Raw genomic sequence first — 55,124 nt, forward strand, 5'->3', positions numbered from 1 at the left:
CTCGCCGCCGAAGGCCTGCGCCTGCTGGCGTTTGCCAAAGCTTCGAAGCTTGCCGAAGGCTTCGGCAATCTCGATGAAAAGGGCTGCCTCCCGGCCAACGCCCACGCCGAAACCATGAACACCGCGCGCATGACCCACAGCTTCGCCATGGCCCACATTCAGGGCTTGCCGGGTTTCGCCGAGCTGGTGGATCACGGCATCAAAGCCCTCAGCGGCCCATTGCGTGATGCCGAACACGGTGGCTGGTTCGCTGCCCCCGAACATCGCGACGGCAACACCGGCAAGGCGGCTTACCTGCACGCCTTCGTCGCGCTGGCCGCCAGTTCTGCGGTTGTCGCTCAGCGTCCCGGCGCGCAGGCCTTGCTCGACGATGCCATCGACATCATCGACGCGCATTTCTGGAGCGAGGATGAGGGCGCGATGCGCGAATCCTTCAACCGCGACTGGAGTGAAGAGGAAAGCTATCGCGGCGCCAACAGCAACATGCACGCCACCGAAGCCTTTCTCGCGTTGGCTGATGTCACCGACGACAACCGTTGGCTGTGCCGCGCCCAGCGCATTGTCGAGCGCGTCATCCACGGTCACGCCGCTGCCAACGATTATCTGGTGGTCGAGCATTTCGACCGCGACTGGCAACCCTTGCGCGAATACAACCACGACAACCCGGCCGATGGTTTTCGCCCCTACGGCACCACGCCGGGCCACGGTTTCGAATGGTCCCGGTTGATGCTGCATCTTGAAGCGGCGCGGGTTAAGGCCGGGATGCTGACGCCGGGCTGGCTCGCCACCGACGCGCAAAAACTCTTCGACCACAACTGCCGTCACGGGTGGGATGTCGACGGGGCGCCGGGGATTGTTTACACCCTCGACTGGGACAATCGCGCCGTGGTTCGCCATCGCCTGCACTGGACCCATTGCGAAGCCAGCGCCGCCGCCAGTGCGCTGCTTAAACGTACAGGCGATGCGCAATACGAAAGCTGGTACCGACTATTTTGGGAATTCTGCGACAGCCATTTCATCGACCGCGAAAGCGGCAGCTGGCACCACGAACTCGATCCGCAGAATCGCCCGAGCGCTGATATCTGGGCCGGTAAACCCGACCTTTATCACGCCTGGCAAGCCGTACAGATCCCGCGATTGCCTCTGGCGCCGAGTATGGCGACTGCCTTGGCACAGCTATCCCAGAGCGCTCCTGTGTAACCATGTGGTGACATTCGAACGTCCCTTCGTTACCTGCGAAGGGGTCACTCCTGTTTAAAATCCTATGCAGCGCAAGCACCAGACTTGCATGCATAACAACAAGAAAGGTACTACTAGATGAATGCGATTTCTCGCCTCGCTACTGTCATTTCTCTCGCCTCACTGCTTCCGGTGTCTGCATTCCCGCTGAGTGCGCTTGCCGCCGATTCCAAAGGTTCGGTGGAAGTCGTTCACTGGTGGACCTCTGGTGGTGAAAAGGCCGCGGTCGATGTTCTGAAGGCCCAAGTCGAAAAAGACGGCTTTACCTGGAAGGACGGCGCAGTCGCCGGTGGCGGCGGTGCTACGGCCATGACCGTACTCAAAAGCCGCGCCGTTGCCGGTAACCCGCCGGGCGTAGCGCAGATCAAAGGCCCGGACATCCAGGAATGGGCGTCTACCGGTCTGCTCGACACCGACGTCTTGAAAGACGCTGCCAAAACAGAGAAGTGGGACAGCCTGCTCGACAAGAAAGTCTCCGATACCGTGAAGTACGAGGGTGACTACGTGGCCGTGCCGGTGAACATTCACCGCGTCAACTGGCTGTGGATCAACCCGGAAGTCTTCAAGAAAGCCGGCATCGAAAAAGCGCCAACCACCCTTCAGGAATTCTACGCGGCCGGTGACAAGCTCAAGGCTGCGGGCTTCATTGCGCTTGCCCACGGCGGCCAGCCTTGGCAGGACAGCACCGTGTTCGAAGCGGTGGTCCTTTCGGTCATGGGCGTCGACGGCTACAAGAAAGCCCTGGTCGACCTGGACAACGCTGCACTGACCGGCCCTGAAATGGTCAAGGCGTTGACCGAACTGAAGAAAGTCGCGACCTACATGGACGCCGACGGCAAAGGCCAGGACTGGAACCTGGAAGCAGCCAAGGTCATCAACGGCAAGGCCGGCATGCAGATCATGGGTGACTGGGCCAAGAGCGAGTGGACAGCGGCCAAGAAAGTCGCCGGCAAGGACTATGAGTGCGTAGCCTTCCCGGGCACCGACAAGGCCTTCACCTACAACATCGACTCCCTGGCCGTGTTCAAGCAGAAAGACAAGGGCACTGCTGCCGCTCAGCAGGACATTGCCAAGGTCGTGCTCGGTGAGAACTTCCAGAAAGTCTTCAGCATCAACAAGGGCTCGATTCCGGTTCGAATCGACATGCTGAACGACATGGGCAAGTACGGTTTCGACTCTTGCGCCCAGACCGCTGCCAAGGACTTCCTGGCGGACGCCAAGTCCGGCGGCCTGCAGCCGAGCATGGCGCACAACATGGCGACCACGCTGGCGGTACAAGGTGCGTTCTTTGATGTCGTGACCAACTTCATCAACGATCCGAAAGCCGATCCTGCCGTTGCCGCCAAGCAGCTCGGCACGGCCGTCAAAGCTGCCAAGTAACCGTTAGCGCGCATCCCCCCTGTGGGAGCGGGCTTGCTCGCGAATGCGGACTGTCGTTCAACACAAATGTCGACTGACACACCGCTTTCGCGAGCAAGCCCGCTCCCACACCAGGGAATGCGCTTGTAATCCTTTCTCTTCGTACGGGATCTTCCCATGAGTTCTGTTGCTGTGTTCAGCAAGGCCTCGCCGTTCGATGCACTGCAGCGCTGGCTCCCCAAACTGGTGCTGGCGCCCAGCATGTTCATCGTCCTGGTGGGTTTCTATGGCTATATCCTTTGGACGTTTGTCCTGTCGTTCACCACGTCGACCTTCCTGCCGACTTACAAATGGGCGGGCCTGGCGCAATACGCGCGGCTGTTCGACAACGACCGTTGGTGGGTAGCGAGCAAGAACCTGGCGGTTTTCGGTGGCATGTTCATCGGCATCACCCTGGTGATCGGTGTGCTGCTGGCGGTGTTTCTAGACCAGCGCATTCGTCGCGAAGGTTTCATTCGCACCATTTACCTGTACCCGATGGCGCTCTCGATGATCGTCACCGGTACCGCCTGGAAGTGGCTGCTCAACCCGGGCATGGGCCTGGACAAATTGCTGCGTGACTGGGGCTGGGAAGGCTTTCGCCTGGACTGGCTGATTGACCCGGACCGCGTGGTGTATTGCCTGGTGATCGCTGCGGTATGGCAAGCCTCGGGCTTTATCATGGCGATGTTCCTCGCCGGCCTGCGTGGCGTTGATCAATCGATCATCCGTGCCGCCCAGATCGATGGCGCGAGCATGCCGCGGATTTACCTGAAAGTGGTGTTGCCCAGCCTGCGTCCGGTGTTCTTCAGTGCGGTGATGATCCTGGCCCACATCGCGATCAAGAGTTTCGACCTGGTGGCGGCAATGACCGCCGGTGGCCCGGGTTACTCCTCCGACTTGCCTGCGATGTTCATGTATTCCTTCACCTTCAGTCGCGGCCAGATGGGCATGGGCTCGGCCAGTGCGATTCTGATGCTCGGTGCGATTCTCGCAATCATCGTGCCTTACCTGTACTCCGAGCTGAGGACCAAGCGTCATGACTAGTTTCGCTGCCAAACCATCCATCAGCCTGAGTCGCATCGCCATCTACGGCGTGCTGATCCTGGCCGTATTCCTTTACCTGATACCGCTGGTGGTCATGCTGTTGACCAGTTTCAAGACGCCGGAAGACATCAACTCCGGCAACCTGCTGAGCTGGCCGACCGTTGTCAGCGGCATTGGCTGGGTCAAGGCCTGGGGCACTGTCGACGGGTATTTCTGGAACTCGATCAAGATCACCGTCCCGGCGGTGATGATCTCCACTGCCATCGGTGCGCTGAACGGCTACGTGCTGTCGATGTGGCGCTTCCGAGGCTCGCAACTGTTCTTCGGTTTGCTGCTGTTCGGTTGCTTCCTGCCGTTCCAGACCGTCCTGCTGCCGGCCTCGTTCACCCTCGGCAAGATGGGCCTGGCGAGCACCACCACGGGCCTGGTGTTCGTGCACGTTGTCTACGGCCTGGCGTTCACCACGCTGTTCTTCCGTAACTACTACGTCAGCGTTCCCGATGCGCTGGTGAAGGCGGCGCGGCTGGATGGCGCGGGTTTCTTCACCATCTTCCGCTTGATCATCCTGCCGATGTCCACCCCGATCATCATGGTCTGCCTGATCTGGCAGTTCACCCAGATCTGGAACGACTTCCTGTTCGGCGTGGTGTTCTCCAGCGGTGACTCGCAACCCATTACGGTGGCGTTGAACAACTTGGTCAACACCAGTACCGGGGCCAAGGAATACAACGTTGATATGGCGGCGGCGATGATCGCCGGGCTGCCGACCCTGCTGGTCTATGTGGTCGCAGGCAAGTATTTCGTGCGCGGGCTGACGGCCGGCGCAGTCAAGGGGTAATCATGGCTACGCTCGAACTTCGCAATGTAAACAAGACCTATGGCCCCGGCCTGCCGGACACCCTCAAGAACATCGAACTGTCGATCAAGGACGGTGAGTTCCTGATCCTGGTCGGACCTTCGGGTTGCGGCAAATCGACCCTGATGAATTGCATCGCCGGTCTGGAGACCATCACCGGCGGCGCGATCATGATCGGTGACCAGGACGTCAGCGGCATGAGCCCGAAAGACCGGGACATCGCCATGGTGTTCCAGTCCTACGCGCTGTACCCGACCATGAGCGTGCGCGAGAACATCGCCTTTGGCTTGAAGATCCGCAAAATGCCCGCCGCCGACATCGAAGCGGAAGTGGCGCGGGTAGCCAAGCTGCTGCAGATCGAACATTTGCTCAACCGCAAACCCGGCCAGCTCTCCGGTGGTCAGCAACAGCGCGTGGCGATGGGCCGTGCCTTGGCGCGGCGGCCGAAGATTTACCTGTTCGACGAACCGCTGTCCAACCTCGACGCCAAGCTGCGCGTCGAGATGCGCACTGAAATGAAACTGATGCACCAGCGCCTGAAAACCACCACGGTCTACGTGACCCACGACCAGATCGAAGCGATGACCCTGGGCGACAAAGTGGCGGTGATGAAGGACGGGATCATTCAGCAATTCGGCACGCCGAAAGACATCTACAACAACCCGGCCAACCTGTTCGTGGCGAGCTTCATCGGGTCGCCGCCGATGAACTTCATCCCCCTGCGTTTGCAGCGCAAGGAGGGTCGTCTGGTGGCGTTGCTTGATAGCGGTCAGGCGCGCTGCGAATTGCCGTTGGGCATGCAGGACGCCGGTCTTGAAGACCGCGAAGTGATCCTCGGCATGCGTCCTGAACAGATCGTTTTGGCGGGCAGCGAGCCGAATGGTTTGCCGATCATTCGCGCCGAAGTCCAGGTCACCGAGCCGACCGGTCCCGACACCCTGGTGTTCGTCAATCTCAACGAAACCAAAGTCTGCTGCCGTCTGGCGCCGGACGTTGCACCGGCCGTGGGCGAGACCCTGACCCTGCAATTCGATCCATCGAAAGTGCTGTTGTTCGATGCCAAGACCGGTGAGCGCCTGGGGGTGGCCGGTCAGCCTAAAACCGAGACTCACAGTGCCAACGTGGCGCAGTTCAAAGGCCGCTGAAGATCAAATGTGGGAGCGGGCTTGCTCGCGAATGGGAGCTGGCATTCAACAGAAATGTCGACTGATATACCGCTTTCGCGAGCAAGCCCGCTCCCACAGGGGGGTACCAGGCGGGTGGCATGTAGCCCGTCGCAACCGATGTCACCGCGTTAAATAAAAACAGTTAATAACAATAAAACGAGGATGTAGGGATGAAGAAGAACAACAACGCTCAGCTTATCTGCCAGTTGTCAGCCATTGCGGCAATGATGTTGGCCGGTAGCGTGCACGCGGCTGACGCGTTCAGCGCCGATTCCGAATGGATGACCGGTGATTGGGGTGGCGAGCGGACCAAGCTGATCGAGCAGGGTATCGACATCAAGATGGACTACGTCGGTGAAGTAGGCGCAAACCTGCACGGCGGCTACAACAACGACAAGACCGCACGTTACGCCGACCAGTTTGGCTTGGGCGTGGCGCTGGACCTGCAAAAGCTGTGGGGCTGGGATAACACCCAGGCCAAGATCCAGTTCACCAACCGTAACGGTGAGAACATCTCCAATGACCGTGTCGGCGACCCGCGTGCCGGCACCTTGAGTTCCTCCCAGGAAGTCTACGGCCGTGGCCATATGGTCCGACTGACCCAGTTGTGGGTTAAGCACCAGTTCCTCGACGGTAAACTGGACGTCAAAGCCGGTTATTTCGGCGAAGGCGAAGACTTCAACACCTTTCCTTGCGAGTTCCAGAACCTGGCGTTCTGCGGTTCCCAGGCGGGTAACTGGGCGACCGGTATCTGGTACAACTGGCCGGTCATGCAGGCTGCCGTGCGTGTGAAGTACAACATCTCGCCTGAGTTCTATGCGCAGATCGGTGCTTACAACCAGAACCCATCGCAACTGGAACACGGTAACGGCTTCAAGCTCAGCGGCAGTGGTACTGCGGGCACTGTGTTGCCGGTCGAGTTGGTCTGGCTGCCTAACCCTAACAACCTGCCGGGCGAATACCGTGTCGGTTACTACAAAAGCACGGCCAATGCCGATGACGTCCGCAAGGATGAAAACGGCAATGATGCAGCAACCAGCGGCAACGCCTATCGCAGCCACGATAGCAAGCACGGCTACTGGTTCGTGGCGCAGCAACAACTCACCAGCCACAACGGTGACGCGTCCCGCGGTCTGAACATCGCAGCCAACGCCACTTTCCACGACAAGGACACCAACTTCGTCGACAACTACCAGTCGCTGATGTTTGTGTACAAAGGCCCGTTCGATGCACGTCCAAAAGATGACATGGGTATCGGTTTCGCCCGTATCCATGTCAACGATGACGTGAAGAAAAACGCTGAGTTGGTCAACGCCTCCAATGGTGTTACCGAGTACGAGGATCCACTGTTCTCGCCGCTGCGTACCACCGAGTACAACTACGAGATCAACTACGGCTTCCACGTTACCAACTGGCTGACCGTGCGTCCTAACCTGCAATACATCACTCACCCGGGCGGTGTTGATGAAGTCGACAACGCGCTGGTCGCCGGCCTGAAAATTCAGTCGGTGTTCTAACGTTGTTGCGATAAGCTCCTCTCTATGTGCGCATTTTTGCGGACAGCCCAGGCTGTCCGCTTTTTTTTGGGGGCTGCGCACCCCGGGTGATTTTCAGGACCGTGGCACATGCATGAGCATCCGCTACAACGCTTCTTCAAATCCTTGCGCGAACGTCCGGTGTTCGCGTGGGAGCGCTATCAGAAGCGCGACGTGCTGGTGATCGACCATCCACTGTGTCAGGCGGTGTTCAGTCGGCAGGGTGCGCAGTTGCTGCACTTCCAGCCAAAGGGCCAGAAACCCTGGCTTTGGTGCGCGGCGAAGTGGCCGCAGGTCGGTGCGATTCGTGGCGGCGTTCCGGTGTGCTGGCCGTGGTATGGCCGTCATCCGAGCGAAAACGCCTGGCCGTCCCATGGCTGGGCACGGTTGATCGACTGGAAGCTGCTGGACAGCAGCACTGATGACGATGGCGTGCGCTTGCACTGGCAACTTCAGTTGTGTGACTGGCAAGTGGACCTGCACGCGCACTTGGGCGAACGCATGGAGTTGCGCCTGAGTACCGAGCATCAGGACAGCCTGCCGTGCCAATTGAGTCAGGCGTTGCATGCGTATTGGCGTATTGGCGACGTCGGTGAGGTAGCGCTGTCTGGCCTCGACGGGGCACAGGGTTACGACCAGTTGAACCGTCAGATTTGTCATCAGGAAGGCGAGTTGCGGGTAGAGGGTGGCTGTCAGCGGGTGTTCCAGCATGACGGCGAATTACAGCTCAAGGACCACGCCTGGCAGCGCGAGTTGTGCATCGATACCGGTGACCATGCGGACACGGTGGTTTGGCATCCGGGCTCGCGGCCATTGCTGGGGGTGAGCTGGAATGAGATTTCGGAGTTTGTGTGTGTTGAAGCCGCGAGCGGCGGGACCGATAGCCTGAGCCTGGCGCCGGGGGAGAGGGCGCATTTGAGTTTGCAGGCGCGGGTCGGGGCGTAAGATCAAAAGATCGCAGCCTCGTTTCACTCGACAGCTCCTACAAGGGATCGTGTAAACCTGTAGGCGCTGTCGAGCGAAGCGAGGCTGCGATCTTTTTAATTAAACTCATCCCCAATCGGATACCGACTGGCATTCAGACTTTCCTTGATCTTGCGCAAATGCGGCTGGAAATCCACACCGCGGCGCAAAGTCATGCCGGTCGCCAGCACATCCAGCACGGTCAACTGAATGATCCGCGACGTCATCGGCATATAGATGTCGGTGTCTTCCGGCAGCGGAATATTCAGGCTCAAGGTGCTGGCCTTGGCCAATGGCGAACCTTCGGCGGTCAGACCCAGCACCGAAGCACCGTTTTCCCGGGCAATACGCGCCACTTCCACCAGTTCGCGGGTACGGCCGGTGTAGGAAATGATCACGAACAACTCGCCGGTGTGCGCCACCGACGCAATCATGCGCTGCATCAGCACGTCCGCGTGGGCGGTCACCGCCAGGTTGAAGCGGAAGAACTTGTGCTGCGCATCCAGCGCCACCGGGGCCGAGGCGCCGAGGCCGAAGAAGTGGATCTGCCGGGCCTGGATCAACAGGTCGACGGCGCGGCTGATCAGGTTCGGGTCCAGTGCCTGCAAGGCGCTGTCCAAAGAGGCGATGGCGCTGCCGAAAATCTTTTTGGTATACGCTTCCGGATTGTCGTCAGCCTCGACCGCACGGCTGACATACGCCGCGCCACTGGCCAGGCTCTGGGCCAATTGAAGCTTGAGTTCCGGGTAGCCGCTGACGCCGAACGAACGGCAGAAACGGTTGACCGTCGGCTCACTGACCTTTGAGGCCTGGGCGAGGGCGGCGATGCTGAACCGGGTGGCCTGCTGTGGGTTGAGCAGGATCACTTCGGCGACTTTGCGTTCTGCCTTGTTCAGGTCTTCAAGGCGATTCTGGATCTGTTCCAGTAAATTTCGCACGCGGTCCATATATGTTCCTTAGCTCCGCAAACAAGAGAGCAATGCAAATAAGGGCCCTGGCTATGCAAATTGGGACTTTGATCGGGCCCGTAACGGTGGCCTATCCTACTGATGGCTCCGACCGTCCACCACTCGGATTCTGTATTTTGCGAAAATGTTGTGGTTATTACTACATTTTCCCTTGAGTGATGCCTTGAAAAAAGGTATTTGTAGCTTAACTTGATAAAAGAACAAACATCATGCCTTCGATTACGGTTGAACCGTGCACCTTTGCCTTGTTCGGCGCCCTCGGCGATCTGGCCCTGCGCAAGCTGTTTCCTGCCCTTTATCAGCTCGATGGCGCAGGCCTCTTGCACGAGGACACGCGAATTATCGCGCTGGCCCGTGAGCCTGGCAGCGAGCAGCAGCATTTGGCGTTCATCGCCTCCGAGCTGCGCCGCTACGTCGTTGCCAAAGAGCTGGACGAGGCCGTGGTCGAACGCTTTCTGGCCCGCCTGAGTTACCTGCACGTCGACTTCCTCAAGGCTGACGATTACGTCGCCCTGGCCGAAATGGCCGGCAGCGCCCAGCGAGTGATTGCCTACTTCGCGACACCGGCCGCCGTTTACGGCGCGATTTGCGAGAACCTGGCGAAAGTCGGTTTGACCGAAAACACTCGCGTGGTGCTGGAAAAACCCATCGGTTCGGACCTGGAATCCTCGCGCAAGGTGAACGACGCCGTGGCGCAGTTCTTCCCGGAGAACCGCACCTACCGCATCGACCACTACCTGGGCAAAGAAACCGTCCAGAACCTGATCGCCCTGCGTTTCGCCAACAGCCTGTTCGAAACCCAGTGGAACCAGAATTATATCTCCCACGTGGAAATCACCGTGGCCGAGAAGGTCGGGATCGAAGGTCGCTGGGGTTACTTCGACAAGGCCGGCCAGCTGCGGGACATGATCCAGAATCACCTCCTGCAACTGCTCTGCCTGATCGCCATGGACCCGCCGGCCGACCTGTCCGCCGACAGCATCCGCGACGAGAAAGTCAAAGTGCTCAAGGCGCTGGCGCCGATCAGCCCGGAAGGCCTGACCACTCAGGTCGTACGCGGTCAGTACATCGCCGGTTACAGCGAAGGAAAATCGGTTCCCGGTTACCTGGAAGAGCCGAACTCCAACACCCAGAGCGACACCGAAACCTTCGTTGCGCTGCGTGCCGATATCCGCAACTGGCGTTGGGCCGGTGTGCCTTTTTACCTGCGTACCGGCAAGCGCATGCCGCAGAAGCTGTCGCAGATCGTCATCCACTTCAAGGAGCCGTCCCACTACATCTTCGCTCCCGAGCAGCGCCTGCAAATCAGCAACAAGCTGATTATCCGCCTGCAACCGGACGAAGGCATTTCCTTGCGCGTGATGACCAAAGAACAAGGCCTGGACAAGGGCATGCAGCTGCGCAGCGGTCCGTTGCAGCTGAATTTTTCCGACACTTATCGCAGCGCACGGATTCCCGATGCCTACGAGCGGTTGTTGCTGGAAGTGATGCGCGGCAATCAGAACCTGTTTGTCCGTAAAGATGAAATCGAAGCCGCGTGGAAGTGGTGTGACCAGTTGATCGCCGGGTGGAAAAAATCCGGTGATGCGCCCAAGCCGTACGCGGCCGGGTCCTGGGGACCGATGAGCTCCATTGCTCTGATCACGCGGGATGGGAGGTCGTGGTATGGCGATATCTGAATTGAAACTGCCTCAGGGCGTCAGCGCCCATGAGTTCAAAAGCCCGGTGCTGCTGGCCGAAGGCCTGGCGCTGAATGTGGCCAAGCAACTGAGTGACGCGATCGACGCGCGCGGCACCGCGACCTTGGTGGTTTCCGGTGGACGCAGCCCGGTGGCGTTTTTCCAGCACCTGGCCAAGCAGACGCTGGACTGGTCCAAGGTTGTCGTCACCCTGGCCGACGAGCGCTGGGTGCCGGTAGAGCATGTCGACAGCAATGCCGGTCTGCTCAAGCGTTACCTGTTGCAAGGCCCGGTGGCCAAGGCTCAGTTTCTGAGTCTGTACAGCGCCACGGCCAACCTTGAACTGGCGGCCGAGCAGGCGGATCGCTTGCTCGCGGAGTTGCCGCCGATCGACGTGCTGATACTTGGCATGGGCGACGACGGTCACACCGCCTCGCTGTTCCCGAACAGCCCGAACCTGGCCGATGCCTTGAAAGTCGACGGCAGCCGTCGCTGCTGGCCGATGCTGGCGCCGACCGTGCCGCATCAGCGCCTGACCATGAGCCGCGCGCTTCTGGCCTCGGCCAAGACCACCGTTCTATCGATTTCCGGTCAGTCCAAGCTGACCACCTTGAGTGCCGCATTGGCCGGTGACGATGTCGCCGCCATGCCGATTCGCGCGTTTCTGCAACCTACGTTAGAGATTTACTGGTGCCCATGAGCCAAGGAACAGCCGCTATGACAACCCCATCCCCGACCGTTTCCATGGCGGACAAAGTTGCCCTGATCGACAGCCTCTGCGCCAAAGCGCGGATCCTGCCGGTGATTACCATCGCTCGCGAACAGGACATCCTGCCGCTGGCCGACGCCCTCGCGGCCGGTGGCCTGACAGCCCTGGAAGTGACCCTTCGTTCACAGTTCGGCCTCAAGGCTATCCAGATTCTGCGCGAGCAGCGTCCGGAACTGGTGACCGGTGCTGGCACTGTGCTGGATCGCAACATGCTGGCGGCTGCCGAAGCGGCCGGTTCGCAGTTCATTGTCACGCCGGGCATCACCCGTGATTTGCTGGAAGCCAGCGTCAACAGCCCGATTCCGCTGTTGCCAGGCATCAGCAACGCCTCCGGCATCATGGAAGGCTACGGCCTGGGTTATCGCCGCTTCAAGCTGTTCCCGGCGGAAGTCAGCGGCGGCGTCGCGGCTATCAAAGCCCTCGGCGGCCCGTTTGGCGAAGTGAAATTCTGCCCGACTGGCGGCGTCAGCCCGGCCAACATCAAGAGCTACATGGCGTTGAAAAACGTGATGTGCGTGGGCGGTAGCTGGATGCTTGATCCCGAGTGGATCAAGAACGGCGACTGGGCCCGCATTCAGGAATGCACCGCCGAGGCATTGGCGCTGCTGGACTGATCGGCTTTACCAAACACTTCGTTGTGTGTTCTACGGCTTTACGGTGCGCTTGGTCGGTGCACCGTTTTTTTTTGCCCGCAAAAAAAACTGTGGGAGCGAGCTTTCTCGCGATAGCGGTCTGACAGTCAATATTTTCATTGAATGTGCCGCCGCCATCGCGAGCAAGCTCGCTCCCACAAGGACATCATGCGATACATAGTTACCGCATCTCGCTGCTCGACCAGCGTTAACCTGCGTTCATCTTATGGAAGAGAGAACGTCATGGACGACAACACTCCGGTTTCACCCCAGCTTTCACCCGAACAGATCGCGGGTCCTTATTTCCGAAATCCGAAATTGATCAGACGAAACATCAGCGAAGGCATGGATGGCATCCCCTTGGTGCTGAGGCTGACGATCGTCGATGCCATGACGGGGCAACCGGTGACGGACGCTCTGGTGGATATCTGGCATTGCAATGCACGCGGGGCGTATTCGGGTTGGAGCAAGGTCAATCCAGACAAGGAAGTCGACGTTGGCGACATAGGTTCGATCCCGCGCACCGACGACGACACTTACTTGCGTGGCGGGCAATTTACGGACAAGAACGGCATCGTGCGGTTTACCACGATCTATCCGGGGTTCTACGCCGGCCGTGCCCTGCACGTTCATGTCGTGGTACGCATTATGGAAGGCAACAACTACCTGGAAGAGCGGCATGTCGCCTGGGTCGGTCAGCTCTACTTTCCCGAGGTGGCCTCGCGCTCGGTACTCAACGCCAGGGAGTACCGGGGTCGAGCCGTTTCACCGCTGACCAACGATCAAGACTTTTTCTATGAAAACATGGGCGGCGAAGCTTCGACCTTGAACGTTCACACCCTGAGTCGAGACTCGAATAAAGACGGCTACTTCGGGCACACGACCATCGGCATCGACACCTTCGCGGTATCGACGCAGATCAAGCCCGAGGACTTCGACAAACACACCGTGTGACGTCAGCGCAGTTCGGTCAACGCCCGGGCCAGTAGATCCATGTCTGCAGCGGTGGTAGTGAGCCCCGGGGTTATGCGAATGCACGGACCACTCGCGGCACCACTGCGCGCCACGGTAAACAGGTTGTAGTCCTTGAGCAGCCGCTCGACCATCGCCTGTTGATCTGCATGCCGGGTAAAGCGCATCGAGGTGATGCCGCAATACAGTCGCGGGTCGTCCGGGGTCATGACTTCGATCCCCGGCAACTCGCGTACCGCGCTCACCCAGCGGTTGCGCAGGTAATTGAGCCGAGCGCCCTTGGCGGCGGAACCGCCCATGGCCCGATGTTCCTCGAACACCAGCGGCAAGGTCAGCAGCGCCGGGATGTTGGGCGTGCTGTACGGCGTGCGGGCGCGAATATCGGTGACCGGGAAATGCATCTCGCCCATGTCCGGATCGATGTCGGCCAGGCGCTCGGGGGCGATATAAATGAAGCCCAGAGTCAGCGGTGCACCGATCCATTTGTGCAGGTTGTAGCCAGCAAAGGCGATGCCTAGTTTATCGAGATTGAACTCGAGCTGGCCGAGCGCATGGGCGCCGTCGAGGATCACGTCGATGCCATGTTCCCTGGCAGCTGCGGCAATAGCCTGCACCGGCATCACCAACCCGGAACGGTGAGTGACGTGAGTCAGGGCCATCAGTTTGAGTCGCGGATAACGCACGAAAGCTTCGCGGTAAGTGGCCAGCAAACTGTCGAAACTGGCGGGGTGCGAGTGTTCGATCTCGATCACTTCGACACCGCGATGACGTGCCAGCCAGCGCATGGCTCCTTTGACCGTGTCGTACTCCAGATCACATATCAGCACCTGATCGCCCGGCGTCAGACGGTTGTAGTTGCGGATCAGCGATTGCAGACCGTCCGAAGCGTTGCGGGTGAGGGCGACAGTGTCGGCGGGTACGCCCACCAGATCGGCGAGCTGTTTGCGAATCTCCAGGCTTTCGCCCTGTTCGAAGCGTTGCCGCACGTGCACCGAGTTGCCGCGGTTGATCAGTTCGATGTTGCGCTGATACTCCTCGACCACCGTGCGCGACATGCGCCCGAAGTACCCGTTTTCGAGGTTGACCGGGCCGGGTTCAACCGCATATCGGTCGGCAAAGGTTCGCCAGAAAGCTTCATCACGGGCGCGGCGGGTGTTATCGGGCATGGGCTACTCAATCAGGGGCCAGGTCTGGGTGTCGGGTCAATGGCGAGGGGCGGGTTTGCCATGTTTGGCGCGTAGCGGTTCGAGCAGCTCCGACAGGCCGTTGTGATCGATTTCCTGCATCAAGGCCAACAAGCCGCCGAGTTCGCCATGGGGGAAACCTTCCCGAGCGAACCAGTTCAGGTATTGGCCGGGGAGGTCGGCAATGATCCGGCCCTTGTATTTGCCGAAGGGCATTTCACGGGTGACCAGCAGTTCGAGCTTTTCAGGGTTCATCAGTCAGTCGTCTTGATTCAAACAGTCTGGAAAATACAGGCATTCTGCATGCAGGCCAAATGACAGATCATGCAAATAAAGCGGATACAGATTTCGGGTTAAACCATAAGTAATTGAAATATAGGAAATAACTTATCAATTCAAAGCTGGCATGCAGGGTGCAACACCTATTGCATCTTTCATCAACCCGTGAGGAATTGAAAATGACCGACATGAATAAAGAAGCCATCTCTGTGCTCAACGACCTGATTGAAACCAGCAAAGACGGTCAGGAAGGGTTCAAGACTTGCGCTGAAGACATCAAACATCCAGGACTGAAATCGCTGTTCATGCAGCGTTCCGCCGACTGCGCCACTGCGGCTTCCGAACTGCAAGCGCAGGTGCGTTCGCTAGGCGGCGATCCGGAAACGTCCACCAGTGTCAGCGGTGACCTGCACCGTCGCTGGGTCGACGTGAAAGCGATGTTCACCGGCAAGGATGAAGAAGCCGTGCTGAACGAAGCCGAGCGGGGTGAAGACCATGCACTGAAGGCTTACAAAGAAGCCATCGAAAAAATCAACAAACACAACCTGGTGGGCATTCGTGATCTGGTTGAGCGTCAGTACCACGGCGTGCAACGCAATCACGATCAGGTAAAAGCCCTGCGTAACCAGGCGCGCGCACGCTCGTAAGCGTTCGTTGCCTGTCAAAAACGCCAGCCAGTCTGGCGTTTTTTTGTGTCTGGCGTTCAACGATGAAATTAGCCTTGTAGGAGCTGCCGAAGGCTGCGATCTTTTGATCTTGCTTTTCGGCGCCGTCAAAAGATCGCAGCCTTCGGCAGCTCCTACCGTTAAATCGTCTTTCCAAGAGAGCTTTACGTGCCTATCACCTTGCAGGCTTTGTTTGCGCCTGACCGCCGCGCCTTACAGTTCGCGATCAAAACGTTGATCGGTGGCGGCCTGGCGCTGTGGCTGGCATTACGCTGGGGCCTGGAGCAACCGGCCTGGGCGTTGATGACGGCGTTCATCGTCGCCCAGCCCTTGTCCGGGATGGTGGTGCAGAAGGGCCTGGCGCGGTTGCTGGGGACGCTGGTCGGGACGATCATGTCAGTGGTGTTCATGGGGTTGTTTGCCCAGACGCCTTGGCTGTTTTTGTTGGCCTTGGCGTTATGGCTGGGGCTGTGTACGGCGAGTTCGACCTTGCTGCGCAGCGCCTGGTCCTATTCGTTCGTGCTGGCCGGTTACACGGTGGCGATCATCGCGCTGCCGGCCATTACTCATCCGCTGACGGTGTTCGATCAAGCCGTGGCTCGCTGCACGGAAATCTGCCTGGGCATTCTTTGCGCCACCGCCGCCAGTGCGCTGCTCTGGCCGATGCGGGTCGAACGGCAACTGGCGGATCAGGCGCGGGCAGCCTGGCAAAGTGGGATGAACGCCGCGCGTGCGACCCTGGCCGGTGATGGTCAGGCGCGTAAAGGCTTGCTGGAAATCCTCGGGAGAATCGTCGCCGTCGATGCCCAGCGCGAGCATGCCTGGTTTGAAGGAAGCCTGGGGCGGCAACGAGCACGCGCGATCAGCGGCTTGAGCCAAAAGCTGTTGATGCTGCTGCGCATCGCCCGTTCGGTGCGCCGCCAGTGGAAGCAATTGGAGCCTCAGGAAGCCGAGCAACTGTTGCCCTGGATGACGGAGGTTCAAGAGGCGCTCAACAGCCCGGATACCGCGACCCTGCAAGCGCTGCGGCCGAAGTTGCTCGACGCTTCCCACGACCCGCACATCAGCTGCGCACAGAGTTACTGCCTGGCCCGTTTCACCTTGTTGCTCGATACCGCCATGGCGGCCAGCGCCGCGTTGAACGCCGTTGAGGAGGGCAAGGAAACGGTCGATCCACCGAGAACCCTGACACCCCACCGCGACCTGTCATTGGCGCTGATGTTCGGTACCCGCAGTGCCCTGGCGTTTCTGGTGGTCTCGTGCTTCTGGTTGGCGACCGCCTGGCCCGCCGCCTCCGGCGCGCTGCTGTTGACGTGCGTGGTGTGTAGTCTGTTTGCCAGCCGCGAGAATGGCGCCCAGATAGGCATGAGTTTTATGCGCGGGATCTTCCTGGCCATTCCGGCCGCGTTTATCGTCGGGCAGATTCTGCTGCCGCAATGGAGTGGTTTTGCGTTGCTGTGCATGGGCATGGGCGTGCCGTTGTTTTTCGGTGCATTGGGCATGGCCAAACCGCAGATCGGTGCGACGGCTACCTCATTTTGTCTGCACTTCATCGTGCTGGTCTCGCCGCTCAATGCGATGAAATTTGATGTCGCGACGTTCTTCAACAGCGCTCAATCCATCGTGGTCGGTGTCGGCGCCGCAGTGCTGGCGTTCCATTTGTTGATCCTGCGCAACCCGACGTGGCATGGCCGACGTTTGCTGGCGGCCACCCTCGACGATCTGGTGCGCCTGACCCGGCGCAATCTGCGCGGTGCCGAAAGCTGGTTTGGCGGGCGCATGGCCGACCGCTTGCTGCAATTGGCGCGACACTACCCCGAGTTGCCGGAACCGGCGCGCAGTCGCTGGGACGATGGCCTACTCGGCCTGGACATCGGCGACGAATTGCTGCATTTGCGTTTGAGTCTGGCGGTGGCGCAGGCACCGGTCAGTGCGCCTCAGCGGCGTTATCTCGAACAGCTGGAAAAAATCCTCGAGCAAGGCCCGGCCGGCAGTCGCGCCGAGGCGTTGGCGCAGCCGAGCGAAGAACTCTTGAAGACCTTGTACGCATTGCCCCCCAGCGATGCGGTGAAACTGGCCCAAGGCGCGGTGCTGCAATTGCAAAGCAGCTGGCGCGCCTGGTGCCGTCAACAGGAGCAAAGCCATGGGCTTGCGTGAGTGGTCGGTGGGTGGCGTGCTGCTCAGTCCGTTTCTGATTTATGTGCTGCTGGCGCTGCTCGTCACTGGAGCCTTGCGCATGCTTTTGCGCCTGACGCCGGTGGGCCGCTGGATCTGGCACGAAGCGTTGTTTGATTGCGCCTTGTACGTCTGTGTATTGACCTTGATCACCGTCGTCCTCGGACCTTTATAAGGAGTTGAAAATGCGTACACCGATACGTGTCGCGGTGACCTTGTGCCTGGTGGCGGCGGCGATCTTTGCCGGCTTCCATTTGTGGCAGTACTACATGCTCACGCCTTGGACTCGGGATGCGCGGATCCGCGCCGACGTGGTGGTGATCGCCCCGGACGTCTCGGGTTGGGTGCGTGAGCTCAAGGCTTTTGATAACCAGCAGGTCAAGGCTGGCGATTTATTGCTGAGCATTGATCGCGACCGTTTCGAAGCGGCGCTGGAGAAAGCTCAAGCGGTGGTGCAGACCCGGCAACAACAACTCAATCTGCGCGAACGCGAAGCCAGTCGCCGCGCAGCCCTCGGGCCGCAGGCCATCAGTGCCGAGCTACGCGAGAACGCGCAAATCAACGCCGGCATCGCCCGTGGCGAACTGCGCGAAGCCCAGGCGGAAGCCAAAGTCGCTGAGCTCAATCTCGCCCGTAGTCAGGTCCATGCGCCACGTAGCGGTCACATCACCAACTTGCGTCTGGCCGAAGGCAACTACGTGAATGCCGGGCAATCGGTGATGGCGTTGATCGACGATTCGACTTTCTATGTGCAGGCGTATTTCGAAGAAACCAAGCTGCCACGGATTCGTGTCGGCGATCCGGTGAAGGTCTGGTTGATGAGTGCGGGGGAGGCATTGCAGGGACATGTCGAAAGCATCAGCCGCGGGATTACCGATCGCAATACCACGCCGGACGGGCAGTTGCTGGCAGAGGTCGAGCCGACGTTTAACTGGGTGAGGCTGGCGCAGCGGATTCCGGTACGGATCAAGATTGATAAGTTGCCGGAGGGGATGAATTTGAGTTCGGGGATGACGGCGAGTGTGCAGGTGCAGGAGGGGCATTAAGTTCAAAAGATCCCAGCCTCGTTCCACTCGACAGCTCCTACAGGTATCGCAAAACCCTGTAGGAGCTGTCGAGTGAAACGAGGCTGCGATCTTTTAAGGCAATCAGCCGATGCTGATTGCCGGCAGCTTAGGCAACGTCACCGTCTGTTGCTTACGCGGCGCCAGAATCTCCGCCTCACCATCCACTACCAACTCATCACGCTGGTTAAACACGCGAGTGGCAATCCGCACACGAAACTTCGGCAGCTTCTCGAGAATCTCCAGACGCACGGTCAGCGTGTCGCCAATTTTCACCGGCTTCTGAAAGCTCATCTGCTGACCGATATAAATAGTCCCCGGCCCAGGCAACTCGCAGGCAACGGCAGCGCTGATCAGCGCACCGCTGAACATGCCGTGAGCGATGCGCTCCTTGAACATGGTGCCGGCGGCGAATTCAGCGTCCAGGTGCACCGGGTTGTGATCGCCGGACATCGCGGCGAACAACTGAATGTCGCGCTCTTCGACCGTCTTGCTGTAGCTGGCGGTCTGGCCGACTTCAAGGGCCTCGTAAGGGGTGTTGGTAACCTGGGTCATCTGTTTCAATTCCTGTCACGAATAAATAAATTCAAAAAAACTATTCCGATCTGGGTGGCCGACGGTGGCTCAGTGCCTGGGCGATCCAGCTCAACACGTCATTGATCACTTCATCGCGGTTGCTCTCGTTGAACAGTTCATGCCGTGCCTGCGGGTAAATCGTCAGTTGCAGGCTCTGGCTGCCGGCCGCGCGCAGCGCATGGGCCAGATCTTTCAGACGCTCGCCTTCGCTCACCGGATCACATTCACCGCCGATGACCAGCAACGGCAGGCCCGGATCAATCTGAGCGAGATTGGACGCTTTGCTGATTTGCTGCAACCCACCGAGCAAATCGATCCACAGCTGATTGGTGCAGCGAAAGCCGCAGAGCGGGTCGTTGGCGTACAAATCGACCTCCGCCGGATCGCGACTGAGCCAGTCGAACCGCGTGCGTACCGGTTTGAATTTCTTGTTGAACGAACCGAACGACAGCCATTCGATCAGCGCGCTGCGACCCTTCGGGCCCTGGCGCAAACGTTCTAATCGCGCAATCTGTCGCGCCGCGCGATAGAGCGCCACCGGTTGGAAGTTCGACCCGCTGAGAACGGCCCCGTGCAGGCTGGCGCTGTGATGCAGCAGATAAGCCTGGGCGATGTAGCTGCCCATGCTGTGACCGAGCAACACAATCGGCATTCCCGGATGTTGTTGGCCGATGTGCTGGTTGAGGCTCGCCAGGTCGCCGACTACTTTGCACCAACCGTCATCGTCGGCGAAATGACCCAGTGTCCCGTTTTCGGCAGTTTTGCCATGTCCACGCAGGTCCGGCGCGTAGACGCCGTAACCCTGAGCACAGAGTTTTTCCGCCAGACGGGCGTAGCGGCCACTGTGTTCCGCCATGCCGTGGGCCAGCAGGATCACTGCTTTTAAAGGCGCGGCGGGCAGCCACTGGTTGACGAAGAGGCGACTGCGGTCGCTCGCGGTCAGCCAGAAAGTGTCGTGGATCATGGCGGTTCCTTTGCATAGGGCTGCATGTGGCATGGGCGTCGTTGCATTGTATAGCGCATCCAAAGCGTGCCGTCTGATCAGGCCACGCCACGGCAGCAAGATTCACACGATCAATGTCGACCGTGCGCATATTTGCCTGATTCGCCATAGCTGCTAGTGTCCGTGGAGCCCCGCTTTTTCGCTCTTTAGTTTTGAAGAAGGACAGAAAAGCGGCCCCGGATAGGTTCAGGTAAAGAGGACAAGAACAATGCAACCTGATTTCTGGAATGACAAACGCCCGGCCGGCGTGCCCCTGGATATCGATCAAGGGGCCTATAAGTCGGTGATCGAGGTGTTCGAGCGTTCCTGCAAGAAATTTGCTGACCGCCCGGCATTCAGCAACATGGGCGTCACCCTGACCTACGCCGAACTGGAACGCTACAGCGCAGCGTTCGCCGGTTACCTGCAAGCCCACACCGACCTGGTGCCGGGGGATCGCATTGCGGTGCAGATGCCCAACGTCCTGCATTACCCGATTGCCGTGTTCGGTGCCTTGCGCGCCGGGCTGATCGTGGTCAACACCAACCCGCTGTACACCGCGCGGGAGATGCGTCATCAGTTCAAGGACTCCGGTGCCCGGGCGCTGGTGTACCTGAACATGTTCGGGGCCAAAGTCCAGGAAGTGCTGCCCGACACCGACATCCAGTACCTGATCGAAGCGAAGATGGGCGACCTGATGCCCGCCGCCAAGGGCTGGCTGGTCAATACAATGGTGAGCAAGGTCAAGAAGATGGTGCCAGCGTATTCGTTGCCCCAGGCCATTTCCTTCAAGAGCGCGTTGCGCCTGGGTCGGGGCCTGGGCATCAAGCCGCTGAAAGTCGGGCTCGACGACATCGCCGTGCTGCAATACACCGGCGGCACCACCGGCCTGGCCAAGGGCGCGATGCTGACCCACGGCAACCTGGTGGCCAACATGCAGCAAGTGCGGGCGTGCCTGGAGCAGTTCGGCAATGACGGCCAGCCGCTGTTGCGCGAAGGGCAAGAGGTCATGGTCGCGCCGCTGCCGCTGTACCACATCTATGCGTTCACCGCGAATTGCATGTGCATGATGGTTTCAGGCAACCACAACGTGCTGATCACCAATCCGCGGGACATCGGCGGCTTCATCAAGGAGCTGAAGAACTGGCGGTTCTCGGCGCTGCTGGGGCTCAACACGCTGTTCGTCGCACTGATGGACCATCCGGACTTCAAGACCCTGGATTTCTCCAGCCTCAAACTCACCAACTCCGGTGGCACCGCGCTGGTCAAGGCTACCGCCGAGCGCTGGGAACAGCTCACCGGTTGCCGCATCACCGAAGGTTACGGCCTGACCGAAACTTCGCCGGTGGCCTGCACCAACCCGTACGGCGACAAGTCGCGGCTCGGCACGGTCGGCCTGCCGGTGCCGGGCACCACGCTGAAGGTCATCAACGATGAAGGCGTCGAGCAGGCGCTGGGCGAGCGCGGCGAACTGTGCATCAAGGGCCCGCAGATCATGAAGGGCTACTGGCAGAAACCCGAAGCCACCGCCGAAGTGCTGGATGCCGAAGGCTGGTTCAAGTCGGGCGACATCGCGGTGATCGACCCGGACGGTTTTGTGCGCATCGTCGATCGCAAGAAAGACATGATCATCGTCTCGGGCTTCAACGTGTACCCGAACGAAATCGAAGACGTGGTCATGGCTCACCCGAAAGTCGCCAACTGCGCAGTGATCGGTGTGCCGGACGAGCGTTCGGGGGAGGCGGTGAAGCTGTTTGTGGTGGCCCGTGAAACGGGTGTCAGCCTTGAAGAGCTGAAGGCTTACTGCAAGGAAAACTTCACGGCGTACAAAGTGCCCAAGCACATCGTCTTGCGTGAGTCGTTGCCGATGACGCCGGTGGGCAAGATATTGCGGCGGGAGTTGCGTGATATCGCGTAACCGGTCGTAGACCGAGGTGCTGCCAAAAGATCGCAGCCTTCGGCAGCTCCTACAGGGGATCGCATTCCTTTGTAGGAGCTGCCGAAGGCTGCGATCTTTTGCTTTTAAACCCCGTATTTATGGGGGTTTGAAGGCTGTATAGAATTTTTGCTCTAAAATGACCGCTTGCTATTCTTGAGTCATTAAAGTGACTGTAGAGGCGGCTTTTGGCTCTGGTCGGCCCTTGGCAAAGCTGCTACTCTCGGCGCGCTTTGTGACTTCTCGGCCTATGTAAATAGCCAGACTCACCAACAAACACACACCAATAATAATCGCATCAAATGCGGTGATGAATTCGCGTTGCTGAGGAGTGGGCTTCCATGATCGAAGACTTTTGGAAGGATAAGTACCCTGCCGGGATTGCTGCCGACATCAATCCGGACGAGTATCCGAATATTCAGGCGGTGTTGAAGCAGTCCTGCCAACGCTTTGCCGACAAACCGGCGTTCAGCAACCTGGGCAAGACAATCACCTACGGTGAGCTGTACGAATTGTCCGGTGCCTTTGCCGCGTACCTGCAACAGCATACCGACTTGCAGCCGGGCGATCGAATCGCCGTGCAGCTGCCCAACGTGTTGCAGTACCCGGTCGCCGTCTTCGGTGCCATCCGCGCCGGGCTGATCGTGGTCAACACCAACCCGCTGTACACCGCGCGGGAAATGGAGCACCAATTCAACGACTCCGGTGCCAAAGCCCTGGTCTGCCTGGCCAACATGGCGCACCTGGCCCAGCTCGTCGTGCCGAAAACCGGCGTCAAGCACGTGATCGTCACCGAAGTGGCCGACCTGCTGCCGCCGCTCAAGCGTCTGCTGGTCAACAGCGTCATCAAATACGTGAAGAAGATGGTCCCGGCGTATCACTTGCCCAAGGCCATCAAGTTCAACGACGTATTGAGCAAGGGCCACGGCCAGCCAGTCGCTGAAGCCAACCCGGCCAGCAGCGACGTTGCCGTGCTGCAATACACCGGCGGCACCACCGGCGTGGCCAAGGGCGCGATGCTGACCCACCGCAACCTGGTGGCGAACATGCTGCAGTGCAAGGCGCTGATGGGTTCCAACCTCAATGAAGGTTGCGAGGTCCTGATCACGCCGCTGCCGCTGTACCACATCTATGCCTTCACCTTTCATTGCATGGCGATGATGTTGATCGGCAACCACAACATCCTGATCAGCAACCCGCGCGATTTGACGGCGATGGTCAAGGAACTGTCGAAGTGGAAGTTCAGTGGTTTTGTTGGGCTGAACACGCTGTTCGTGGCCCTGTGCAACAACGAAGGCTTCCGCAAGCTGGACTTCTCGGCGCTGAAAGTCACCCTGTCCGGTGGCATGGCCCTGCAACTGGCCGCGGCCGAGCGCTGGAAAGCGGTCACCGGTTGCGCCATCTGCGAAGGTTACGGCATGACCGAAACCAGCCCGGTGGCCACCGTCAATCCAATCCAGAACATCCAGATCGGCACCATCGGTATTCCGGTGCCGTCGACCCTGTGCAAAGTCATCGACGATGCCGGCGTTGAACAGCCGTTAGGCGACATCGGCGAGCTGTGTGTGAAAGGTCCGCAAGTGATGAAGGGTTACTGGCAGCGTCAGGACGCCACCGATGAAATCCTCGACAGCGAAGGCTGGTTGAAGACCGGTGACATCGCGCTGATCCAGCCTGACGGTTACATGCGCATCGTCGATCGCAAGAAAGACATGATCCTGGTCTCCGGTTTCAACGTGTACCCGAACGAACTGGAAGACGTGCTCGCGACCCTGCCGGGCGTGCTGCAATGCGCAGCCATCGGTGTGCCGGACGAGAAGTCGGGCGAGGCGATCAAGATCTTCATCGTCGCCAAACCGGGCGTGACGCTGACCAAAGAGCAAGTGATGGAGCACATGCGCGCCAACGTCACCGGCTACAAGGTTCCGCGCTCCGTGGAGTTCCGCGACGCGCTGCCGACCACCAACGTCGGTAAGATCCTGCGCCGCGAGTTACGCGACGAAGAGCTGAAGAAGCTCGGCGTCAAGAAGGTAAGCGCGTAACAAACAAAAGCCCCGCAGATGCGGGGCGTTTGTTTTTGGTCAGGATATTTTCAGCGCCTGTCAGGCCGCCTTCGCGAGCAAGCCCGCTCCCACATTTAACCGGGTTCTTCAAGAAGGAATGCGATCGAGTGTGGGAGCGGGCTTGCTCGCGAAGCTTTTTAGCTTTTGCTGTTACAGGCGGAACTGCGCGAAATTGACGTTGGTCCCCGCCGGACGCATGTCCTGGAGGTACGAGTCCTTGTCGGCGCTCAGTTCCAGGCTCAAGGCCGCTTTGCGTTTACCTTCGTTGCGCACCACCAGTCCTTCGAGCTTCTCCCGAAGGAATACCGTCGGCACTTTCAGGTGCAGCAGTTCGTCGGTATCCGGGGTGTGCATCAGCAGGTGAACCCATTCGTACTGACCAATGGCCAGGCGCGCGACCGGAATATCGAACCACCAGATGTTGCGGTTACGGTTCAATTCGGTGAAGTGGCAGTTGTTGACGCCAAGCACAGCACCGCCAAGTTCCTGGTTTCTGCGGGCAATGGCCTGCTTTTTATCGAGTTTCATAACATTCCTACGGGATTGGATCTTCAGCGCCATGGCCTGAATTCGTTGCGCATTCTCGGGGGTTGGTCGGCAAACATAAAGCCCAACCTGCACTGAACGATGAAATGTCGCCGTGAAAATAAATGAAACTCCGCGCAAACGCCTCCGGTCAACCTTGTGTAACGACTTTTCTCGTTCAATTGTTCACAGGAGAAACACCATGAGCAGCACTGGCGATAAAGCAAAAGGCTTGGCCAACGAAGCAGTCGGCAACGTCAAACAAGGCGTCGGCAAGGCAACCGGCAACGACAAAATGCGCACCGAAGGCGTGGTGCAGGAAAGGAAAGGCGAAGCCCAGCAAGCGGTTGGCAAAGCCAAAGACGCGATCAAGAAAGGCATCGACAAGGCGTGATCCGGTCTTTGATGAGCGTAAAAAACGGCCATCCGCGGATGGCCGTTTTTGTGTCAGCCTGAACTTGTACAAGGAAATTGTTTCAAACTCGCCAAGTAGGCTACTTTGATGTAGAAAACGGCCCCTGAGTCGCCACGACTTCAACCTTTTTGCGGCGAAAGGAGACGCTAATGTTTTTCCCACACATGAAAGGTCTGCGCCTGCACCGTGTCATGGTGCGCACGATCACCGAGTTCGTCGACGACGAGATGTCGACCTATGCCTCGGCGCTGGCCTATCAGATGCTGTTCTCTCTGTTCCCCTTTATTCTGTTCCTGATCGCCCTGATCGGTTTCCTGCACCTGCCGGACTTCTTCTCCTGGCTGCGCCTGCAATCGGAACTGGTCCTGCCGCCCCAGGCGCTGGAGCAGGTGAACCCGGTCATCGACCAGCTCCAGCAATCCAAGGGGGGCTTGCTGTCGATCGGTATCGTGATTGCCCTGTGGACCGCGTCCGCCGGTGTGCGGCTGATGATGAGCGCGATGAACGCCGCCTACGACGTGGTCGAAGGCCGTCCGGCGTGGAAGCGTTTCCCGCTGTCGATTTTCTACACCATCGGCATCGCCGCCATGCTACTGGTGGCCGCCGCGCTGATGGTGCTCGGGCCGCAGGTGATGGAATGGATCGCCTCGCAAGTCGGCCTTGAAGAATTCATCGTGACCCTTTGGACCATCGTGCGCTGGCCGGTGGTCGTGATTCTGTTGATGATGGCGGTGGCGCTGATTTATTACGTCATGCCCGACGTCAAACAGGAGTTTCGCTTCATCACCCCGGGCTCGGTGCTGGCGGTGGTGGTGTGGATCATCGCGTCGGTGGGTTTCGGTCTGTACGTCAAGACGTTCGCCAACTACAACGCCATGTATGGCAGTATCGGCGCGATCATCGTGCTGTTGCTGTACTTCTACATTTCCGCCGCGGTGCTGTTGCTCGGCGCGGAGATGAATGCGGTGATCGAACACATGTCGACCGAAGGCAAGGACCCTGGCGAAAAGGTCCCCGGCGAGCATGACCACGAACCCAAACAACATGTTTCGGGACTGGGTCGGGACCACTCGATCAAGCCGACCACTGACGAAGTCATCAAATGATCCGTGAAATTCTGAAAATGGGCGACGAGCGCCTGCTGCGCATCGCCCCGCCGGTGCCCGCCGAAATGTTCGACAGCCCGGAGCTGTGGCAACTGATCGACGACATGTTCCAGACCATGGAAAGCGTCGGCGGCGTTGGCCTGGCCGCGCCGCAGATCGGCGTCGACCTGCAACTGGTGATCTTCGGTTTCGAGCACAGCGAACGCTATCCGGATGCTGAAGCTGTGCCGCAGACGATTCTGATCAACCCGTTGATTACGCCGTTGAGCCCGACGCTGGAAGAGGGTTTCGAAGGCTGCTTGTCGGTGCCCGGCCTGCGTGGCGCGGTGGATCGCTATCAGCACATTCGGTACGAAGGTTTCGATCCCAAAGGGCAGCCGATTGTGCGCATCGCCGAGGGATTCCATGCGCGAGTGGTACAGCATGAATGCGATCACCTGGTCGGCCGGTTGTACCCGTCGCGCATCAGTGACTTCAGCAAGTTCGGGTTTACCGAAGTGATGTTTCCGGATCTCGATCCGAACGCAGACGATTGATTCGAAAACACCTCAAACCCCTGTGGGAGCGAGCTTGCTCCGGGCGGCGTTCCGACGATGGCGGTGTGTCAGTCGATATCAATGTTGACTGTTCTGACCCCTTCGCGAGCAAGTCGAATCGTCGCACCGCCGCTCCCACATTAGATCTTCATATGGCTTTAGAGCGTTATCTGGCCTTCCAACCCCATGGCGATCATCGGCTTGCTGCGCGCATAACGGCTCAAGCGTTCCGCCATGGAATAGGGCAGTGGCGGGTCGAAGGTAAAACCACGACGTTCATAAAACCCGCGCAAGTCCGGATGACAAAACAACCACACCGGACCTTCAAGATCCTTCAGCGCCTCGGCGATCAGCGCCGCAGCGATGCCCTGTTCACGGCAGGCCGGATCGACAAACAAACCCGTCAGCCAATGCCCGTCCGCCACCGGTCGCAAACACAGTGCGCCAATGATCTCCTCGCGCCTGGCCACCCAGAGTTGAGCGTCGCGGACCGCTTTCATCGACGATTGGTGAGCGCGATAAAACTTGTTCATCAAGGGCCATAAAGGCTCGGCGAGCAAGGTGTACTGGGTGTTGGGCATGGTCTTCGACTGTCGGTGCGCAAAGCGGGCGATTATAAAAGAACGCGCGCGCAGCGATAGGTGTATACCTGATCTCACATCCCGTATGAGTGGAGTACGTATCATGGCCAAAGGCATGGATTCAAAAAAAGCGGCAAAGAAGAAACCGGCAAAAACCGCCGATGAAAAGCGCGCGGACAAGAAGGCCAAGAAGGTGGATGTGTTCGGTCATTGATCCCGCGACAAGGGAGCCCGGCCTCGGGCTCCCGCTGCTTCTGACGAAATAACCAAATAATCTGCAAGAAAACCCTGCGTCATTGCACAGAAGGGGATTGGTCCCCGATCTGAGCAACGCCATGCCCCATTACTTCGATACCGTCCACCGTGAAGAAATCGACACCCTGCGCCAACGCCTGACTGCTCGCACCGAGTGGCCGACCTGGTTGCTGCTGATCGGCGTGTACGTCGGTTGGTTCAGCATCGTGCTCGCCAGTGGTTGGTTGGGCCTGTGGTGGAGCACATTGTTGTTGATTCCATTGGTGGTGCTCTGGTTATCGGTGCAGCACGAATTGCTTCACGGTCATCCCACCCGCTGGACATCGCTGAACAAGATCCTCGGCTACGCGCCGTTCGCCGTCTGGTATCCCTACACCCTGTATCGCGACAGCCATCTGCTGCATCACCGCGACGAAGACCTGACCCTCCCGGGTCGCGATCCGGAAAGCCGTTACCTGAGCGCCGAGCAATGGCAGGGCAGTTCACTGTTCGAACAGGGCCTGCACTGGCTGAACAAAACCGTGCTCGGACGCTTCGCCCTCGGTGCACCGCTGGCCTTGCTGGCGCTGGCCCGAGAAGAGTGCCAGCGTCTGAAAGCAGGTGAGCGGCAGGCCTGGTTGATGTGGTTGAGCCACGGCGCGTTGACCCTCCTGATGTTGCTGTTTATCGCCCGCTACAGCGTGCTGCCGGTGTGGCATTACCTGTTGCTGATCAATGTGCCGGCGCTATCGATTGCCATGATTCGCTCCTACTATGAACACCGTCCCCACGCCAAGCCCGAGCAAAGGACGGTCATCAACGAAGCCGCCTGGCCGTGGCGCTGGCTGTTCCTGAACCTCAATCTGCATTTGGTGCATCACGACTTGCCAGGGCTGCCCTGGTACGACTTGCCCCGCGCCTACCGCGCGCGTCGCGAGCAATGGCTGGCGCGCAGCGGCGGGTTTCTGGTGCAGGGTTATGGCCAGTTGTGGCGCCAGCATGGAGTGAAGGCCATCGACAGCCCCAGGCACCCGTATTACTGAGCGAACGCGTTCCCTTGTGGGAGCGGACTTGCTCGCGAAGAGGGAGTGTCAGTCGACACCAATGCTGCCTGTCCCACCGCTTTCGCGAGCAAGCCCGCTCCCACAGGGGAATTTCGTCGTATGGGAAGATTGTGATGACACAACACCTCGCTGAATTACTGATGTACGTCGCCCCCGAGCCGGTCCGCCAGGCGAACGAGCGCTGGCTGACGCGAATTATCGAGCGACTGGGTGCCACCCGCCGTCACGCCGAGGGCGTTTCGCTGATGGACCTTTGGCTGTCCCCGCACTTGCTGCTGACCCAAACCTGCGGCTACCCGCTGATGACCGCGTTGCGCGGTCGGGTCCGGGTCATTGGTCGTCCTCGCTATGAACTACCGGACGCTAACGGCGGCAACCATTGCAGCCTGTTGCTGAGTCGCGCCGATGATCCACGGCGCAGTTTGCCGGCCTTTCGCGACAGTCGTGGGGTGATCAATGGCGAAGACTCCAACAGCGGCATGAACCTGTTGCGTCACCGACTGGCGCCGCTGCATCAAGAGGGGCAGTTCTTCGCCAGTGTCGGTATCAGCGGCAGTCACCGCGAAAGCCTGCGCTGGCTGCGAGAAGAGAAGGCAGACCTAGCGGCCATCGACAGCGTGACCTTCGCCTATCTGGCGCAGCACGCCGAAGAAGAAGTGGCCGGGCTGCGGGTCATCGCGCGAAGCGCGTTCAGTCCGACCTTGCCGTATATCACCGCCGCGACTGTCACCGATGAACAGGCCGAAGAGCTGCGGCAGGTGATGAATACGACGTTGCAGGAATTGCCCGAAGTCAGGGAAATCCTCGGTCTGCAAGAGGTATTGCTGGCCGGCGATAGCGACTATCAGATTGTGCTCCACTATCAGCAAGAGGCTGAGGCGTTGGGGTTTGGGCGATTACGGTAGGCAGAATCAAAAGATCGCAGCCTCGTTTTACTCGACAGCTCCTACAAGGATATCGGCGTACACCTGTAGGAGCTGTCGAGCGAAGCGAGGCTGCGATCTTGACGATTTTGAAATAGTACTTAATGGAATATAAAAATGCTTTTTAAGTATTTTTAACGAATAAGTCTCCTTGCTAGGATCGCGTCACCGGATCACCGGACATTCAGCGACCCCTAACCCTTGGAGCCTTATGTCCGGCACCGACTTTTCCCATCGCAACGACGTGGGCGGCTTGTTTCGCGCGCATTACCCCTGGCTGTGCACAAGGTTGCGCCGGCATCTGGGCGCCAGTTCCAGCGTCGAAGACATCGCTGCCGAAACCTTTTTGCAGCTGCTCGAATCGCCGGGGCTGACCCCGATCCGCGAGCCTCGCGCCTTGCTCACCACCATTGCCCAGCGGTTGATCTATCAGCTCTGGCGTCGCCGCGATCTGGAACGCCACCACCTCGATCAGTTGCAACAGATCGATCAGCCTCAAGCGCTCTCGCCCGAAGAACGGGTGCAACTGACCCAGGCCTTGCATGGTATCGAGCGCACGCTTGAGCGCTTGCCGGGCAAGGTTCGGGCAACTTTCCTGTTATCGCGAATCGACGGTCTGACCTACCCGCAAATCGCCGCCGAACTGGGCATTTCCCAACGCTCGGTCAGCGTTTACATGACTCGTACCCAAGCCCTGTGCGCCCGGCACAGCGCCAACCAATCCTTGAATCCCCTGACCCGGAGGTCCGCATGAGATCAATCAAAACCCTGCTCGGCAGTTCACTGCTGGCCCTGAGTTTTGTGGCTACCCACGTTCCCGCAGCGGAGAAAACCGCGCCGATCCACTTCGGCGACATCACCTGGGAAAGCGGCAGCCTCATCACAGAAATCCTGCGATTGATTGTCGAGAAAGGTTACGGCTACCCGACAGATACCTTGCCGGGCAGCACCGTCAGCCTCGAAGCGGCATTGGCCAAGAACGATATTCAAGTGATCGGCGAAGAGTGGGCCGGGCGCAGTCCGGCGTGGGTCAAAGCCGCCTCGCAAGGCAAAGTGTTTGGGCTGGGTGACACGGTCAAAGGCGCCACCGAAGGCTGGTGGGTGCCGGAATACGTGATCAAGGGCGATCCCGAACGCGGCATCAAACCCCTGGCCCCGGAGCTGAAATCCGTCGCTGATCTGGCGCGTTACAAAGATGTGTTCCGCGACCCGGAAGACCCGAGCCGTGGACGCTTCCTCAACAGCCCGACCGGCTGGACCTCGGAGATCGTTAACAGGCCATCGTCGGAACGCCGCCCGGAGCAAGCTCGCTCCCACATTGGATCTTCGGCATGACATAGATCCCCTGTGGGAGCGAGCTTGCTCCGGGCGGCGTTCCGACGATGGTCTTGAGACTTACACCAACTCCGCGGCCAACGCAGCCTTCACGGCTGGCCGCTGATCAACCCGTGCCTGAAACCGCGCCAACGCCGGCCACTCATTCAAATCGATGGCAAACAGGTGCGCCCAGCGCAACACCGTAAACAAATACGCATCGGCAATGCTGAACCCGTCAGCCATCAAATAATCCTGGCGCTCCAGCGTCTGACACAACACCGCAAACCGCTTGAACAGTTTCTCCTTGATCAGCGCTTTCACCTCATCCGGGAACTGCGAACTGAACAGCCAGCCAAGCCCGCCATGAATCTCCGTCGAAATGAAATTCAGCCATTCCTGCAACCGCACTCGCTCGAACGTCCCGCTCACGGGGGCCAGGTTCGCTTCGGGTCGCAGGTCTGCCAGGTATTGGAGGATCGCCGGGCCTTCGGTCAACACGTGTTCGTTGTCCAGTTGCAGTGCCGCGACGTAGCCCTTTGGATTGATGGCGAGGAAGTCGTCGCCGTTGGCGGTTCGCTTGCTGGTGTTGTCGACGCGGATCAATTCGAACGGCAGATCGAGTTCGCGCAGCACGATATGCGGCGCCAGCGAGCAGGCGTGTGGGGCGTAATACAACTTCATCGGCAGGGCTCTGGCTGGGGATTTGCGCCAGTGTCATAGTGCGCGGCACCTTCGTAAAATTAATCTTTCAGAAAACCGCCATAAGGAAAGCTACTGCCATGATGAATCTGATGCACTGGCGAATGGTGGTGGCGGTGGCTGACACGGGCAACATTACCCGGGCGGCCGAGCGGGTCGGCATGACCCAGTCCGGTGCCAGCCAGGCCTTGGCGTTGATTGAAGAAACCCTGGGCGTTCAACTGTTCAGTCGAGAGAATCGCCAGACTTTGCCGACGGCAATCGGCCTGTCTGTGATCGAACACGCGAGAACCATGCTCGGGGCCCTGGAAAATATCCGTACCAGCGTCGATGCCACCAAAGACATTCAGCGCGGGACGATTCGCCTGGCCAGTTTCCCCATGGTGCTGGCGACTTTCCTGCCGCCGCTGCTGCGTCAGTTCAACCGGCTTTATCCCGGCATTCAGGTGGTCGCGCTGGAGGTCAGCGACGATGAAGTGGAAACGCTGCTCGGCGCCGGGCTGGTGGATGTCGGCGTAGTGTTGAACCCGTCGCCCGAGCGCAATGCCGGTCGCCTGGGACGTGATGCCTGGATGGCGGTGGTGCCTGGCGGCCATCCTTTGGCTCGCCGTTCGAATGAAGAAGGCGTCTCTCTGGCTGAGTTGGTGGAACAACCTTTTGTACTGGCCACGGGCGGTTGCTCGACCAACGCTCGCAGCCTGGCGGAGGATGCCGGGCTGCAACTGCTTGATGTGCGGGTCGAGGTCCGAGAATGGAGCAGTGCGTTCACCCTGGTGCGGGAAAACATCGGCGTGACGCTGGTGCCGGAGATGACGCTGCCGAGCCAACTTCAGGGGCTGCGCGTGGTGCCGGTGACTCCGCGTATCGATCGAGAGTTTGCTTTGGTGGCCGCTGCGAACAAGCCACCCTCGGCGGCGGTGCAGGCGTTGATGGGCATGCTCGCTGAGAAATGACGCATACCGAAGCTGAACCGATTTTGTCCTCAATACTGGCCGACTAGTGGCCTTGCTTACCTGCCTCGCCAGTCTATGCTGAATCGTAACTAACTATGTCGACCACCATGTGAAGGCCGTCATACACGTTAAAAGTGCGCGCAACCCAAGGCGCCGACTCTGAACAACACGGAGCTGTCCGGTCAATGGAATGTCTTATCAGAACGTTAGGGCTGGCCCGATTCCGGGCTATCAAGAGAAGGATGTCTTGATAAGGGCGTTGCTGCATGGACTCTCCGATTAAACATCATTGATCACCTGACCAAGTCCTTCCTGTGGAGGGATGCGTGTGCCTGTTCCTTGGAACGTAGTGGTGGAGCTGTTGAAAGACCAAAGAACTTTCATCAAACAAAAGACCGCGCTGAAGGTGATACGACTATGTTTAACCGACGTCACAAGACCGACCTGCTGGAAATCGAACGATTCAGTTGCGCGCTGACCGAGGCTAACGCGAAGTTGGCCGCAGTCAGCCGCTCGATGGCGATGATTGAGTTCACCCCCGAAGGCATCGTGCTCGATGCCAACGACAACTTTTGCAGTGCCATGGGTTACAGCGCCGAAGAAGTGCGCGGTAAGCATCACCGGATCTTTTGCGAAGAAGCGTTTTATCGAAGCGAAGCCTACGCCAAGTTGTGGCGTGACCTGGCCCGTGGCGAACCGGTGAGCGGGAACTTTTTACGCTTGAACAAGAGCGGCAAGGAGATCTGGCTCGAAGCCAGCTATATGCCGGTGTTCGGCGCTGATCGTCAGGTTCGGAGTGTGATCAAAGTCGCCACTGATATCTCAGCCAGGACCTATAAGGAACACGAAAGCGAGAGCATGCTCGCGGCGATCGGTCGTTCCATGGCCGTGATCGAATTCACTCCGGATGGCAAGGTCATCACGGCCAACGACAACTTCTTGAAGACGATGCATTACTCGCTCAACGAAGTGGTTGGCCAGCACCACAGCCTGTTTTGTCATCGCGCCGAAGCCGAATCTCAGGCCTACAAAGCGTTCTGGGCCTCGCTCAATCGCGGCGAATATCACTCGCACCGTTTCGAGCGCAAAGATAAGCACGGTCATACGGTTTTCCTGGAGGCCTCCTACAACCCGCTGTTCGACACCAAGGGGCGGTTGTACAAAGTGGTCAAGTTCGCCAGCGACATCACCCAGCAAGTCACCACCCTGCAAACCGCTGCGGAATCGGCCCACAGCACCTCGGTACAAAACGACGCCTGCGCGCAGAAAGGTTCCCAGGTGGTTCAGCAAACCGTGCAGATCATTCAGGACATTTCCAAAGACTTGAACGAAGCGGCGCTGAGCATTGATGCCGTCAGCAAACAGTCCGACATCATCGGCACCATCGTTCAGACCATTCGCGGTATTGCCGATCAGACCAACCTGCTGGCGCTCAACGCCGCGATCGAAGCGGCCCGGGCCGGGGAACACGGGCGCGGGTTCGCGGTAGTCGCCGATGAAGTTCGCAGCCTTGCGGCACGAACGAGCCAGGCAACGCTGGAGATCGTTGAAGTGGTGCGCAAGAACCACGATTTGTCATTGAGTGCGGTGTCGAGCATGCAGTCTAGTTTGAGTCGAACCGGATTAGGCGTGGAACTGGCGAACGAGGCGGGGGAGGTGATTCTGGAGATACAGCAAGGATCGCGGCATGTGGTGGATGCGATCAGTCAGTTCAACTCGACCTTGCAGATAAGTTGATAGCGGCACATTGAAAAGGGTCCCTCGAAGGGTAATGTCGATCAGTTAAGCCAAAACGCGATCCGTAGCAGCTGGCGAAGCCTGCGTTCGGCTGCGCAGCAGTCGTGAAATCAGACGATGCGGTGTTTCAGGAAGACCGCAAACTCAGGTTTTACGACTGCTACGCAGCCGAACGCAGGCTTCGCCAGCTGCTACGGATTGTGTCGTTCCTTAACTGACTGGCATTGCCCTCGAAGGGACCCTCTTTTATTGATTTCCGCACTTTTAAAGCGAAGCGAGGAACTTGTCGACCACCTGGCTGCTGCCTTTTTCGCTGCTGCTGTTTTCCTTCTCGGCCTGCGCCAGTTTGATCTTGTCTTGCATGCGCTCGGCAATCTCTTTACCGATCGCCAGTTGTTTTTCCGGTGGCATGGTTTTCAAGTCATCTTCCGTCAACCCCATCTCTTGCAAAATACTGTCGCGCAACCGCTGCTCCGGTGTTTTGCTCATGTACTCCTTGAAGGCGTCCGTGGCTGTTTCAACATCGGCGGGTAGGTGGGCGGACGAGGCTTGCAGTCCCACGCGGGTTTTGGCGAACGCTTCATCGACGTTATCGCTGATCCGGGTTGCTTCGCTGACTTGTTGGGTAGCGATTTGGGTGGCTGAGTCCTGGACCTGCTTAGTGGTCTGCGCGGTTTGCGCTTGCACATTGTGTTGCAGGGCTTGTGTCATGGCGGCTTGTAGGCCGCCCTGAAGTCCGGCGGCGGCGTCCGAGATCGGTTCGTCGCCGGGGCGCTTGGGGAGGGGCGTCACCAGGTTTTGTTTTGCACTGACCAACATGATGAATAGACCTTGTAGGTATTTGCGGTGCAGTACTTTCGGCAAATACTGTGCCTAATTAAAAACACTAACAAAATCAATTGATTGTTGTTTTACGGCTCAAGGGTGACCGAGGGGTTGAGGTCAACCTTTGCCGCCGGGCGGCTGAGGTCGACCGCTTGCTGCACCAGCCACTACGAATGTTTATTTTTTAGCGATTTGTAGCGCGGGAACCGCTCAAGGCAGGCCGTTGCAGCCGTGTTTCAGGAATCCCGGGCGTTGTGCCAACCGTTGGAAATACTCGTCGATGGCCGGGTAGTCGGGGCGCTCCATCGGTGTCATCAGCCAGCGGTTGACCGACAGACCGATGACGATGTCCGCCAGCGTGAAGTGTGGCCCGGCGACATACGCTTTGGTGGCCGCGAGCTGATGCTCGAGGATGCCCATTTTCTGATTCCAGCCGTGTACACCGGCGGCGATGTGATGCGGGTCCTGGAACTCTGGATCTTTGCGTACCAACGCCGTGAACGCAAAGCTCCAGGAGGCATTGAGTTCAGTCGCTTGCCAATCCATCCACTGCTCCACCCGAGCGCGGGCCGCCGATTCGTGGGGTAGCAGATCGGTGTTGTGGTGTTTGCCGGCCAGATAGCGGCAGATGGTGTTGGACTCCCACAGCACGCCGGCCTCATCGATGATCACCGGCACCAGTGCGTTGGGATTGAGCCTGAGAAACTCCGGCGTGTGGGTCGAGGCATAACCGCCGCCCCAGTCTTCACGTTCGTAGGCAACACCCAGTTCCTCACAGGTCCACAGGACTTTTCTGACGTTAATGGACGAGGCTTTACCCAGAATCTTCAGTGCATGTTCCATTGAGCTACTCCGTTAGCGATTCGACGCTTCAGGAATCTAACAGACATTCAGCGTTTTCAAACCGGATCCGGCAGCGCCGAAATTGGCAAACCAAACGTGCGATCAAACAACCAGTTGAAGGCGAAGGTGTAGCACGGGATGAAAATGATCAGCGCCGCGTCCAGCAGGAAGGCTTGCACCAGGCTGATGTTCATCCACCAGGCGATCAACGGGATGAGGAACACTATCAAGGTTAGTTGAAAACCCACGGCATGGGCGATGCGCCGTTTAACGGTGCGGGTTCGCGAAGGCTGACGGCTTTCCCAGCGTTCGAACAGCGTGGTGTAGATGAAATTCCAGGTCACCGCAATGGTGGTGATGATCACGGCCAACGGGCCAGTGCTGCCGGGAGAGGTGCCGGACAACAACGCCAGGCCCAGGGCCGAGAAGGTCATGCCGATGACCTCGTAAAGCGACACGTAGATCAGTTTTCGTTTAACGCCTTGCATGGGAATTTGCCTCTTTCTGCGAACTTGAAGCCAGGAGCACTGGCGAAGGCGGCGAAAGATAGCTTCAATAGGGCTGACAGAAAAAGTCGGAAGCTTTCAGTTTTATTGATAGGACGAGGAATGAATTTCAACAGCGACAGCATCGAGTTGTTCCTCGCGGTGATCGAGCGCGGCTCGTTTTCCGCTGCCGCCCGGGCACTGGGTAAAGTGCCGTCGGCGGTGAGCATGGGCATCGCCAACCTGGAAGCCGAGCTCGGTTATCCACTGTTCGATCGCAGCCATCGCGAACCGGTGCCGACGGCGATGGCCAGCGCATTGGTGCCGCATGCGCGACTGATTGCCGAGCAGCTCAAACAGCTGCAAGTGCATGCGGTCGAGTTGTCGCTGGGGCTGGAAAGCAAGTTGTCTATCGGGGTGGTGGCGGACATCGACAGGGGGCGCGTGATGGCGGCGATCAAGGTCATCGCCGAGCGTCATCCGCTACTGGACATCGAAGTGCTCAGCGCACCGCAGGATGATGTGCTGGCGATGCTCCACAGCGGCCGGGTCAGCGTTTGCCTGGCGTTCGCCGGGCTGAGCATGAACGTGCTGGAGCGGTTCCAGTTCGTTGGCACCGAACGGATGATCGCTACGCTGGCGGCGGACAATCCGCTGTTTCAGGGTAAGGATTTGTTCCTGGAAGACTTGGTCCACGTACGGCAAATCATCGTCGCCGGCCGCGACCTGCCGATCAGCGAAACCCGGCCACTGGTGGCCGAGTCTTACTGGCGCACCGACACCTTGGCCATGGCGCTGGAAATGGTCGAAGCCGGATTGGGTTGGGGCAATTTTCCGCTGTCGGTGGTCCAGCCGATGCTTGATGCCGGAAGGCTCAAGCGTCTGAGTTTCCGCAACATTGAGAACGGGTTGGTGCTGCCGGTGCATGCGGTGTGGCTCAAGAGCCAGCCATTGCAGAAAGGGGCGTTGGCGTTTGTGGAATTGATGGGGCGTTGATCCAGTGTAGGAGCAAGCTCGCTCCCACAGTGGCTACGTACTCTCGCGCACCTTCAACTCAAACCCCATGTCCTGCACTGGTTTGGCCACCGTGTTGCCGGCCATCAACGTCAACATCTGCTCCGCTGCGCGCCGGCCGATGGCTTCTCGCGGGGTGCTGATGCTGCTCAGACGCGGGACCATGTGCGCCGAGGCCGGCAGGTCGTTGAAGCCGAGGATCGCCACTTGTTCGGGGATCTTGATCCCGCAGCGCATGGCTTCGAGCAGTGCGCCCTGGGCCAGGTCGTCGTTACCGAAGAAGATCGCGTCGACATCGGGATGAGTGGCGATCAGTTGCAGGAACAGTTCGCCACCAAGGCCGACGGAGGAAGAGCGAGGTGTCAGCACTTCCAGGTCCGGGTCATACAAACCGGCCTTTTGCAGGGCTTTGCGGAAACCTTCGCCGCGCAGCAACGTGCGTTGATCCAGTTGCGCGCCAATGTAGGCCAGACGCTTACGACCGCGGGACAGCAAATGCCCGGCCGCTGTCTCGCCGGCAGCGAGTTGCGAAAAGCCCACGCAATTGAGCCCGGCGGCGCTGTCCAGTTCCATCATGTACACGCAGGGAATGTTGCTGGCCTCGATCATCCGGCGCGAGCTTTCGGTGCGGTCGAAACCGGTCAGCAGCAAACCGCGAGGCTGATACGCCATGTAATTGCGCAGCAGGTTTTCTTCTTCGTCACGTGAGTAGTGGAAGTTCCCGATCAGCACTTCGAAGCCTTTGGGGCGTAAAACCTGATGAATGGCTTCCAGCGTGTCGATGAACAATAAGTTGGACAGTGACGGCACCAATACCACCACCGAATGGCTCTGGGCCGAGGCTAGCGCGCGGGCGGCAGGGTTGACCACGTAGTTGAGTTCAAGCGCCGCTTTCTGGACTTTTTCCACCAGTTCGGTGGCCACCGTGCTAACCCCGCGCAGGGCGCGAGAGGCGGTGATCGGGCTGACACCGGCCAGGCGTGCGACTTCGTTCAAAGTGGGGCGGCCAGTGGTGCGCGTATTTTTATCGTTTTTAGAGGAGATCATCGGACGGCTTGCCAAACAAAATTCGAGGCACTAAGGTAGCGCTGTCTCGACGCAGCTGCAAATGCGTGAGCGGGGTTTGCCTGATCCCCGTTTTTTGGCGTTGAGAACGAACATGCTGCAACCCACAAAAATGACAAGAAGGCGTCGGCAACTTCTGCTTTTGATTGGGGTGTCCTGTCTCATAAATACTGTTCATTTTTGACGGTGTCTGTTGCTGTCATGCTGCGTTACCGCTCCTCGCCATAGCCAGCTATGACTCGTCGCGGTGCCTTGCCTGACAACAACAGCCACTCGTCAAAAAGGAACGTATTTATGAGACAGGACACTAATGTCCTAACTGTCAAAGGTAGCGCTGTCTGCGCGCTGAGGTGTTACATGAATCATCCCATCACCGCCCTGGTCATCATGGGCGTTGCCGGTTGCGGCAAGACTTGCGTCAGCGAGGCCTTGTGCCAACTCAGCGGCGCGACCGCCATTGAAGGCGACACTTTCCACCCTGCCGCCAATATCGAAAAGATGAGCGCAGGTATCCCCCTGAACGACGACGACCGCGCCGGCTGGCTCGACAGCCTGTGCGATGAATTGCGCCGCATCGACGCCAAGGGCGAACGCCCGGTGCTCACCTGCTCGGCCCTCAAACTCATTTACCGTGAACGTCTGCGCAGCGCCTTGCCGGGCCTGGGCTTCGTGTTCCTTGAGCTGACCCCTGAAGTTGCCGCTGATCGTGTCTCTCATCGGCCGGGCCACTTCATGCCATCGACGTTGATCGACAGCCAGTTCGCCACCCTTGAATCGCCTGTTGGTGAGCCCCTGACCCTGGCTCTGGACACGTCTAACCACAGCGTCGACCAATTGGCGAAGCAAGCTCATGACTGGTGGCAGGCTCATGGCCTGAAACACGCCGTATGAGTTTTGCCCGAAGAGATAGCGCTGTCCTGATGGCTTGCGAATTACCCGCTTTAACAACAACAACAACCAGGAGACACCCCTAATGTTTGGCATGTCCCACGAGACGTTCCTGCTGCTCGATGCAGTGGTCACGGTGATCGGGCTTATTGTCCTGATTACCAAATTCAAGCTGCATCCCTTCATTGCTCTGATTATTGCCGCCGCGTTTCTCGGGCTGACCTCCGGCATGCCGATCGGCACCATCATCAAGGCGTTCCAGGACGGCTTCGGTGGGGTGCTCGGTTTCGTCGGGATCATCCTCGCGCTGGGCACGATGCTCGGCAAAATGATGGCCGAGTCGGGCGGGGCGGATCAGATTGCCCAAACCCTGATTCGCGCGTTCGGCAAGGACAAGGTGCAGTGGGCGATGATGTTCGCCGCGTTCCTGGTCGGCATTCCGCTGTTTTTCGAAATCGGCTTCGTGCTGCTGATCCCGCTGGTGTTCATCGTCGCCCGGCGTACCGGCGTGTCGATCATCAAGATCGGTATCCCGCTGCTGGCCGGTCTGTCCGCCGTGCACGGTCTGGTTCCGCCGCACCCGGGTCCGTTGCTGGCCATCGGCGTGTTTGGTGCCGACATCGGTAAAACCATTCTGTACGGACTGATCGTTGCGCTGCCGACGGCCATCATCGCCGGCCCGATCTACGGCACGTTCATTGCCAAGTACATTCCGGGTCATCCTAACCAGGAACTGGTCGATCAACTGGCGCGCGAGCCAGAGGCAGCTGAGCTGCCGAGCTTCAGCATCACCCTGATCACCGTGCTGCTGCCAGTGTTCCTGATGTTGCTCAAGACCTTTGCCGACGTGGTGCTGCCGGAAGGCAATTTCTTCCGCTCGTTCATGGACCTGATCGGTCACCCGATTTCGGCGCTGCTGCTGGCGTTGCTGCTGTCGCTGTACACCTTCGGGCACCGTCAGGGCATGGGCTCCAGCAAAATTCTCAAGTTGCTCGACGCGAGCCTTGCGCCGACCGCCGCGATCATTCTGATCATCGGTGCCGGTGGTGGCTTCAAGCAGATGCTGGTGACCAGCGGCGTGGGTGACGTGATCGGCCACATGGCGGTGAACGCACAGATCTCGCCGATCCTGCTGGCCTGGCTGGTAGCAGCGGTGATCCGTATCGCGACCGGTTCGGCAACCGTAGCCACCATTACCGGCGCGGGCATCGTGGTGCCGGTGGTGGGGATGATTCCAGGTGTGAACCGTGAGCTGCTGGTACTGGCGACCGGTGCCGGTTCGTTGATCCTGTCTCACGTGAACGATGCGGGTTTCTGGCTGGTGAAGCAGTACTTCAACATGACCGTGGCGGAAACCTTCAAGACCTGGACCGCGATGGAAACCATCCTGTCCGTGGTGGGCCTGGGCTTCATCCTGCTGTTGTCGCTGTTCGTTTAACCACACCGCAAAACCAAATGTGGGAGCGGGCTTGCTCGCGAAGGGGCCGTGTCAGACAACATCAATGTTGACTGACACACCGCATTCGCGAGCAAGCCCGCTCCCACAGTGTTATGTGCAGGGCGTCAAGATTTGCTAATTAGCCCATCCGCCCGGAACATCCCGCGAATCCCGCGTATGGCCTGACGAATCCGGTCCTGGTTTTCGATCAGCGCGAAGCGCACGTGATCATCCCCATACTCACCAAACCCTACGCCTGGCGAGACGCAAACCTTGGCCTCGGCCAGCAGTTTCTTGGCGAACTCCAGCGAGCCCAAGTGCGCATAAGCCTCGGGAATCTTCGCCCAGACATACATCGACGCTTTCGGATTCTCGACCATCCAGCCCAGTTCATGCAGGCCTTTGACCAGCACGTTGCGACGCTGCCGGTACTGCTCGGCGATGTCTTTGACGCACTGCTGATCGCCTTCCAGCGCCGCAATCGCCGCGACCTGCAGCGGGGTGAACGTGCCGTAGTCGTGATAACTCTTGATCCGCGCCAGGGCATTGACCAGTTCGGCATTGCCGACCATGAAACCGATGCGCCAGCCCGCCATGTTGTAGCTCTTGGACAGGGTGAAAAACTCCACCGCTATGTCCTTGGCGCCCGGCACTTGCATGATCGACGGGGCTTTCCAGCCGTCGTAGACGATGTCGGCGTAGGCCAGGTCGTGCACCACCAAAACGTCGTACTGCTTGGCGAGGGCGATCACCCGCTCGAAGAAATCCAGCTCCACGCATTGGGCGGTGGGGTTGGACGGGAAGCCGAGGATCATCATTTTCGGTTTCGGAATCGAGCCACGAATGGCGCTTTCCAGTTCGGCGAAGAAGTCCACGCCCGGAATCAACGGCACCGAGCGCACCTGGGCGCCGGCAATCACCGCGCCGTAGATGTGAATCGGGTAGCTCGGGTTCGGCACCAGAACGGTGTCGCCCTGGTCGAGGGTGGCCAGCATCAAATGTGCCAGGCCTTCCTTGGAACCGATGGTGACGATGGCTTCGCTTTCCGGGTCGATGTCGACCTCGTAGCGATCCTTGTACCAATTGGAAATCGCCCGGCGCAGACGCGGAATGCCCTTGGACGTCGAGTAACCGTGGGTGTCTTCGCGCTGGGCGACGGTGACGAGTTTTTCGACGATGTGCGGCGGTGTCGGGCCGTCGGGGTTGCCCATGCTGAAGTCGATGATGTCTTCGCCACGACGACGGGCGGCCATCTTCAGCTCGGCAGTGATGTTGAATACGTAAGGGGGGAGTCGATCTATGCGCGCAAAGCGGCGCGGCGAACCTGGGTTAGCCATTGTTGCCTCGGATAACGTGAGCGCCCGGAACCGTCCGAGCGACGCTGGTCACTGCGGTGACCTGTGGCGGAATGTAAGGGCTGATGTGGCAAACTGTCCAGCGACTATGTAAACAAATTTGTCCGAAGGAAATCGGTTGATGGAATTTACCAGTGGCTTCTTGCTGAGCCTTTCGCTGTGCCTGGACATCGGCGTGGCCAACATCGCGATGATCACGTTGGCGATGCAGCGTGGCTATTTTCAAGGCTTTGCGCTGGGTTTGGGGACGTGTGTCGGCGACCTGATCTACGCCGTGCTGGCCTTGGCCGGGATGACCGTTTTGCTGCAATACGAAAGCGTGCGCTGGGTGCTGTGGATCGGAGGTTCGGCGCTGTTGTTGTACTTCGCGGCAAAGATGATCTATTCGGCGATTCACCATGAGGCGGTACTGGCGCAGGCCGAAGACGTGGGGCAGAACTCCCATCGGCGCGAGTTTTTCCGCGGGATCTTCCTCGCCATGTCGTCTCCCAGCGCCATTCTCTGGTTCGCGGCGGTGGGCGGCACATTGATCGCTCGTTCCGGTGGCGGTGGCGCCCTTAGTTCGGCGCTGTTTCTCGGCGGATTTCTCTGCGCCGGGGTGCTCTGGTGCGTCGCTTTGTGCTTCGCCGCGAGTCACGGCGGCAAGTTGCTGGGCGACAAACTGCTGCGTTACTCCTACATGGTATCGGCGGCGATCTTCTGCTATTTCGCGGTCTACGTGATCCTATCGGGGTATAACGAGTTCGTCGGCGCAGGTGCCGTCGAGCAGTTGCACGCACTGTAACTGGGCGAATTCGGTTTGGGTTCTATACTCCCAGCCGAACCCACTTTTTTGTTCCAGGAGTTGAGTCATGGATGAGCAAACAGGCGTCGAAACGGCCAAGCCACGCTTCGAGCACGGGCACTTCCTGCTCATTGCAGGGCTTGGCGGCCGATTTACCACGGATACGACCAGTGGCATACCCGATCTCTGGGAGAAATTCATTCCCGAGATTGGCAAAATTCCCGGTCAAAAAAGCGAAGTGACCTACGGCATCTGTTGCAATCCGGATGGCAAGGGCGGATTTGAATACATTGCCGGCGTCGAAATCGACAAACTCGACGACCTGCCGGATAAATACCGTTGGGTCGAGGTCCAGCCTCAGCACTATGCCGTGTTCGAGCACAAGGGCTCTCTGGATATGTTGCCCCAGACGTTTCAGTACATCTGGAAAACCTGGCTGCCGCAGTCCGGTTATCAGGCGGCGGACGCCCCGGAGTTCGAACGCTACAGCGAAGACTTCAACCCGAAGCTCAATACCGGCGTGCTGGAAATCTGGCTGCCGCTCAAGCCTTGACTCCATCAGGAGGCGGACTTGGCGTCCGCCTCCTGCTCGTTACTTGCATTGCTTCATCCGTCGCGCCCGCAACAGGTCAATCGACAACGTGATGAAGCCAAATGTGCTGATGCCCAACAGCATAAGAAGTCCGATCTGAACGCTGCTCATGGTGTGTTCCCCCTATTGATGGCCAGAGACAGGGCACATCAATAATCCGCACCGACGAGCAATGACAGCGCTTATACGCAGGCTTTACGGCACCTGCGATGATCGATATGAACACCTTATTAATTTATGATCCCCAGCCTTCCTCTCGCTGATTTCGAGCTGCCATGAACACCGTCATCCGCCACGTCACACCTGCTGATCTGGACCGCTGCTACGCCATTGAAACCGTTGCCTACGAAGGCGACGAAGCCGCGACCCGCGAGAAAATCGCCACCCGCATCGCCACCTGGCCCGAAGGTTTCATCGTGGCCGAAGTCGATGGCGTTGTAGCCGGTTTCATCAATTCCGGTGCGGCGTTTCAGGTCGAGATGTCGGACGAGGCGTTCAAGGAACTGATCGGCCACGACCCGGCCGGCCCGCACGTGGTCATCATGTCGGTGGTGGTGCACCCGAATTATCAGGGGCAGGGCCTGGCGAAACGGTTGATGGGCGAATTCATCGAGCGGATGCGCGCGTTGGGCAAGACCAACATCCATCTGATGTGCAAGGAGCGGCATATTCCGCTGTATGCCGGGTTTGGCTTTGCCTACATCAAGCCTTCAGCGTCTGACCATGGCGGGATGGCTTGGCATGAGATGGTGTTGGAGTTGGGAAAAGAGCAAATGAGTTCTTGAGATAAGTTTTTTAATAGCCTAAATTCAGACCTTGTTGCATTGGCCATCCTGTTTGGGTGGTGAGCAGAGGAATGAATGATGCGAGTTGAAACTATCAGTTTTGTTAAAAAGAATGCGGCAGCGCTGGATCTTTCCGAGCCGATGCTCGTCACTCAGAATGGCGTTCCGGCTTATGTGATCGAGTCCTACGAGGAGCGTAAGCGGCGAGATGAGGCCATCGCGCTGATCAAACTTCTTTCGTTCTCCTCTCGCGACAAAGAGCAGGGAAAACTGATTTCTGGCGACACTTTGCTGGCCAGACTGGCGCAGCGGCGCCAATTGCAGCAAGACGATAACGATGCCTGAGGTCTTCAGGGTAGAGTTTGCGACCGCTGCGGAGCATGGGGTTATTTCGCTGGAGCACTATCTCACGCAGCAATGCGGTCGCAAAAAAGCGGCAGAGATGGTCGATCAACTGGTAATGCAGATCGTTACGGCGTTTAGCAGTCAGGCCCATGTTTACGGTATTTGCCAGGAAGCGGCGTCGCTTGGGGTGACTCATTTTCGTGAGTACTTGCCCATGGGGCAGCGGGTTTTGTATGAGGTGTTCCCGAGTGAAAACCTTGTAGTGGTCGCGTTGGTTATCGGTCAGCGTCAAAGTATCGAGAAGCAGTTGCTCGATTACTGCCTTCTCCTCTAACAGCTAGTCAAATCTCAAAAGGGTTGCCTCAAGGCAACCCCTTTTCGTGTTCGATCAGTAAAGGCTGTCCCGCACCCTGACCGGCGCTTCCCGGTCATATGTCTCGGCATCGAACTGCCCATCGTTCAACCGCTTGTGAAACGCGCCCGCCGTCGGCAGCGCCGAGCGCTCCAGATGTTTCTCAGGGTTCCACAAGTCTGAGCGCACAATCGCTTTTGAACAGTGAAAAAAAGCTGCTTCCACCGTCACCAGCATCACCGTGCGCGCCGGTTTGCCATTGACCGCAAAGCTCTCCAGCAACGCGGGCTCGGCACTGATCTGTGCCGTGCCGTTAACCCGCAACGTTTCGCCAATCCCGGGAATGATGAACAACAGCGACACCCGCGAATCGAGCACGACGTTACGCAGCGTGTCGATGCGGTTGTTGCCCGGCCGGTCCGGGATCGCCAGGGTGCACTCATCAATGATCCGCACGAAACCCGGCGTGTCGCCCCGCGGCGAACCGTCCATCCCGTCAGGCCCCACCGAGCTGACAATCACCAGCGGCGAGGCGCGGACCATCGCCTGATAGTCCTCGTTCAAAAAGGCGATCTGCTTGCGCACGGCGCGGTCGTGGGGTTGGCCGTAGAGGGCTTCCAGTTCTTCGATGCTGTTGAGCATGACCACCTCAGAAAATCAGACCCATGCGCCGTTCGTAACCGATCCGGCCCCTGTAGGCTTCGCCGCTGTCGACCCAGCCGAATTTTGCGTAAAGCGCGATGGCCGATGCGTTATCCGCATCCACCGACAACTCCAGCCCCTTTATTTCCGGAAACGCCTGACGCGCAACGTCGGGCAGGGCTTGCAGACAGGCCTTGCCATAGCCTTTGCCCTGAGCCCGATGATCGACTTGCAGTGCGTGAAGGGTGGCGCTGTGTTCATCGGCCCACGCCGGCAATACGGGCGGGCGTTTGAGCAGCAGAAAGGCCACGGGAACATCCTCGACCAGTAGCGCAAATCCTTTGACGCCGGGGCCGGGTTTGGACAGCAAGGTGTGCAACGCACCGTGAATGTCGCCGGAGAACCTGATTTGTTCTTTGTGAACTTCAATGGCCTCGACCTGGTGGCGCTGGAGAGTGTTCAGGCTGTCGTAAGGCACGAGTCGGGCTGTCACTGGAGTGTCCTTTTTCCAACATAAATGTGTTTCGAATTCTAACGAGTTTGCGTTCCTGGACTATTTTTATTTCCGCTGTCGATTTGGCTTTTCGCCAGACGACTAAAGGTGTCTTCACAACAAAAACCACGGAGAACCACCATGAACGCTACCCACGAAATCCAGACCCTGATCGACACCTATCGTCAGGCGGTCATCGCCAAGGATGTCGAGAAACTCATGCCCCTGTATGCCGAGGACATCGTCTCCTACGATGCGGTGAAGGCCCTGCAATTTCGCGGCAAGGCGGCCTACCGCGCGCATTGGCAGGAATGCATGGAAATGTGCCAGGGCGCGCACAAGTTTGATTTCGACCATATGAACATCGTGGCGGACGAGCACATCGCCTTCGCCCATTGGCTGGCCCATTGCGGCGGCACTAACGAGAAGGGCGAGACCCAGGCCTGCTGGATGCGCGTGACCGCCTGCTATCGGCGCGACGATGGGCAATGGCGCATCGTCCACGAACACTGGTCGGCCCCGTTCGACATGATGAGCGGCACGGTGCTGTTCAACCTGGAACCCTGAGCGTCAGGCCGATTCGTCGGGAATGTCGCGAAAGCGTCAATCTGCAGCCATAGTTGATCCGTTCGATTCAGGAGAGTCCCATGAAGTATTTATGCCTGGTCTACAGCAACGAGCACGAGTTGCACTCGCTGCCCGAAAGCCCGAATGACGCTGAATGCATGGCTTACGCCGAGGCGATCCAGGGCAGCGGCCGAATGGTCGCCGCCGAGGCGCTGGAATCGGTGCAGACCGCGACCACGGTGCGGATGCGCAACGGGAAGATGTCGATCACCGACGGCCCGTTCGCCGAAACCAAGGAGCAATTGGCCGGCTTTTACCTGATCGATGCCAAAGACCTCAATGAAGCCATCCAGGTCGCCGGCAACATCCCGGCGGCCCGGGTCGGCTGTGTCGAGGTGCGTCCCGTTCGTCAGTTGAATCCCGGCGCCTGATGTCGGCCGAGTCGGTACGGGCGCAGGTCGAGCAGGTTTACCGCGAAGACTCGCGGCGGATTCTGGCGACCCTGATCCGTTTGCTCGGAGATTTCGACCTCGCCGAAGAGGCCTTGCACGAGGCGTTTTTCGTCGCGGTCGAACGCTGGCAGCGTGACGGTGTGCCGGACAATCCGCGTACCTGGCTTGTGTCCACGGGGCGTTTCAAGGCCATTGATGTATTGCGTCGGCGCGCACGTTTTATCGCGTCGCAACCGATGTTGATCGCTCAACTGGAGGCGCTGGAGCAGGCCGACTGGAGTGACGAAGACGTGGAAGACGATCGCCTGCGCCTGATCTTCACCTGTTGTCACCCGGCACTCGCGGCTGACGCCCAGGTGCCGTTGACGCTGCGCGAAGTCTGCGACCTGACCACGGAAGAAATCGCCCGGGCCTTTCTGTCGGCGCCAGCGACCATCGCCCAGCGCATCGTGCGGGCCAAGGCCAAAATCCGTGACGCAAAAATTCCTTATCAAGTGCCGACCCTGGCGGAATTGCCCGAGCGCCTGGACAGCGTGCTGCGGGTGATTTACCTGGTGTTCAACGAAGGCTATTCCGCGTCCATGGGCGCGGAACTGACCCGTGAGGATTTGACCCGCGAGGCGATTCGGCTCGGTCGTCTGTTGATGGAACTGCTGCCCGAACCCGAGGTGATGGGGCTGCTGGCGCTGATGCTGTTGCACGAGTCCCGACGCCCGGCCCGGACGTCAGCGAGCGGGGAGTTGATCGTGCTGGATGAGCAGGACCGTTCGTTGTGGGACGTCGAGATGATCGAAGAGGGTTGCGCGTTGGTAGAGCGGGCGCTGACGACTCGGCAATTCGGGCCTTATTGCTTGCAAGCGGCGATTGCGGCGTCGCATGCCGAAGCGCCCACGGCGGCGGAAACGGACTGGCTGGAGATTGTGGGTCTGTATGACGTGCTGTTGCGGGCGGCGCCTTCGCCAGTGATCGAATTGAACCGTGCGGCGGCGATCTCCAAACGGGATGGGCCGTTGGCGGGGCTGACGTTGGTTGAAGGGATTCTGGCGCGGGGTGATTTGCTGGATTACCACTTGGCGCACGCGGCCCGGGCGGAGTTTTATCGGCAGCTGGGACGGGTTGAGGAGGCGCGGGCGGCTTATGAGCGGGCGTTGGAGTTGACGCAGCAGGTGCCGGAACGGCGGTTTATCGAGGCCCGGATCAAGGCATTAAAATAAGGTGAATTTGCTGGCCCCATCGTCGGAACGCCGCCCGGAGCAAGCTCGCTCCCACAGGTTTAGCGCAAATCCTGTGGGAGCGGGCTTGCTCGCGAATGGCAGCACCGCTATTCCAACATCTTGCCAAGCAACCAACTCCCCGCCGGCCCTGGCGGATGCAGCCGCGACCACAGCGCATCGACGAACACCGGTTTTGGCCAGCCGCGTACGTCCAGTTCCTGCAACGTCCCTGGCCCAAATCGCTCCACCAGCCACCGGGGCAACGGCGCCCAGCCGAATCCGCCCTGAGCCATTTCCAGCAGCATCAGATAACTCGGCGCCGACCAGACGCGCCCCTTCGCACGGCTTTCATACGGATTGACGATCGTCGCCAGACGCAACTCCCGGTGTTGTTGCAACACGTCTTGATCGATGTGGCTCAGCGCCGCCAATGGATGCTCGCGGGACACGAACAGGGCAATTTCGGCACGTTCTTCCATGGTCGAACTGACCAGGTCCGGCGGGTAACTGTCCTGTTTTTCGGCGAAGGCCACATGCGCCCGACCCCGTTGCACCAAAGCCACCAGGTCATCGCACTCGGCGATCAGGCATTCAAGTTCCAGGTCCGGATAGCGCTGCTCGAAAGCACTGAGCGCCGCTTCGAATCGGTCGGACTGATACGTGTCGGAAATCGCCACGGTCAGCTTCGGTTCGACCCCTTGGGACAATTGGCTGGCGGTCATTTCCAGTCGGCTGGTGGCGGCCAGGATTTCCTCGGCCCGTTGCAGCATCACGTGCCCGGCCGGGGTCAGGCTCGGTTTACGGCTGCTGCGGTCGAACAGTGTCAGGTTCAAGTCGATTTCAAGGCTGGCCACGGCGGCGCTGATGGTCGACTGACTGCGGCCCAGTTTGCGCGCCGCGGCGGAAAACGAACCTTGAGTCGCTGCCTGGACGAAGGCCTGCAACACTTCTTGAGAGGCCATGAACTATCACCTTGATCGATGGTAATTGGTTATGAAGTATCGGTGTGAAGAAGGATCATGGCAACCACAGTCACTCAGAGGAGTCTGGCCATGAGCGCCAACAAATCCATCACTGAACGTATTTTCCAGGCCATCGGTTTCGAATTGCTGGCCATTTTGATCTGTACGCCGCTGCTGGCGTGGATCATGGACAAACCGATGCTCGAGATGGGCGTTGTCACTCTTGTTATCGCCGCCCTTGCTCTGGCCTGGAACGTGGTCTTCAACGGCCTGTTCGACCGCGTGCTCAAACGCTTCGCCATCGTGCACAACGCTTGGGTACGCGTTGTCCATGCGCTGCTGTTTGAAGGTGGTCTGGTAGCGGTCGGTGTGCCACTGATCGCCTGGTGGCTGAAGGTCAGCCTGTGGCAAGCGTTCGTGCTGGATATCGGCGTGTTGCTGTTTTTCCTGCCGTACACCTACGTCTACCACTGGGTCTATGACGTCGTGCGCGAGCGGGTGGTGATGCGCCAGGCTGTCTCGGGATAAAAGCAAAAGATCGCAGTCTCGTTTCACTCGAAAGCTCCTACATTGGAATGCGATCCCTGTAGGAGCTGTCGAGTGAAACGAGGCTGCGATCTTTTGATATTGATGGCGTTTACAAAAACATCCCGCCCGACGCCTCTACGCGCTGGCCGTTGATCCACTGACTGCCCGGCGCCAGCAGCAATGCAATCGCAGCACCGATGTCGTCCGGCTGACCAACGCGCCCCAACGCGGTATTGCCGGCGACATAGCTGTTCACGTCGCTGTTATCACGCACCGTGCCGCCGCCGAAATCGGTTTCGATCGCGCCAGGCGCCAGGGTGTTCACGGATATACCGCGGGCACCGAGTTCTTTCGCCTGATAACGCGTCAGCACTTCCATCGCGCCTTTCATCGCCGCGTAAGCGCCGTAACCCGGCAAGCTGAAGCGGGTCAGACCGCTGGAAACGTTGAGGATGCGGCCACCGTCAGCCATCAGCGGCAGCAGGTTCTGGGTGAGAAAGAACGGCCCCTTCAGATGGATGTTCATCAGCAAATCGAACTGGGCGACGGTGGTGTCAACGAAGTTTGCATTCAGGCCGATGCCGGCGTTGTTGAGTAAAAAGTCGAAGTGTTCGCGATCGAAACGACTGCGCAATACATCGGCGACCTGCGTGGCGAAATTTGCGAAGCCTTCACTCTGACCAACGTCCAGTTGCAGCATGACGGCGCGACCGCCGAGGCTTTCGATTTCTGTGACCAGTGCTTGAGCCTCATCGGCGCGGCTGTTGTAAGTACCAATAACGTCGATGCCTTGGGCTGCCAGATGCAGGGCTGCGTTTTTGCCAAGGCCGCGGCTGGCGCCGGTGATCAGTGCAATTTTATGGTTCATGGGACTTCCTCAAGGAGCAGTGGGTGATGACGTGGAGGAAGTTTATTTATCCGCCTTGAAGTGATAAACAGGCTTAAATCTGAATCACTGGTCGGTTAATCCGAACAATAAAGGTTGGCCCATGAACAAGCTGGAACTGCTGCGCACCTTCGTTCGCGTCACCGAGATGTCGAGTTTTACCCTTGCCGGTGAAAGCCTGGGTTTGCCCAGGTCCACCGTGTCCGAGCACGTCAAGGCCCTAGAAATGCTGGTCGGCACGCGGTTACTGCAACGCACCACGCGCAAGGTTCAGGCGACTCAGGACGGCCTGGTGTTGTACGAGCGCAGCAAGGATTTGCTGTCGCACATGGATGAAATCGAAGGGCTGTTTCGCCAGGACGAAGCGTCGCTCGTTGGGCGGATTCGCATCGACATGCCGAATATTCTGGCCCGTCGGGTGGTGATGCCGCGTCTGCCCGAGTTCATGGCGCAGCACCCCAATCTCGAGCTGGAAATCAGCAGCACCGACCGCCGGGTCGATTTGCTCAGCGAAGGGTTTGATTGCGTGGTGCGAGTCGGCGCGCAGCCGGATCAATCGGTGGTCGCGCGTCACCTCTGCGATTTTGCGATGGTCAACTGCGCCAGCCCGGCCTATCTGCAACGTTATGGCGTGCCTGAACGGCTCGAAGACCTGACGCAGCATCGGCTGGTCCATTACGTCGGCGTACTGGGTTCACGGTCAGAGGGTTTTGTGTACGAGCAAGTAGGCACGTTGCGTCGAGTGCCGATGGCGGGCAGCGTCACGGTCAACAGCACCGATTGTTACGAGTCGGCGTGTCTGGGCGGTTTTGGTTTGATTCAGGCGCCGTTGATGGGCATGCAGCCCCACCTGCTCAGCGGCGAACTGGTGGCGGTGCTGCCGCAGCTCAACGCGCCGTCCATGGAGGTTTCGCTGTTGTATGCCCGGCAACGGCATTTGCCGTTGCGGGTCAGGGCGTTCATGGATTGGCTGGGGCACGTCATCCAATCCACCACTTGAACAACACATAACCTGTGGGAGCGAGCTTGCTCGCGATGGGGGTTGAACATTCAACGCAGATGTCGACTGTCTGTCCGCTATCGTCGGAACGCCGCCCGGAGCAAGCTCGCTCCCACAGGGTATTGCGCGGCTTCAGAACAATTTGGTGAAGAGCCAATACAAACTGCCCGACAACAGAATCGCCGCCGGCAAGGTCAGCACCCAGGCCATCAGCAGGTTGCGGATGGTCTTCATCTGCAAGCCGCCGCCGTTGGCGACCATGGCCCCGGCCACGCCCGAAGACAGCACGTGCGTGGTTGAGACCGGCAGGCCGAACATGTCCGCCGCGCCGATGGTCAGCATCGCAACGGTTTCCGCCGAGGCGCCTTGCGCATACGTCAGGTGAGTCTTGCCGATCTTCTCGCCAACCGTCACCACGATGCGTTTCCAGCCGACCATGGTGCCCAGCCCCAGGGCGATGGCCACCGCGATTTTCACCCACAGCGGAATGAACCGCGTGGCGTTGTCGATCTGCTGCTTGAACAGTTGCAGCTTGCCGGTGGTGTCGGCGTCAAAGTTGCCGACCTTGTTTTTGTCCATCAGGCGAATGGTTTCGCTGGTCAGGTACATGTCGTTACGCACGTTGCCCATGGCCTCGGCCGGGACTTTCGAGAGCGAGCCGTAGCCCTTCACTTCATTCCCGATATTGCCGGTCAACGCGGCGAGGGCCGGGACCAGTTGCGGCGTGGCTTCCTTGCTGCGCACGTATTCGGACAGCACCGGACGCGGGTCGGCCGGCGCTGGCAGCGGCGCACTTTTGACCAGCGCTTGCTGGGTGACTTCGGCCACGGCGGCAAACTGCAGCGCCTGGTCTGCCGGCATGGTGCGGTTCAGCGCGTAAGCCATCGGCAGCGTGCCGACCAGGATCAGCATGATCAGGCCCATGCCTTTCTGGCCATCGTTGGAACCGTGGGCGAAGGACACGCCGGTGCAAGTCAGGATCAACATGCCGCGAATCCACCACGGTGGCGGAGTGTCCCCTTTCGGTGCTTTGTACAGCGCACGATTCTTCACGAAAGCACGCAAGGCCAACAGCAACAGCGCAGCAAACGCGAAGCCGATCAGCGGCGACAGCAACAGCGCGTAACCGACTTTGGTTGCCTGCGCCCAGTCCACGCCGCTGGTGCCGTCACGACCGTGCATCAGGGCATTGGCCACGCCGACGCCGATGATCGAACCGATCAGGGTGTGCGACGAAGACGCTGGCAAACCCAGCCACCAGGTGCCGAGGTTCCACAGGATCGCGGCGATCAACAGGGCGAAGATCATCGCGAAACCAGCGGAGGAACCGACTTGCAGAATCAGCTCCACCGGCAGCAGGGCGATGATGCCAAACGCCACCGCGCCGCTGGACAGCAGCACCCCGAGGAAGTTGAAGAACCCGGACCAGGCCACTGCGAAATTCGGCGGCAAGGAGTTGGTGTAAATCACCGTGGCCACGGCGTTGGCGGTGTCGTGGAAACCGTTGACGAACTCAAAGCCGAGGGCAATCAGCAGCGCCACGCCCAACAGCAGAAACGGCGTCCAGGTGGTCACCACAGTGCCGAGTTCGTTCATGTCGTGCATCAGGCTGTAGGCGGTGAACAACAGCCCGCTGCCCAGCACAGCGAAGAAAATCACGATGGTCAGCAGGCCGGGCTTTTTATCGAGTTGCGGTTTGGCGCTACTGGCGGACGCCTGTGCGGCGGAGAAGGAAGGAGTAGCCATGACGGACAATCCTAAGGGGAGAGGGAGTGTCGCCCATGATCGTTGCTGAATGTTACAGAGAGGCTGCGCTGGGTCAGGGTTTGGGTTTTTTAAAGGCAGAATCAAAAGATCGCAGCCTCGTTTCACACGACAGACCCTACATTTGGAATGCGCAACCCTGTAGGAGCTGTCGAGTGAAACGAGGCTGCGATCTTTTGATCTTAATAATCCTGGCGCTTACGAAACGCCCAACGCCCAGCGATCACGGTAAACGTCGCGACCAAGGCCACCAGAATCCAGAAGCCTTCCGGGTCGCCGGAAAGCGGCACCCCACCGACGTTCATGCCAAAGAACCCGGCGATGATGTTGATCGGCAACGCCAGCACCGTCACCACGGTCAGGGTGAACAATGTGCGGTTGCTCTGTTCGTTGAGGTTGGCGGCGATTTCTTCCTGCAACAGCTTGATCCGTTCGCCGAGCGCCGTGAGGTCGTTAATGATCAGCGCGAACTCCTCGGTGGACTTGCGCAGCTCCTTGACGTCTTCCTTTTGCAACCACTGCGGCGGGCGATTGAGCAGGCGCAGCAACGAGCCCGGTTCCAGCGCCAACAAGCGTTGCAGGCGCACCAGCACCCGTCGGTTGGCACCCAGCTCGGCCCGGTTGGTCGACAGCCGCGAGGACAGCAACTCATCTTCGATCTGATCGACACTGAGGCTGGTCTTGCGCACGATCTGGGTCAGCACTTCGCCCTGATCGCGCAGCAGATGCACCAGCAATTCCAGCGGCGAGCGAAAGCACTCACCGGCCTTCACCGACGAGCGCAGCTTGTCCACCGAGTGCAGCGGTTGCAGCCGTGCGCTGACGATCAGCCGACTGCGGGCGCAGACCCACAGCGTCGAAACATCGGACGAAACCATGCTGCTGAGGTTGAACACCACGTCGTTGACCACCGCCAGCAACGCCGAATCCACATGCTCGATGCGCGTCGAACGAGAGCCCTCATGCAGCGCTTCGAAAAATTCGTCGGGCAACTCCAGATGGCTTTTCATCCAGCGCTCGCATGCGGCGTGGGCCAGGTTGAGGTGCAGCCAGAGAAATTCGTCGTTGTCGCCGGGTTGTTGCAGGCACTGCAAGGCCTTGGCCGAATCGAGCTCGCGACCGCGCTCGCCGGGGCGAAAACTGAAACCGTACAGCAGACCGAACAGGTCCGTGTCGCGATGGCTTTGGTCGATGCTGTGGTTCATGAGGTCTCGCAAAGGGGCGCTATTGCTCTATGTAGCAGCTGGCGAAGCCTGCGTTCGGCTGCGGAGCAGTCGTAAAACCTGAGCGCGCGGTCTACCTGACGCAACGCATTGTCTGATTTCACGACTGCTACGCAGCCGAACGCAGGCTTCGCCAGCTGCTACAGGTCGCGTTACGGCGGATTTTTCAGGTTCACTTGAGCCGCATCATCGCAAGGAGTTTTGACGGTTTTGTGACAGAGCGGTGGAGGCGAAATAGTGGCACTACCGACGGTCGGAATTGATTAAAGAACCGCTCTGGCACGCCGATCCTGCTGACGTGAACTTGCATGGCTTTGGCCACTGGCCAAGGTCGCAGACAGGGATGTCCGAACACCTTTCACGCCTGATCGCGGCGTGTCTCCT

The 55,124-nt window shown here is 59.1% G+C and carries 56 protein-coding genes and 3 pseudogenes; 40 read left to right on the forward strand and 19 right to left on the reverse strand.

All coding sequences use genetic code 11. The annotated features are described in order from the left end of the window. The 7 genes from E3W21_RS02375 to E3W21_RS02405 form a co-directional block, all read left to right on the forward strand. A partial coding sequence (locus E3W21_RS02375) for an AGE family epimerase/isomerase (RefSeq protein ID WP_256661475.1) occupies positions 1-1,200 on the forward strand: 1,200 nt, incomplete at its 5' end. Between the two features lie 117 nt (positions 1,201-1,317). Continuing rightward, the gene (locus E3W21_RS02380; RefSeq protein WP_129437798.1) at positions 1,318-2,619 is read left to right on the forward strand and encodes an ABC transporter substrate-binding protein; all 1,302 of its coding nucleotides are present in this window, start codon (positions 1,318-1,320) and stop codon (positions 2,617-2,619) included. A gap of 156 nt (positions 2,620-2,775) precedes the next feature. Continuing rightward, on the forward strand, positions 2,776-3,684 hold the full coding sequence (locus tag E3W21_RS02385; RefSeq protein WP_134417589.1) for a carbohydrate ABC transporter permease: 909 nt from the start codon (positions 2,776-2,778) through the stop codon (positions 3,682-3,684). Then, entirely contained in the window at positions 3,677-4,522 is an 846-nt protein-coding gene (locus E3W21_RS02390) for a carbohydrate ABC transporter permease (protein ID WP_033056821.1), read from the forward strand. Before E3W21_RS02385 ends, E3W21_RS02390 begins: the two co-directional genes overlap by 8 nt. A 2-nt stretch (positions 4,523-4,524) precedes the next feature. Then, complete coding sequence (locus E3W21_RS02395) at positions 4,525-5,685, forward strand: ABC transporter ATP-binding protein (protein ID WP_134417591.1); 1,161 nt, start codon at positions 4,525-4,527, stop codon at positions 5,683-5,685. Positions 5,686-5,876: 191 nt separating this feature from the next. Then, on the forward strand, positions 5,877-7,223 hold the full coding sequence (locus E3W21_RS02400; protein WP_134417593.1) for a carbohydrate porin: 1,347 nt from the start codon (positions 5,877-5,879) through the stop codon (positions 7,221-7,223). Positions 7,224-7,331: 108 nt separating this feature from the next. Then, positions 7,332-8,186: a D-hexose-6-phosphate mutarotase gene (locus E3W21_RS02405; RefSeq protein ID WP_129437792.1), complete on the forward strand. Its 855-nt coding sequence runs from the start codon at positions 7,332-7,334 to the stop codon at positions 8,184-8,186. Between the two features lie 95 nt (positions 8,187-8,281). Here the strand turns inward: E3W21_RS02405 and E3W21_RS02410 are convergent, their stop codons facing one another. Continuing rightward, the gene (locus E3W21_RS02410; RefSeq protein ID WP_177318169.1) at positions 8,282-9,142 is read right to left on the reverse strand and encodes a MurR/RpiR family transcriptional regulator; all 861 of its coding nucleotides are present in this window, start codon (positions 9,140-9,142) and stop codon (positions 8,282-8,284) included. 239 nt (positions 9,143-9,381) lie between these two features. Between E3W21_RS02410 and zwf the strand changes: the two genes are divergently transcribed. From zwf to E3W21_RS02430, 4 genes are all read left to right on the forward strand, one after another. Further along, positions 9,382-10,851 (forward strand): glucose-6-phosphate dehydrogenase, encoded by a 1,470-nt coding sequence (zwf, locus tag E3W21_RS02415; protein ID WP_134417595.1) that lies wholly within the window; start codon positions 9,382-9,384, stop codon positions 10,849-10,851. Then, positions 10,838-11,551 (forward strand): 6-phosphogluconolactonase, encoded by a 714-nt coding sequence (pgl, locus tag E3W21_RS02420; RefSeq protein ID WP_129437786.1) that lies wholly within the window; start codon positions 10,838-10,840, stop codon positions 11,549-11,551. Before zwf ends, pgl begins: the two co-directional genes overlap by 14 nt. A 17-nt stretch (positions 11,552-11,568) precedes the next feature. Continuing rightward, a complete protein-coding gene (locus tag E3W21_RS02425; RefSeq protein WP_008151112.1) occupies positions 11,569-12,234 on the forward strand; it encodes a bifunctional 4-hydroxy-2-oxoglutarate aldolase/2-dehydro-3-deoxy-phosphogluconate aldolase in 666 nt (221 codons plus the stop codon). Positions 12,235-12,495: 261 nt separating this feature from the next. Beyond that, entirely contained in the window at positions 12,496-13,206 is a 711-nt protein-coding gene (locus tag E3W21_RS02430; protein WP_134417597.1) for an intradiol ring-cleavage dioxygenase, read from the forward strand. 2 nt (positions 13,207-13,208) lie between these two features. Here the strand turns inward: E3W21_RS02430 and E3W21_RS02435 are convergent, their stop codons facing one another. Both E3W21_RS02435 and E3W21_RS02440 read right to left on the reverse strand, forming a co-directional pair. Further along, complete coding sequence (locus E3W21_RS02435; protein WP_134417599.1) at positions 13,209-14,390, reverse strand: aminotransferase class V-fold PLP-dependent enzyme; 1,182 nt, start codon at positions 14,388-14,390, stop codon at positions 13,209-13,211. A gap of 36 nt (positions 14,391-14,426) precedes the next feature. Further along, on the reverse strand, positions 14,427-14,663 hold the full coding sequence (locus E3W21_RS02440) for a DUF3820 family protein (protein WP_128870220.1): 237 nt from the start codon (positions 14,661-14,663) through the stop codon (positions 14,427-14,429). A 203-nt stretch (positions 14,664-14,866) separates the two neighbouring features. Between E3W21_RS02440 and E3W21_RS02445 the strand changes: the two genes are divergently transcribed. The 4 genes from E3W21_RS02445 (at position 14,867) to E3W21_RS02465 (ending at position 18,573) form a co-directional block, all read left to right on the forward strand. Beyond that, positions 14,867-15,334 (forward strand): PA2169 family four-helix-bundle protein, encoded by a 468-nt coding sequence (locus E3W21_RS02445; RefSeq protein WP_134417601.1) that lies wholly within the window; start codon positions 14,867-14,869, stop codon positions 15,332-15,334. 186 nt (positions 15,335-15,520) lie between these two features. Continuing rightward, a complete protein-coding gene (locus E3W21_RS02455; RefSeq protein ID WP_134417603.1) occupies positions 15,521-17,509 on the forward strand; it encodes an FUSC family protein in 1,989 nt (662 codons plus the stop codon). Then, positions 17,496-17,702, forward strand: coding sequence for a DUF1656 domain-containing protein (locus E3W21_RS02460; protein ID WP_008151119.1), 207 nt, complete (start codon positions 17,496-17,498; stop codon positions 17,700-17,702). Before E3W21_RS02455 ends, E3W21_RS02460 begins: the two co-directional genes overlap by 14 nt. A 10-nt stretch (positions 17,703-17,712) precedes the next feature. Then, entirely contained in the window at positions 17,713-18,573 is an 861-nt protein-coding gene (locus tag E3W21_RS02465) for an HlyD family secretion protein (RefSeq protein WP_129437773.1), read from the forward strand. Between the two features lie 102 nt (positions 18,574-18,675). On the opposite strand, the gene E3W21_RS02470 is transcribed toward E3W21_RS02465, so the two are convergent. Beyond that, on the reverse strand, positions 18,676-19,146 hold the full coding sequence (locus E3W21_RS02470; protein ID WP_046049496.1) for a MaoC family dehydratase: 471 nt from the start codon (positions 19,144-19,146) through the stop codon (positions 18,676-18,678). 40 nt (positions 19,147-19,186) lie between these two features. Continuing rightward, positions 19,187-20,131: an alpha/beta hydrolase gene (locus tag E3W21_RS02475; protein ID WP_134417605.1), complete on the reverse strand. Its 945-nt coding sequence runs from the start codon at positions 20,129-20,131 to the stop codon at positions 19,187-19,189. Between the two features lie 247 nt (positions 20,132-20,378). On the opposite strand from E3W21_RS02475, the gene fadD2 reads away from it, so the two are divergent. Together fadD2 and fadD1 are read left to right on the forward strand one after the other, a co-directional pair. Then, positions 20,379-22,067 (forward strand): long-chain-fatty-acid--CoA ligase FadD2, encoded by a 1,689-nt coding sequence (gene fadD2, locus E3W21_RS02480; RefSeq protein WP_134417611.1) that lies wholly within the window; start codon positions 20,379-20,381, stop codon positions 22,065-22,067. Positions 22,068-22,426: 359 nt separating this feature from the next. Then, entirely contained in the window at positions 22,427-24,127 is a 1,701-nt protein-coding gene (fadD1, locus tag E3W21_RS02485; protein WP_046049499.1) for a long-chain-fatty-acid--CoA ligase FadD1, read from the forward strand. Between the two features lie 171 nt (positions 24,128-24,298). Here fadD1 and E3W21_RS02490 read toward each other — a convergent pair whose 3' ends face one another. Then, positions 24,299-24,676, reverse strand: a complete 378-nt coding sequence (locus E3W21_RS02490; protein ID WP_033056806.1) for a hypothetical protein — start codon at positions 24,674-24,676, stop codon at positions 24,299-24,301. Between the two features lie 199 nt (positions 24,677-24,875). Here E3W21_RS02490 and E3W21_RS02495 point away from each other — a divergent pair, with 199 nt between their 5' ends. From E3W21_RS02495 to def, 3 genes are all read left to right on the forward strand, one after another. Next, entirely contained in the window at positions 24,876-25,067 is a 192-nt protein-coding gene (locus E3W21_RS02495) for a CsbD family protein (protein ID WP_129437765.1), read from the forward strand. 170 nt (positions 25,068-25,237) lie between these two features. Continuing rightward, positions 25,238-26,194, forward strand: a complete 957-nt coding sequence (locus E3W21_RS02500) for a YihY/virulence factor BrkB family protein (RefSeq protein WP_134417619.1) — start codon at positions 25,238-25,240, stop codon at positions 26,192-26,194. Further along, positions 26,191-26,730 (forward strand): peptide deformylase, encoded by a 540-nt coding sequence (gene def, locus E3W21_RS02505; protein WP_129437762.1) that lies wholly within the window; start codon positions 26,191-26,193, stop codon positions 26,728-26,730. The genes E3W21_RS02500 and def overlap by 4 nt, the downstream gene beginning before the upstream one ends. 158 nt (positions 26,731-26,888) lie before the next feature. Here the strand turns inward: def and E3W21_RS02510 are convergent, their stop codons facing one another. Then, complete coding sequence (locus E3W21_RS02510) at positions 26,889-27,311, reverse strand: GNAT family N-acetyltransferase (RefSeq protein WP_129437760.1); 423 nt, start codon at positions 27,309-27,311, stop codon at positions 26,889-26,891. Positions 27,312-27,646: 335 nt separating this feature from the next. Between E3W21_RS02510 and E3W21_RS02515 the strand changes: the two genes are divergently transcribed. From E3W21_RS02515 to E3W21_RS02530, 4 genes and pseudogenes are all read left to right on the forward strand, one after another. After that, complete coding sequence (locus tag E3W21_RS02515) at positions 27,647-28,588, forward strand: fatty acid desaturase (protein WP_134417626.1); 942 nt, start codon at positions 27,647-27,649, stop codon at positions 28,586-28,588. 134 nt (positions 28,589-28,722) lie between these two features. Continuing rightward, entirely contained in the window at positions 28,723-29,514 is a 792-nt protein-coding gene (locus tag E3W21_RS02520) for a phosphate/phosphite/phosphonate ABC transporter substrate-binding protein (protein WP_134417633.1), read from the forward strand. A gap of 229 nt (positions 29,515-29,743) precedes the next feature. After that, complete coding sequence (locus tag E3W21_RS02525) at positions 29,744-30,286, forward strand: sigma-70 family RNA polymerase sigma factor (protein WP_134417640.1); 543 nt, start codon at positions 29,744-29,746, stop codon at positions 30,284-30,286. After that, a pseudogene (locus tag E3W21_RS02530) lies at positions 30,283-30,807 on the forward strand (glycine betaine ABC transporter substrate-binding protein); the annotation flags it as partial. The gene E3W21_RS02525 and the pseudogene E3W21_RS02530, both read left to right, overlap by 4 nt. Positions 30,808-30,927: 120 nt before the next feature. On the opposite strand, the gene gstA reads toward E3W21_RS02530, so the two are convergent. Next, a complete protein-coding gene (gstA, locus tag E3W21_RS02535; RefSeq protein WP_134417647.1) occupies positions 30,928-31,530 on the reverse strand; it encodes a glutathione transferase GstA in 603 nt (200 codons plus the stop codon). Between the two features lie 98 nt (positions 31,531-31,628). On the opposite strand from gstA, the gene E3W21_RS02540 reads away from it, so the two are divergent. The 3 genes and pseudogenes from E3W21_RS02540 to E3W21_RS32250 all read left to right on the forward strand — a co-directional run. Beyond that, the gene (locus E3W21_RS02540) at positions 31,629-32,501 is read left to right on the forward strand and encodes a LysR family transcriptional regulator (RefSeq protein ID WP_134417654.1); all 873 of its coding nucleotides are present in this window, start codon (positions 31,629-31,631) and stop codon (positions 32,499-32,501) included. 522 nt (positions 32,502-33,023) lie between these two features. Next, positions 33,024-33,695: pseudogene (locus E3W21_RS32245) on the forward strand (PAS domain-containing protein); the annotation flags it as partial. A 111-nt stretch (positions 33,696-33,806) separates the two neighbouring features. Further along, positions 33,807-34,238 (forward strand): annotated as a pseudogene (locus E3W21_RS32250) (methyl-accepting chemotaxis protein); the annotation flags it as partial. Between the two features lie 264 nt (positions 34,239-34,502). On the opposite strand, the gene E3W21_RS02550 reads toward E3W21_RS32250, so the two are convergent. From E3W21_RS02550 to E3W21_RS02560, 3 genes are all read right to left on the reverse strand, one after another. Beyond that, entirely contained in the window at positions 34,503-35,057 is a 555-nt protein-coding gene (locus E3W21_RS02550; protein WP_134417668.1) for a hypothetical protein, read from the reverse strand. A gap of 216 nt (positions 35,058-35,273) precedes the next feature. Continuing rightward, positions 35,274-35,906 carry a glutathione S-transferase family protein gene (locus E3W21_RS02555; RefSeq protein ID WP_134417675.1) on the reverse strand — a complete coding sequence of 211 codons (633 nt, stop codon included), beginning with the start codon at positions 35,904-35,906 and terminating at the stop codon, positions 35,274-35,276. Positions 35,907-35,962: 56 nt separating this feature from the next. Further along, positions 35,963-36,394, reverse strand: coding sequence for a PACE efflux transporter (locus E3W21_RS02560; protein ID WP_134417683.1), 432 nt, complete (start codon positions 36,392-36,394; stop codon positions 35,963-35,965). A 120-nt stretch (positions 36,395-36,514) separates the two neighbouring features. On the opposite strand from E3W21_RS02560, the gene E3W21_RS02565 reads away from it, so the two are divergent. After that, positions 36,515-37,387 (forward strand): LysR family transcriptional regulator, encoded by an 873-nt coding sequence (locus tag E3W21_RS02565; RefSeq protein WP_134417690.1) that lies wholly within the window; start codon positions 36,515-36,517, stop codon positions 37,385-37,387. Between the two features lie 33 nt (positions 37,388-37,420). Here E3W21_RS02565 and E3W21_RS02570 read toward each other — a convergent pair whose 3' ends face one another. Further along, a complete protein-coding gene (locus E3W21_RS02570; protein WP_134417697.1) occupies positions 37,421-38,452 on the reverse strand; it encodes a LacI family DNA-binding transcriptional regulator in 1,032 nt (343 codons plus the stop codon). Between the two features lie 375 nt (positions 38,453-38,827). Between E3W21_RS02570 and E3W21_RS02575 the strand changes: the two genes are divergently transcribed. Next, a complete protein-coding gene (locus tag E3W21_RS02575; RefSeq protein ID WP_134417704.1) occupies positions 38,828-39,361 on the forward strand; it encodes a gluconokinase in 534 nt (177 codons plus the stop codon). 82 nt (positions 39,362-39,443) lie between these two features. Beyond that, entirely contained in the window at positions 39,444-40,796 is a 1,353-nt protein-coding gene (locus E3W21_RS02580; RefSeq protein WP_129437734.1) for a GntP family permease, read from the forward strand. 125 nt (positions 40,797-40,921) lie between these two features. On the opposite strand, the gene alaC is transcribed toward E3W21_RS02580, so the two are convergent. After that, positions 40,922-42,133: an alanine transaminase gene (gene alaC / locus E3W21_RS02590; RefSeq protein WP_008151144.1), complete on the reverse strand. Its 1,212-nt coding sequence runs from the start codon at positions 42,131-42,133 to the stop codon at positions 40,922-40,924. A gap of 139 nt (positions 42,134-42,272) precedes the next feature. Between alaC and E3W21_RS02595 the strand changes: the two genes are divergently transcribed. The 5 genes from E3W21_RS02595 (at position 42,273) to E3W21_RS02615 (ending at position 44,991) form a co-directional block, all read left to right on the forward strand. Further along, positions 42,273-42,935 carry a LysE family translocator gene (locus tag E3W21_RS02595; RefSeq protein ID WP_134417711.1) on the forward strand — a complete coding sequence of 221 codons (663 nt, stop codon included), beginning with the start codon at positions 42,273-42,275 and terminating at the stop codon, positions 42,933-42,935. A gap of 67 nt (positions 42,936-43,002) precedes the next feature. Continuing rightward, positions 43,003-43,488, forward strand: a complete 486-nt coding sequence (locus E3W21_RS02600; RefSeq protein WP_129437730.1) for a GyrI-like domain-containing protein — start codon at positions 43,003-43,005, stop codon at positions 43,486-43,488. A gap of 314 nt (positions 43,489-43,802) precedes the next feature. Further along, positions 43,803-44,312, forward strand: coding sequence for a GNAT family N-acetyltransferase (locus E3W21_RS02605; protein ID WP_134417718.1), 510 nt, complete (start codon positions 43,803-43,805; stop codon positions 44,310-44,312). A gap of 78 nt (positions 44,313-44,390) precedes the next feature. Then, positions 44,391-44,657 (forward strand): prevent-host-death protein, encoded by a 267-nt coding sequence (locus E3W21_RS02610; protein WP_046049521.1) that lies wholly within the window; start codon positions 44,391-44,393, stop codon positions 44,655-44,657. Beyond that, the gene (locus tag E3W21_RS02615) at positions 44,650-44,991 is read left to right on the forward strand and encodes a hypothetical protein (protein ID WP_134417725.1); all 342 of its coding nucleotides are present in this window, start codon (positions 44,650-44,652) and stop codon (positions 44,989-44,991) included. Before E3W21_RS02610 ends, E3W21_RS02615 begins: the two co-directional genes overlap by 8 nt. Positions 44,992-45,045: 54 nt before the next feature. Here E3W21_RS02615 and E3W21_RS02620 read toward each other — a convergent pair whose 3' ends face one another. Both E3W21_RS02620 and E3W21_RS02625 read right to left on the reverse strand, forming a co-directional pair. Next, complete coding sequence (locus E3W21_RS02620; protein WP_134417732.1) at positions 45,046-45,651, reverse strand: pyridoxamine 5'-phosphate oxidase family protein; 606 nt, start codon at positions 45,649-45,651, stop codon at positions 45,046-45,048. 7 nt (positions 45,652-45,658) lie between these two features. Beyond that, positions 45,659-46,144 carry an N-acetyltransferase gene (locus E3W21_RS02625; RefSeq protein WP_134417738.1) on the reverse strand — a complete coding sequence of 162 codons (486 nt, stop codon included), beginning with the start codon at positions 46,142-46,144 and terminating at the stop codon, positions 45,659-45,661. 141 nt (positions 46,145-46,285) lie between these two features. On the opposite strand from E3W21_RS02625, the gene E3W21_RS02630 reads away from it, so the two are divergent. The 3 genes from E3W21_RS02630 to E3W21_RS02640 all read left to right on the forward strand — a co-directional run bounded on the left by E3W21_RS02630 (position 46,286) and on the right by E3W21_RS02640 (position 48,377). Beyond that, positions 46,286-46,711: an SgcJ/EcaC family oxidoreductase gene (locus E3W21_RS02630; protein ID WP_008151160.1), complete on the forward strand. Its 426-nt coding sequence runs from the start codon at positions 46,286-46,288 to the stop codon at positions 46,709-46,711. Between the two features lie 80 nt (positions 46,712-46,791). After that, positions 46,792-47,142 (forward strand): YciI family protein, encoded by a 351-nt coding sequence (locus tag E3W21_RS02635; RefSeq protein ID WP_008151161.1) that lies wholly within the window; start codon positions 46,792-46,794, stop codon positions 47,140-47,142. Then, positions 47,142-48,377 carry an RNA polymerase sigma factor gene (locus E3W21_RS02640; RefSeq protein WP_134417745.1) on the forward strand — a complete coding sequence of 412 codons (1,236 nt, stop codon included), beginning with the start codon at positions 47,142-47,144 and terminating at the stop codon, positions 48,375-48,377. The genes E3W21_RS02635 and E3W21_RS02640 overlap by 1 nt, the downstream gene beginning before the upstream one ends. 107 nt (positions 48,378-48,484) lie before the next feature. Here E3W21_RS02640 and E3W21_RS02645 read toward each other — a convergent pair whose 3' ends face one another. Then, the gene (locus tag E3W21_RS02645) at positions 48,485-49,339 is read right to left on the reverse strand and encodes a LysR family transcriptional regulator (protein ID WP_134417753.1); all 855 of its coding nucleotides are present in this window, start codon (positions 49,337-49,339) and stop codon (positions 48,485-48,487) included. 90 nt (positions 49,340-49,429) lie between these two features. On the opposite strand from E3W21_RS02645, the gene E3W21_RS02650 reads away from it, so the two are divergent. After that, complete coding sequence (locus tag E3W21_RS02650) at positions 49,430-49,867, forward strand: multidrug/biocide efflux PACE transporter (protein WP_134417762.1); 438 nt, start codon at positions 49,430-49,432, stop codon at positions 49,865-49,867. Positions 49,868-49,976: 109 nt separating this feature from the next. Here the strand turns inward: E3W21_RS02650 and E3W21_RS02655 are convergent, their stop codons facing one another. After that, the gene (locus tag E3W21_RS02655; protein WP_134417770.1) at positions 49,977-50,735 is read right to left on the reverse strand and encodes an SDR family NAD(P)-dependent oxidoreductase; all 759 of its coding nucleotides are present in this window, start codon (positions 50,733-50,735) and stop codon (positions 49,977-49,979) included. A gap of 121 nt (positions 50,736-50,856) precedes the next feature. Between E3W21_RS02655 and E3W21_RS02660 the strand changes: the two genes are divergently transcribed. Further along, positions 50,857-51,753, forward strand: a complete 897-nt coding sequence (locus E3W21_RS02660) for a LysR family transcriptional regulator (protein ID WP_129437712.1) — start codon at positions 50,857-50,859, stop codon at positions 51,751-51,753. A 132-nt stretch (positions 51,754-51,885) separates the two neighbouring features. Here E3W21_RS02660 and E3W21_RS02665 read toward each other — a convergent pair whose 3' ends face one another. After that, on the reverse strand, positions 51,886-53,499 hold the full coding sequence (locus E3W21_RS02665) for an inorganic phosphate transporter (protein ID WP_134417778.1): 1,614 nt from the start codon (positions 53,497-53,499) through the stop codon (positions 51,886-51,888). A gap of 200 nt (positions 53,500-53,699) precedes the next feature. Beyond that, the gene (locus tag E3W21_RS02670) at positions 53,700-54,722 is read right to left on the reverse strand and encodes a transporter (RefSeq protein WP_008145929.1); all 1,023 of its coding nucleotides are present in this window, start codon (positions 54,720-54,722) and stop codon (positions 53,700-53,702) included. Positions 54,723-55,124: the final 402 nt, after the last annotated feature.

Source organism: Pseudomonas sp. F01002, assembly GCF_004402115.1.
In the GTDB taxonomy this organism is placed as follows: Bacteria; Pseudomonadota; Gammaproteobacteria; order Pseudomonadales; family Pseudomonadaceae; genus Aquipseudomonas; species Aquipseudomonas frigoris.

Coding starts and splice junctions, on each gene's coding strand:
- E3W21_RS02620 (WP_134417732.1), bottom strand. CDS start 45,651: ATGCTCAACAGCATCGAAGAACTGGAAGCCCTCTACGGCCAACCCCAC.
- E3W21_RS02385 (WP_134417589.1), top strand. CDS start 2,776: ATGAGTTCTGTTGCTGTGTTCAGCAAGGCCTCGCCGTTCGATGCACTG.
- E3W21_RS02670 (WP_008145929.1), bottom strand. CDS start 54,722: ATGAACCACAGCATCGACCAAAGCCATCGCGACACGGACCTGTTCGGT.
- E3W21_RS02555 (WP_134417675.1), bottom strand. CDS start 35,906: ATGGAACATGCACTGAAGATTCTGGGTAAAGCCTCGTCCATTAACGTC.
- E3W21_RS02470 (WP_046049496.1), bottom strand. CDS start 19,146: ATGACCCAGGTTACCAACACCCCTTACGAGGCCCTTGAAGTCGGCCAG.
- E3W21_RS02610 (WP_046049521.1), top strand. CDS start 44,391: ATGCGAGTTGAAACTATCAGTTTTGTTAAAAAGAATGCGGCAGCGCTG.
- alaC (WP_008151144.1), bottom strand. CDS start 42,133: ATGGCTAACCCAGGTTCGCCGCGCCGCTTTGCGCGCATAGATCGACTC.
- E3W21_RS02445 (WP_134417601.1), top strand. CDS start 14,867: ATGACCGACATGAATAAAGAAGCCATCTCTGTGCTCAACGACCTGATT.
- def (WP_129437762.1), top strand. CDS start 26,191: ATGATCCGTGAAATTCTGAAAATGGGCGACGAGCGCCTGCTGCGCATC.
- E3W21_RS02635 (WP_008151161.1), top strand. CDS start 46,792: ATGAAGTATTTATGCCTGGTCTACAGCAACGAGCACGAGTTGCACTCG.
- pgl (WP_129437786.1), top strand. CDS start 10,838: ATGGCGATATCTGAATTGAAACTGCCTCAGGGCGTCAGCGCCCATGAG.
- E3W21_RS02595 (WP_134417711.1), top strand. CDS start 42,273: ATGGAATTTACCAGTGGCTTCTTGCTGAGCCTTTCGCTGTGCCTGGAC.
- E3W21_RS02380 (WP_129437798.1), top strand. CDS start 1,318: ATGAATGCGATTTCTCGCCTCGCTACTGTCATTTCTCTCGCCTCACTG.
- E3W21_RS02390 (WP_033056821.1), top strand. CDS start 3,677: ATGACTAGTTTCGCTGCCAAACCATCCATCAGCCTGAGTCGCATCGCC.
- E3W21_RS02490 (WP_033056806.1), bottom strand. CDS start 24,676: ATGAAACTCGATAAAAAGCAGGCCATTGCCCGCAGAAACCAGGAACTT.
- E3W21_RS02495 (WP_129437765.1), top strand. CDS start 24,876: ATGAGCAGCACTGGCGATAAAGCAAAAGGCTTGGCCAACGAAGCAGTC.
- E3W21_RS02405 (WP_129437792.1), top strand. CDS start 7,332: ATGCATGAGCATCCGCTACAACGCTTCTTCAAATCCTTGCGCGAACGT.
- zwf (WP_134417595.1), top strand. CDS start 9,382: ATGCCTTCGATTACGGTTGAACCGTGCACCTTTGCCTTGTTCGGCGCC.
- E3W21_RS02570 (WP_134417697.1), bottom strand. CDS start 38,452: ATGATCTCCTCTAAAAACGATAAAAATACGCGCACCACTGGCCGCCCC.
- E3W21_RS02440 (WP_128870220.1), bottom strand. CDS start 14,663: ATGAACCCTGAAAAGCTCGAACTGCTGGTCACCCGTGAAATGCCCTTC.
- E3W21_RS02645 (WP_134417753.1), bottom strand. CDS start 49,339: ATGGCCTCTCAAGAAGTGTTGCAGGCCTTCGTCCAGGCAGCGACTCAA.
- E3W21_RS02550 (WP_134417668.1), bottom strand. CDS start 35,057: ATGTTGGTCAGTGCAAAACAAAACCTGGTGACGCCCCTCCCCAAGCGC.
- E3W21_RS02650 (WP_134417762.1), top strand. CDS start 49,430: ATGAGCGCCAACAAATCCATCACTGAACGTATTTTCCAGGCCATCGGT.
- E3W21_RS02655 (WP_134417770.1), bottom strand. CDS start 50,735: ATGAACCATAAAATTGCACTGATCACCGGCGCCAGCCGCGGCCTTGGC.
- E3W21_RS02430 (WP_134417597.1), top strand. CDS start 12,496: ATGGACGACAACACTCCGGTTTCACCCCAGCTTTCACCCGAACAGATC.
- gstA (WP_134417647.1), bottom strand. CDS start 31,530: ATGAAGTTGTATTACGCCCCACACGCCTGCTCGCTGGCGCCGCATATC.
- E3W21_RS02395 (WP_134417591.1), top strand. CDS start 4,525: ATGGCTACGCTCGAACTTCGCAATGTAAACAAGACCTATGGCCCCGGC.
- E3W21_RS02565 (WP_134417690.1), top strand. CDS start 36,515: ATGAATTTCAACAGCGACAGCATCGAGTTGTTCCTCGCGGTGATCGAG.
- E3W21_RS02580 (WP_129437734.1), top strand. CDS start 39,444: ATGTTTGGCATGTCCCACGAGACGTTCCTGCTGCTCGATGCAGTGGTC.
- E3W21_RS02475 (WP_134417605.1), bottom strand. CDS start 20,131: ATGATCCACGACACTTTCTGGCTGACCGCGAGCGACCGCAGTCGCCTC.
- fadD1 (WP_046049499.1), top strand. CDS start 22,427: ATGATCGAAGACTTTTGGAAGGATAAGTACCCTGCCGGGATTGCTGCC.
- E3W21_RS02465 (WP_129437773.1), top strand. CDS start 17,713: ATGCGTACACCGATACGTGTCGCGGTGACCTTGTGCCTGGTGGCGGCG.
- E3W21_RS02605 (WP_134417718.1), top strand. CDS start 43,803: ATGAACACCGTCATCCGCCACGTCACACCTGCTGATCTGGACCGCTGC.
- E3W21_RS02460 (WP_008151119.1), top strand. CDS start 17,496: ATGGGCTTGCGTGAGTGGTCGGTGGGTGGCGTGCTGCTCAGTCCGTTT.
- E3W21_RS02510 (WP_129437760.1), bottom strand. CDS start 27,311: ATGCCCAACACCCAGTACACCTTGCTCGCCGAGCCTTTATGGCCCTTG.
- E3W21_RS02425 (WP_008151112.1), top strand. CDS start 11,569: ATGACAACCCCATCCCCGACCGTTTCCATGGCGGACAAAGTTGCCCTG.
- E3W21_RS02435 (WP_134417599.1), bottom strand. CDS start 14,390: ATGCCCGATAACACCCGCCGCGCCCGTGATGAAGCTTTCTGGCGAACC.
- E3W21_RS02400 (WP_134417593.1), top strand. CDS start 5,877: ATGAAGAAGAACAACAACGCTCAGCTTATCTGCCAGTTGTCAGCCATT.
- E3W21_RS02575 (WP_134417704.1), top strand. CDS start 38,828: ATGAATCATCCCATCACCGCCCTGGTCATCATGGGCGTTGCCGGTTGC.
- E3W21_RS02525 (WP_134417640.1), top strand. CDS start 29,744: ATGTCCGGCACCGACTTTTCCCATCGCAACGACGTGGGCGGCTTGTTT.
- E3W21_RS02540 (WP_134417654.1), top strand. CDS start 31,629: ATGATGAATCTGATGCACTGGCGAATGGTGGTGGCGGTGGCTGACACG.
- E3W21_RS02515 (WP_134417626.1), top strand. CDS start 27,647: ATGCCCCATTACTTCGATACCGTCCACCGTGAAGAAATCGACACCCTG.
- E3W21_RS02615 (WP_134417725.1), top strand. CDS start 44,650: ATGCCTGAGGTCTTCAGGGTAGAGTTTGCGACCGCTGCGGAGCATGGG.
- E3W21_RS02520 (WP_134417633.1), top strand. CDS start 28,723: ATGACACAACACCTCGCTGAATTACTGATGTACGTCGCCCCCGAGCCG.
- E3W21_RS02660 (WP_129437712.1), top strand. CDS start 50,857: ATGAACAAGCTGGAACTGCTGCGCACCTTCGTTCGCGTCACCGAGATG.
- E3W21_RS02500 (WP_134417619.1), top strand. CDS start 25,238: ATGTTTTTCCCACACATGAAAGGTCTGCGCCTGCACCGTGTCATGGTG.
- E3W21_RS02600 (WP_129437730.1), top strand. CDS start 43,003: ATGGATGAGCAAACAGGCGTCGAAACGGCCAAGCCACGCTTCGAGCAC.
- E3W21_RS02640 (WP_134417745.1), top strand. CDS start 47,142: ATGTCGGCCGAGTCGGTACGGGCGCAGGTCGAGCAGGTTTACCGCGAA.
- E3W21_RS02560 (WP_134417683.1), bottom strand. CDS start 36,394: ATGCAAGGCGTTAAACGAAAACTGATCTACGTGTCGCTTTACGAGGTC.
- fadD2 (WP_134417611.1), top strand. CDS start 20,379: ATGCAACCTGATTTCTGGAATGACAAACGCCCGGCCGGCGTGCCCCTG.
- E3W21_RS02665 (WP_134417778.1), bottom strand. CDS start 53,499: ATGGCTACTCCTTCCTTCTCCGCCGCACAGGCGTCCGCCAGTAGCGCC.
- E3W21_RS02630 (WP_008151160.1), top strand. CDS start 46,286: ATGAACGCTACCCACGAAATCCAGACCCTGATCGACACCTATCGTCAG.